47 protein-coding genes (1 of these 47 running past the window's edge) are annotated in these 57,671 nt (G+C 54.6%); 25 read left to right on the top strand and 22 right to left on the bottom strand.

The features are described from left to right. The 3 genes in view from Abin_RS04190 to Abin_RS04180 are tightly spaced (at most 19 nt apart) and all read left to right on the top strand, a layout consistent with a single transcriptional unit that may run on beyond the window. A protein-coding gene (locus Abin_RS04190) for a type I polyketide synthase (protein ID WP_146867688.1) crosses the window boundary here: on the top strand, positions 1–866 show its end. The gene continues 5,470 nt to the left of window position 1, outside the view; 866 of the gene's 6,336 nt are visible here — the last part of the coding sequence; the start codon falls outside the window, past its left edge; it ends in the stop codon at positions 864–866. Between the two features lie 2 nt (positions 867–868). Further along, the gene (locus Abin_RS04185) at positions 869–2,650 is read left to right on the top strand and encodes an AMP-binding protein (RefSeq protein ID WP_052948161.1); all 1,782 of its coding nucleotides are present in this window, start codon (positions 869–871) and stop codon (positions 2,648–2,650) included. Positions 2,651–2,669: 19 nt separating this feature from the next. Then, positions 2,670–3,848: an autotransporter strand-loop-strand O-heptosyltransferase gene (locus Abin_RS04180; RefSeq protein WP_048845105.1), complete on the top strand. Its 1,179-nt coding sequence runs from the start codon at positions 2,670–2,672 to the stop codon at positions 3,846–3,848. A gap of 61 nt (positions 3,849–3,909) precedes the next feature. Here Abin_RS04180 and Abin_RS04175 read toward each other — a convergent pair whose 3' ends face one another. Together Abin_RS04175 and Abin_RS04170 are read right to left on the bottom strand one after the other, a co-directional pair. Continuing rightward, positions 3,910–6,216 carry a TonB-dependent receptor gene (locus tag Abin_RS04175; RefSeq protein WP_048845104.1) on the bottom strand — a complete coding sequence of 769 codons (2,307 nt, stop codon included), beginning with the start codon at positions 6,214–6,216 and terminating at the stop codon, positions 3,910–3,912. A 79-nt stretch (positions 6,217–6,295) separates the two neighbouring features. After that, a complete protein-coding gene (locus Abin_RS04170) occupies positions 6,296–6,784 on the bottom strand; it encodes a DUF2946 family protein (RefSeq protein WP_048845103.1) in 489 nt (162 codons plus the stop codon). Positions 6,785–7,015: 231 nt separating this feature from the next. Between Abin_RS04170 and Abin_RS04165 the strand changes: the two genes are divergently transcribed. The 3 genes from Abin_RS04165 (at position 7,016) to Abin_RS04155 (ending at position 9,527) form a co-directional block, all read left to right on the top strand. Further along, positions 7,016–7,993 carry a TonB family protein gene (locus tag Abin_RS04165; RefSeq protein WP_146867687.1) on the top strand — a complete coding sequence of 326 codons (978 nt, stop codon included), beginning with the start codon at positions 7,016–7,018 and terminating at the stop codon, positions 7,991–7,993. A gap of 130 nt (positions 7,994–8,123) precedes the next feature. Next, on the top strand, positions 8,124–8,705 hold the full coding sequence (locus Abin_RS04160; RefSeq protein WP_048845101.1) for an acyl-homoserine-lactone synthase: 582 nt from the start codon (positions 8,124–8,126) through the stop codon (positions 8,703–8,705). Between the two features lie 72 nt (positions 8,706–8,777). Then, positions 8,778–9,527 (top strand): helix-turn-helix transcriptional regulator, encoded by a 750-nt coding sequence (locus tag Abin_RS04155; RefSeq protein ID WP_048845100.1) that lies wholly within the window; start codon positions 8,778–8,780, stop codon positions 9,525–9,527. A 37-nt stretch (positions 9,528–9,564) separates the two neighbouring features. Here Abin_RS04155 and Abin_RS04150 read toward each other — a convergent pair whose 3' ends face one another. Continuing rightward, positions 9,565–11,034 (bottom strand): cryptochrome/photolyase family protein, encoded by a 1,470-nt coding sequence (locus Abin_RS04150; protein WP_048845099.1) that lies wholly within the window; start codon positions 11,032–11,034, stop codon positions 9,565–9,567. A gap of 127 nt (positions 11,035–11,161) precedes the next feature. On the opposite strand from Abin_RS04150, the gene msrB reads away from it, so the two are divergent. Further along, positions 11,162–11,563 carry a peptide-methionine (R)-S-oxide reductase MsrB gene (gene msrB / locus Abin_RS04145; protein ID WP_048845098.1) on the top strand — a complete coding sequence of 134 codons (402 nt, stop codon included), beginning with the start codon at positions 11,162–11,164 and terminating at the stop codon, positions 11,561–11,563. Positions 11,564–11,622: 59 nt separating this feature from the next. Further along, positions 11,623–12,009, top strand: coding sequence for a DUF4112 domain-containing protein (locus Abin_RS04140; protein ID WP_048845129.1), 387 nt, complete (start codon positions 11,623–11,625; stop codon positions 12,007–12,009). Between the two features lie 273 nt (positions 12,010–12,282). Here the strand turns inward: Abin_RS04140 and Abin_RS04135 are convergent, their stop codons facing one another. Further along, the gene (locus tag Abin_RS04135) at positions 12,283–12,993 is read right to left on the bottom strand and encodes a TetR/AcrR family transcriptional regulator (protein WP_179192693.1); all 711 of its coding nucleotides are present in this window, start codon (positions 12,991–12,993) and stop codon (positions 12,283–12,285) included. Between the two features lie 380 nt (positions 12,994–13,373). Between Abin_RS04135 and Abin_RS04130 the strand changes: the two genes are divergently transcribed. From Abin_RS04130 to Abin_RS04120, 3 genes are all read left to right on the top strand, one after another. Next, entirely contained in the window at positions 13,374–14,525 is a 1,152-nt protein-coding gene (locus Abin_RS04130) for an AI-2E family transporter (RefSeq protein ID WP_084593451.1), read from the top strand. Between the two features lie 164 nt (positions 14,526–14,689). Beyond that, a complete protein-coding gene (locus Abin_RS04125) occupies positions 14,690–15,637 on the top strand; it encodes a DMT family transporter (RefSeq protein WP_048845096.1) in 948 nt (315 codons plus the stop codon). Between the two features lie 122 nt (positions 15,638–15,759). Continuing rightward, positions 15,760–17,397 (top strand): bifunctional aspartate transaminase/aspartate 4-decarboxylase, encoded by a 1,638-nt coding sequence (locus Abin_RS04120; protein WP_048845095.1) that lies wholly within the window; start codon positions 15,760–15,762, stop codon positions 17,395–17,397. A gap of 66 nt (positions 17,398–17,463) precedes the next feature. Here the strand turns inward: Abin_RS04120 and Abin_RS04115 are convergent, their stop codons facing one another. From Abin_RS04115 to Abin_RS04100, 4 genes are all read right to left on the bottom strand, one after another. Beyond that, positions 17,464–18,003 carry a Dps family protein gene (locus Abin_RS04115; RefSeq protein ID WP_048845094.1) on the bottom strand — a complete coding sequence of 180 codons (540 nt, stop codon included), beginning with the start codon at positions 18,001–18,003 and terminating at the stop codon, positions 17,464–17,466. A gap of 157 nt (positions 18,004–18,160) precedes the next feature. Continuing rightward, a complete protein-coding gene (locus Abin_RS04110; RefSeq protein WP_048845093.1) occupies positions 18,161–19,120 on the bottom strand; it encodes an NAD(P)H-dependent glycerol-3-phosphate dehydrogenase in 960 nt (319 codons plus the stop codon). Between the two features lie 115 nt (positions 19,121–19,235). Beyond that, positions 19,236–19,457: a (2Fe-2S)-binding protein gene (locus tag Abin_RS04105; RefSeq protein WP_048845092.1), complete on the bottom strand. Its 222-nt coding sequence runs from the start codon at positions 19,455–19,457 to the stop codon at positions 19,236–19,238. Between the two features lie 228 nt (positions 19,458–19,685). Then, positions 19,686–20,156: a PACE efflux transporter gene (locus tag Abin_RS04100; RefSeq protein ID WP_084593450.1), complete on the bottom strand. Its 471-nt coding sequence runs from the start codon at positions 20,154–20,156 to the stop codon at positions 19,686–19,688. Positions 20,157–20,217: 61 nt separating this feature from the next. Here Abin_RS04100 and Abin_RS04095 point away from each other — a divergent pair, with 61 nt between their 5' ends. From Abin_RS04095 to Abin_RS04070, 6 genes are all read left to right on the top strand, one after another. Next, positions 20,218–21,132: a LysR family transcriptional regulator gene (locus Abin_RS04095; protein ID WP_048845091.1), complete on the top strand. Its 915-nt coding sequence runs from the start codon at positions 20,218–20,220 to the stop codon at positions 21,130–21,132. A 324-nt stretch (positions 21,133–21,456) separates the two neighbouring features. Further along, positions 21,457–22,470 (top strand): CgeB family protein, encoded by a 1,014-nt coding sequence (locus Abin_RS04090; RefSeq protein ID WP_084593449.1) that lies wholly within the window; start codon positions 21,457–21,459, stop codon positions 22,468–22,470. A gap of 141 nt (positions 22,471–22,611) precedes the next feature. Beyond that, positions 22,612–25,575 (top strand): glycosyltransferase, encoded by a 2,964-nt coding sequence (locus Abin_RS04085; RefSeq protein ID WP_048845090.1) that lies wholly within the window; start codon positions 22,612–22,614, stop codon positions 25,573–25,575. A 134-nt stretch (positions 25,576–25,709) separates the two neighbouring features. After that, positions 25,710–29,072: a glycosyltransferase gene (locus tag Abin_RS04080; RefSeq protein WP_048845089.1), complete on the top strand. Its 3,363-nt coding sequence runs from the start codon at positions 25,710–25,712 to the stop codon at positions 29,070–29,072. Positions 29,073–29,244: 172 nt separating this feature from the next. Continuing rightward, positions 29,245–30,420, top strand: coding sequence for a glycosyltransferase family 32 protein (locus tag Abin_RS04075; RefSeq protein ID WP_048845088.1), 1,176 nt, complete (start codon positions 29,245–29,247; stop codon positions 30,418–30,420). Between the two features lie 214 nt (positions 30,421–30,634). Then, positions 30,635–31,162, top strand: coding sequence for a hypothetical protein (locus Abin_RS04070; protein ID WP_048845087.1), 528 nt, complete (start codon positions 30,635–30,637; stop codon positions 31,160–31,162). Positions 31,163–31,172: 10 nt separating this feature from the next. On the opposite strand, the gene Abin_RS04065 is transcribed toward Abin_RS04070, so the two are convergent. From Abin_RS04065 to polA, 9 genes are all read right to left on the bottom strand, one after another. Further along, entirely contained in the window at positions 31,173–31,919 is a 747-nt protein-coding gene (locus tag Abin_RS04065) for a lysophospholipid acyltransferase family protein (protein WP_048845086.1), read from the bottom strand. Between the two features lie 56 nt (positions 31,920–31,975). Then, positions 31,976–32,968: an ABC transporter ATP-binding protein gene (locus Abin_RS04060; RefSeq protein WP_048845085.1), complete on the bottom strand. Its 993-nt coding sequence runs from the start codon at positions 32,966–32,968 to the stop codon at positions 31,976–31,978. A 92-nt stretch (positions 32,969–33,060) separates the two neighbouring features. Next, positions 33,061–34,143: an ABC transporter ATP-binding protein gene (locus Abin_RS04055; RefSeq protein WP_084593458.1), complete on the bottom strand. Its 1,083-nt coding sequence runs from the start codon at positions 34,141–34,143 to the stop codon at positions 33,061–33,063. Positions 34,144–34,147: 4 nt separating this feature from the next. Beyond that, positions 34,148–35,122 carry an ABC transporter permease gene (locus Abin_RS04050; RefSeq protein ID WP_048845124.1) on the bottom strand — a complete coding sequence of 325 codons (975 nt, stop codon included), beginning with the start codon at positions 35,120–35,122 and terminating at the stop codon, positions 34,148–34,150. Positions 35,123–35,135: 13 nt separating this feature from the next. Further along, positions 35,136–36,062, bottom strand: a complete 927-nt coding sequence (locus tag Abin_RS04045; protein WP_237595191.1) for an ABC transporter permease — start codon at positions 36,060–36,062, stop codon at positions 35,136–35,138. Between the two features lie 125 nt (positions 36,063–36,187). Beyond that, complete coding sequence (locus Abin_RS04040; protein WP_255319352.1) at positions 36,188–37,915, bottom strand: ABC transporter substrate-binding protein; 1,728 nt, start codon at positions 37,913–37,915, stop codon at positions 36,188–36,190. Between the two features lie 7 nt (positions 37,916–37,922). Next, positions 37,923–39,050 carry an acyl-CoA dehydrogenase family protein gene (locus Abin_RS04035; RefSeq protein WP_084593457.1) on the bottom strand — a complete coding sequence of 376 codons (1,128 nt, stop codon included), beginning with the start codon at positions 39,048–39,050 and terminating at the stop codon, positions 37,923–37,925. Positions 39,051–39,094: 44 nt separating this feature from the next. Next, entirely contained in the window at positions 39,095–39,709 is a 615-nt protein-coding gene (locus Abin_RS04030; protein ID WP_048845083.1) for an SCO family protein, read from the bottom strand. 4 nt (positions 39,710–39,713) lie between these two features. Further along, positions 39,714–42,536, bottom strand: a complete 2,823-nt coding sequence (polA, locus tag Abin_RS04025; protein ID WP_048845082.1) for a DNA polymerase I — start codon at positions 42,534–42,536, stop codon at positions 39,714–39,716. A 290-nt stretch (positions 42,537–42,826) separates the two neighbouring features. Between polA and Abin_RS04020 the strand changes: the two genes are divergently transcribed. After that, positions 42,827–43,900: a DUF3034 family protein gene (locus Abin_RS04020; protein WP_255319351.1), complete on the top strand. Its 1,074-nt coding sequence runs from the start codon at positions 42,827–42,829 to the stop codon at positions 43,898–43,900. Between the two features lie 67 nt (positions 43,901–43,967). Here Abin_RS04020 and Abin_RS04015 read toward each other — a convergent pair whose 3' ends face one another. Continuing rightward, on the bottom strand, positions 43,968–46,181 hold the full coding sequence (locus Abin_RS04015) for a protein-disulfide reductase DsbD family protein (RefSeq protein ID WP_084593448.1): 2,214 nt from the start codon (positions 46,179–46,181) through the stop codon (positions 43,968–43,970). Between the two features lie 181 nt (positions 46,182–46,362). Between Abin_RS04015 and Abin_RS04010 the strand changes: the two genes are divergently transcribed. Then, the gene (locus tag Abin_RS04010) at positions 46,363–47,478 is read left to right on the top strand and encodes a glycosyltransferase family 61 protein (RefSeq protein WP_048845081.1); all 1,116 of its coding nucleotides are present in this window, start codon (positions 46,363–46,365) and stop codon (positions 47,476–47,478) included. 44 nt (positions 47,479–47,522) lie between these two features. Here Abin_RS04010 and Abin_RS04005 read toward each other — a convergent pair whose 3' ends face one another. Beyond that, positions 47,523–48,041, bottom strand: a complete 519-nt coding sequence (locus Abin_RS04005) for a thioredoxin family protein (RefSeq protein ID WP_048845080.1) — start codon at positions 48,039–48,041, stop codon at positions 47,523–47,525. A 223-nt stretch (positions 48,042–48,264) separates the two neighbouring features. On the opposite strand from Abin_RS04005, the gene Abin_RS04000 reads away from it, so the two are divergent. Further along, positions 48,265–49,155 carry an amidohydrolase family protein gene (locus Abin_RS04000; protein WP_048845079.1) on the top strand — a complete coding sequence of 297 codons (891 nt, stop codon included), beginning with the start codon at positions 48,265–48,267 and terminating at the stop codon, positions 49,153–49,155. Positions 49,156–49,241: 86 nt separating this feature from the next. Beyond that, positions 49,242–50,474, top strand: a complete 1,233-nt coding sequence (locus Abin_RS03995; RefSeq protein WP_048845078.1) for an MFS transporter — start codon at positions 49,242–49,244, stop codon at positions 50,472–50,474. Between the two features lie 73 nt (positions 50,475–50,547). Here the strand turns inward: Abin_RS03995 and Abin_RS03990 are convergent, their stop codons facing one another. Further along, on the bottom strand, positions 50,548–50,763 hold the full coding sequence (locus Abin_RS03990) for a zinc-finger domain-containing protein (RefSeq protein WP_048845077.1): 216 nt from the start codon (positions 50,761–50,763) through the stop codon (positions 50,548–50,550). 65 nt (positions 50,764–50,828) lie between these two features. Between Abin_RS03990 and Abin_RS03985 the strand changes: the two genes are divergently transcribed. The 4 genes from Abin_RS03985 (at position 50,829) to Abin_RS03970 (ending at position 56,653) form a co-directional block, all read left to right on the top strand. Beyond that, the gene (locus tag Abin_RS03985) at positions 50,829–52,016 is read left to right on the top strand and encodes an alpha/beta fold hydrolase (protein WP_052948160.1); all 1,188 of its coding nucleotides are present in this window, start codon (positions 50,829–50,831) and stop codon (positions 52,014–52,016) included. Between the two features lie 72 nt (positions 52,017–52,088). Next, a complete protein-coding gene (locus Abin_RS03980) occupies positions 52,089–52,262 on the top strand; it encodes a hypothetical protein (protein WP_170237862.1) in 174 nt (57 codons plus the stop codon). Positions 52,263–53,207: 945 nt separating this feature from the next. Then, on the top strand, positions 53,208–55,070 hold the full coding sequence (locus tag Abin_RS03975) for a Hint domain-containing protein (RefSeq protein WP_084593447.1): 1,863 nt from the start codon (positions 53,208–53,210) through the stop codon (positions 55,068–55,070). A gap of 383 nt (positions 55,071–55,453) precedes the next feature. Next, positions 55,454–56,653, top strand: a complete 1,200-nt coding sequence (locus tag Abin_RS03970; RefSeq protein ID WP_048845076.1) for a tyrosine-type recombinase/integrase — start codon at positions 55,454–55,456, stop codon at positions 56,651–56,653. An 88-nt stretch (positions 56,654–56,741) separates the two neighbouring features. Here the strand turns inward: Abin_RS03970 and Abin_RS03965 are convergent, their stop codons facing one another. Beyond that, entirely contained in the window at positions 56,742–57,146 is a 405-nt protein-coding gene (locus tag Abin_RS03965; protein ID WP_084593455.1) for a terminase small subunit, read from the bottom strand. A gap of 118 nt (positions 57,147–57,264) precedes the next feature. Next, on the bottom strand, positions 57,265–57,671 hold a 407-nt coding region (locus Abin_RS15590; protein ID WP_219810477.1), incomplete at its 5' end, for a hypothetical protein.

Genomic DNA, 57,671 nt, shown 5'->3' with positions numbered 1-57,671 from the left:
AATTTGGAAAAAAGCTGCCTGTTCTTAAAGGGGTGTTCCATTGTGCCTGCGTGTTCGATGATGCTCTGCTGGAGAATATCACCCCAGAGCGTTTGAAAACCGGGTTTGCGGCAAAGGCCGTTGGCGCGTCCCATCTGGATGCGTTGACACGCCACATGCCGCTTGAATTCTTTGTTCTGTTCTCGTCAGTGACCACCATGACGGGCAATATCGGGCAAAGTGTTTATATTGCCGCGAATGAGGTTCTGAATCAGATATGTGAAAACAGGCGGGGGCTGAACCTTGCCGGGTTGTCACTCAATCTGGGCCCGGTGGAGGGTGTTGGTATTCTGGCACGCAATCAGGTTGCAGTCGATGCGTTGCGGAATGCTGGCATGAACCTGTTGGATATTCATGAGGTTCTACGCTTCCTGCCAGATGTGATGGAACAACGCTGGCCGCAGATTACCGTGGCAGATATTGACTGGGAAAAATGGTTTCGCGTTGTTCCGCTGGTTGCGGATCTCTCGCGCTTTACGGCCATGCATCATCTGGTGGGCGCATTGGAGGCCACCAGTGAAACAATGCTGTCATTGCTGAACCTGCCAGAAGAAAACAGGCAGGATTTTATTGTTGAACGACTGAAATCAATTATCGCCAAAACCCTGCATTTGCAGGAAGACACGATTGAAGATAACGCCAGATTGTCGGAACTGGGGTTAGATTCCTTGGCCGGGGTTGAACTGCAAACTGGTATCCGGGTTGAATTCGGGGTGGAAGTTTCGGCTATGATGCTGGCGAAAGATGACAGTATCCGTAGTCTGGCCAAGAAGTTTTATAGCCAGATACAAACCAAACTCTCTACCATGAGCCCCGAGGACGAATGACGATGGCAAACGCTTTTCAGTCAACACGCGGTGTTCAGAATGAAGAGATTATCGACTGGCGCAAAGGGTCTGTAGCGGAAGGATGTCGTTACCGAGCCACAAAGAACCCGAATCTGGAAATTCTGACGTTTCTGGGGGATGGTCGAAACCCGACAGCGCGACTGACCGCGCAGAGTCTGGATAAGCAGGCAGGCTGTCTGGCATCTTGGTTAAGCAAGCTTGTTCAGCCGGGGCAGCGCGTTGTGTTGTTGTTTGAAAACGGGCCTGATTACCTGATAGGCCTGTTTGGTTGCCTGTATGCAGGGGTTATTCCAGTTTCGGGCGTATATCCAACTGATTTTGGCAGCAGGCAACGGTTCTGCCATATTGCGCGTGATAGTCAGGCCGTTGCTGTTGTGGGCTGTAAAAATGTACTGTCCGTGTTTCAGAAAGAATGTGCGTCTGAAAACCTGAAAATAGCGTGGATTCCGGTTGAACTGTCTGAAAAAGGGCAAGGCTATTTTTACGCCCCGCGTGACAATGAACAGGACGCCCTGATTCAATATACGTCTGGATCTACCAATATTCCGAAAGGCGTTATTCTTACCAACCGGAACATTATCTTTAATCTGACCCAACAGGGGGAAGAGCTTGGCTACGCGCGCGGAGATGTCGGCGTAAGTTGGCTGCCTTTGTCGCATGATATGGGCTTGATGGGCTCTGTTCTAATGGCCATTGGTGCGGGTGGGCAATGCGTGCTGCTGCCGCCCGAAAAGTTTTTGGAAAAACCGCTTAACTGGTTGCATGCCATCAGCACGTATAAGGCAACTCTTTCCGGTGGCCCGGGCTTTGCTTATGAAATGTGCCTGAACGCAGTTGATGAGTCAGTGACAGAACTCGATCTTTCCTGCTGGGATCAGGCGTTTATTGGTTCTGAGGCCATTGGCAAGGATATGCTGGATCGCTTTGTTGAAAAGTTTTCGGCTTATGGCTTTCGGGATGCTGCGTTCTGCCCCTGTTATGGCTTGGCCGAGGCAACATTGCTGGTCTCTGCCAAACCGCGCGGCACGGAACGGATTGCCCAGTCATTTTCGCGGCAGGCGCTTTTGGTCGGCACTGTAGAAACGACAGATAACCCAGCCGATGACCGTGTGCTGGTGTCCTGTGGGAAGGTGATAGCGGATACGGACGTTGTCATTATCAAAAACGAGGCCGCGCTTTCACGTGCATCGGAAATGGAGGAAGGGCTTATCTATATCCACGGGCCGGGTGTGGCTGTCGGCTATTGCGGCTATGGTTCTGAAACGCCCACACATTTCTGCTATCAAGGGAAAGACTATCTTGCCACGGGCGACAAAGGTTTTTTCGTGGAAGATGAGTTGTTTCTTACGGGACGAAAAAATAACGAAATCGTCCTTAACGGGTTTGCCATAGACCCTGAAGATCTGGTTTTTTCCGTGTCTGAAAAGACGTCTTATGTGTCGCAACATAATGCGACAGTCTTTTTACAGGGTGACATTGACCCGGTGCCCGTCTTTGTATGTGGCGTGCCGCATGATGCCTTGAGTCATGCCGCCGATGTCTTTCAGGATATTCAGGATGTCCTGTACGACAAATTCAGAATACAAAAGGGATATGTCTATTTTGTAAGTCCTTCAGCCTTGAACCGAACCCCAAGCGGGAAAATCATGATCAAGGATACCAAGGCCTTTCTGCTTGAAAACCCGAAAACCATTTTAAGAGAGATGGAAATTCTCCCTCGTTCTGCGCAGGGCTTTCGGATTATAAAGCAGGAAAAGCATTGATGAAGAAGAACAGCCCAGCATGAACCCGGATGATCCAGATACAATCCCCACGCAGGAAGGCCCGTGTGGGATAAGATTTGACTTCAATGATGGCGCCCGAATCTTTTTCCCCGCAGGCGACCAGTGGCGGGTTGATATCTGGGATCTGGACACCAAAACACTTATCTACCGACATGTGCTGCAAGGCGGTACAGTGCAGACCCGTAAGCGGTATTTTGTGCGCTTTGCTGTCGATATCTGGAAAAATGACGAGCATATTTTCAGGCATGAATTTGATCTGACGGGCCAGATTGTCGCCATTAAAATGGGGCAGGGCGGTCTGGGTGATCATCTTGCGTGGATCGAGCATGTCGAATTTTTCCGCAGGAGGCACCAGTGCCGGGTTTTTTGTCAGATACGGCCAGATCTGCTGGCCTTGTTCCGTGAAAGCTACCCTGAAATAGAATTCCGCCCCGGTAACGTCAGAATGGAAGAGCCATTCTACGCGTCCTACAAAGTGCTGGTTTTCTATAATGATGAAGGGCTTGATCACAGCCCGGTTGACTACAGGGAAGCGGGGCTGGCGCTGTCTGCCCCTTATATTCTGGGGCTACCGCTTATTGAACGCCGGCCCTCTCTGTCTATTCCTCCTTCTGTCAGACCAATTGCCGAGCCATATGTCTGTCTGGCCACGCAGGCCTCAAGCCATTGTAAATACTGGAACAATCCGGATGGATGGATCAGGCTGGTCCAGTATCTGAAAAACCGTGGTTATAGGGTTATCTGCATTGACCAGAAGCCTGTCACGGGTCAGGGGCGTGTCTGGCATTATATGCCCCATGGCGCGGAAGATGAAACGGGTAACAGGCCGTTGTCAGAGCGCGCCATGTGGTTGAAACATGCCGATTTTTTTGTCGGGCTTTCAAGCGGATTGTCATGGCTGGCCTGGGCAATGGAAACGCCCGTTGTCATGATCAGTGGTTTCACTGCCGAGCGGAACGAATTCTCCACCCCATGGCGTGTGATTAACAGGCACCTGTGCAATAGCTGCTCAAACGACATCCGGTGCCAGCTTGATGTCAGTGATTATTTCTGGTGCCCACGGCATAAAGATACGCCGCGGGAGTTCGAATGTTCGATTGGTATTTCAGCCGAACAGGTCGTTTCTGTAGTGGAAGACTGCATTCAGAACGCAAAAAATAGCGCCCCTGCCGTCTAGTCAAACAGGGTAGGCCAAGAACAGGGCAGGCCATGCCATACGAATGACCTGCCCGAACGGGCTAAAATGACGCTGACAGGCTCAGGTTGAAAGACCGGCCCATGCCCGGCAGGGCGCGGGTGGTGCCGATATAGCGCGTATCCCCCAGTGAGAGACCACCCAAAGGCAGATAGTACGGCTGGTTCAGCACGTTATCGATGCCTGCATCCAGCGTCAGCATTTTCCATATATAGCTGCCCCCAAGGTTGAGCAGCGCATACCCGGCAGTGCGGGGTTCGCCGCGCAGCCAGTCCACCGTGTCCTTGGGTTTGACGAAGTTCATTTCCACGCGGCCGGTCCATGGGCCGACGGTTTCATGCACGGCCACGGTGCCGTTCAGGGGCATCATATGGTACAGGCCGGAATGCGTGACATCATCCTGCCCACGTACCCAGTTCAGCACACCGGTTACCTCACCTTTGCCAAAGCGTGGGGTGTTCCACAATGTATAGTGGCCGGATGCGTTAATGCCGTAGGTCTGCGCATTATGGTTGGCAAATTGCAGCAGGTGGTGCCCGTTGGTGAACGTGCGCAACTGAACCACGTTAATGTAATTATGGATGTAGCTGTAATAGGGCTGCACCTTCAGCCCCCATCGGCCTGCTGCCGTGGGGTCGTGCCAGTCGAGGGTAAAGCTGGCGGTGTTGGCAATTTCAGACTTCAGATCCATGTTGCCCACATAGCCGTTACCATCGCCAAACCAGCCAATCATGCTGGATGACATGCTGCCCATCCCCCACGCATAGCGTTCATACAGATTGGGTGCGCGTGACTTCCGGGCATATCCGCCCTCTATCGTAAGGCTATCGGTCATCTGCCAGCGGGCCATGGCGGTAACATCAAAGTTCACATCCGTGCGGCCACGGTTGCGGGCGTTGAAGGCGCGGGCGGCCATGGCGTCGGTCATGTTCATCATGCCGGTCCAGGAATACGGGGCCACATCGCCGGTGTTCATCATGATCAGGTCATTCCGGAAGCCCAGCAGGGTCGAGACACGGGGCGTCCAGTGGGCTTCCCATTCAGCGTAATGACCCAGCCTGTCACGGTGGCCATTATTGATGTTGTGATAGGTATTCGGCCCCATCATCATGCTGCCCTGCAGGGCGGGCCACCAGTCATTCAGGCCGGCATGGTCAAAGCTGCTGCCCAGTTTGAGCGTATGCGCCGGGGCCAGCGGAATGGTTGCTTTCAAGGAATAGCCAGCCAGCCGGGAATCATTGTTCATGGGCATACCGGTGGTGGCGGAATGGCCCCCTTTGTCTGCCAGCATGTCCATGGCATGCGTAATGCGCTGCCAGTAACCACGGGCCTCAAGCTCGCCCCAGTCGAATGAGCCAGTATATTTCCCGTTCACAAAGGTGGAGCGGTTGTTGGTCATGTCCATATACTGGTTGGCAAAGGCCTCACGCGGGGTGTCCTGCTGCCCCACGGTGACAGACAGCAGATGGTTGTCCTTGTGCAAGCCCACTGTCACAGCGTGATTATATGTCAGGTAGCTGGTGGAATGGACGGTACCCATGCCTGCGCCGCCCTGATAATTGCTCGACTGATCGTAAGATGCTTCGTAGCGGATACTCAGCAGATGGTTGGCGACCGTCATGGCCCCGGACGCACCATAGCCTGCGCCGTTGCTGCGATAGGTGCCACGCACCCGGCCGGTTACCAGTATCTTCCCCTTGCGGGCAAAGCGTGGGTCAGCACGTTCAACGTCTATGGTGCCGCCAATGCTGTCGCCCCCGGTGCTGACGGGCGTTAGCCCTGCAATGCTGGTGGCCGTTTTTACGCTGTCGGGGTCTATGTAAGACAGGGCCGGGTTCATGTGGTTGGGGCAGGCGGGGGCAATGCGCACACCGTCCACAATGGTCGCCACACGATCATCTGCCATACCGTTCAAGACGGGCAGATTAGCCAATCTGCCACCACCATAGGAACTGAAACCGGGCTGGTTGCGGAACAGCGAAGACGCATCCGGGCTTGAAAGGCGTGACATCCGCAGGGAACTGGCATCGGGCGAGGACGCTGTCAGCGGCGCGTCAGACAGGGACGTTTCTTCTTCCTCGCTGGTCGAAATATCCAGTCGGGGCAGGGTAACAACAGGGCTGCTGACCGGGTGGGAGGAGCCGGAAGTCTGTGCGCTGGCAACCTGAGTGGTAACTCCACCGGGGGCACTGGTCTGTGCAGTGGTTTGCCCAGACGTCTGGCTGCTGGTCGGGGCACTGGTCTGGCTGGCAGTCTGGCCGAGCGCATGGGGGGTGTATGGGGCCACGCAGGCGGTGGCAATAACCCACGCCCATGCCGGAACCCGGCGTGGGTTAAGGAGCGTGATCATCATGAAAATCCTGAAACAAGGCGTGTAAAACCGTCTTCGTCAGGCCATCAGGCCAGAGAAGGGCTTAGGGACGTCTGGTTCAGGCAGGTGGCCCGCGTGATGGCGGCAGGCCGAGTGAAAGAAGAGGCGGCGCACGCGGGTTGGAGGCATGGCTGCCCCGGCGCATCCAACGCAGTACGGGCGGGGGTACAAGCACAATGCCCATAGGCAGTGCCGCTGGCAGCGACAACAGCGGGCACAGCGGGCAGCCATCACCATCATGATGGTGATGATGCAACGGATAAGGGGCTTTGGTCGGGCTTATGCCATGGTCATTGCCCGACGCGCCCATGGCATGATGGTGGTGCCCGGCCATACCCCGCATGGCGGCTGTATGACCCTCCGCCGTGTGCGGACTGACGGCAGAGGCCGCAATATCCACCCCCAGCAGGCGTTCAATCGCCTCCCGCGGTAGTTCTTCGGGCAGGGAAAAACTCTGGAGCGCAAGCAGCCCAAGAAAGCCCACCAGTGTCACCACAACCAGCGGCCATTTTAGCAGCATGTGCAGAGGGTGGGCAGAACGGGACATCAGGGCGGCCAGAAATCCTTGGTGGGTGAAGGCGCGGGGTCAAAAATCCGTTAGGTCTCTCTTTTCGTCCGCCACGGGCTTTGTGTCAAACGCGCGTCAGACGTGTCTGGCTTTTGTTTTACCCATGACAGGGGCTAAGCGTATGAGGGCAGAGACAAAAGACTCCTCACGCAAAGGTGTGGGGTGATAAAAGCAGCCAGACAGGGGCCGCAACAAGGAAAGAAGAGCACCGTGACGGTCAAGCCACGTCGCACACAGTACAGGGAGGAGCGGGTGCCGCTTGCACCGCCGCTGTATGCGGCTGACCGGCTTGTGTCGCCCGAACCTGCAAGCCTGCCCGTTCACCTGTCAGCCCCACTGGGCGAACACGGGCTGGAGGACGGGTCTGGCAAGAAAGAGGCACAGACCACCGCAGCAGACCACCGGCGTTTCTGGACTATTGCGTTCATGGTGGCGCTGGTTGCGCATGTGATTGTAACGGTGTGTCTGGTTGCGACCATGCAGCACCACACCCTGCTATCTGCCCCCGGTCAGCGCGCCGTGCAGATGGTGTTTGAAACGCCCCATGCCGAACAGGCTGCTCCGCCCCCGGTCGAGCCTCCTCATTCCGCGCAACCGGTGCATCCGGCCCCGTCCCTTGACGCACCGTTGCAGGATGCCGGGGCCAAAGTGCCAGACCCAGTGGTGCCTGATGTGACGGAGGCTCTGCCCACAGACCCGTTGCCACAGCCGGTTGTGCCGCATCGTGTGGCCGCCCCAGTCATTCCCCGCGCGAAGGCGCATACCATCCCGACGCCTGCTAAAGCCAAGGCGCAGCAGAGCAACCAACCGCCAGCAACGCCCACAGTGCAATCGCAACGCCCGCCTTCACCAGCAGAACCTGCCGCGCACTCATCGGTCACGGCGGCGGATGCCCCGGCTCCGTCTGTCGCGCACAAGGCGCAAGGGGCCGGGGTCACAACACTGACCTGCACACCACCGCAGACCCATTATCCGCCTATGGCCCGTCATTTGCATGAGGAAGGCGAGGCCGTGGTGGAAATAGGGCTGAATGCAACCGGCGCGGTAACAACCACACGCCTTGTGCAAAGCACGGGGTATGATGATCTGGACGCACAAGCTTTAACCGCAGCCCGTGGGTTGAAATGCGCGGCACCTGCACAGGGGGCTATGGTGGGGCGCATTCCGGTAGGGTTTCATATTCAGTAATGTGGGCCGGGGCGGTGGTGAAGAACCGACAGAACAGGGAAAACCCGGTGTCGGAATTGTTAAGAGAGCAGGGGTCAAGGTGACGATAGGGTGAAGAAACCCGCACCTGATCACCACGTTGAGACGCATCATGCTCTATCAATTCTCATATGTGCAGCGGCACGCGTTTTCAAAAGCTTATGCTGAAATGCTGAATGCGCGCGCGGCTGTTTGTCAGGACAGGCCAGAATGGGCCGCGCATATGCGGTATCCCGCAGGGGAAGATGTGTTAGACCACACATGCAACCCAGTCTATTTTGTTTCGATGGATGAAGCGGGGCGGCACATGGCGTCCATGCGTATCATGCCCACAACAGGTGATACGGTACTGCGCCATAATTTCAGGGATGTTTTTACAAACTGCCCGGATATTACAAGCCCGGATGTATGGGAATATTCTCTGTTCTGTAGTTCGGTTGATACCACAACGCCAAGTGGCCGTTATGCCGCGGCTGACGTTACAAAAGCAGTCTGCCGTCGTGCGCTTGAAAGCGGCATACGGCAGATTGTGGGGGTTTATGATACCGGGCTGTTTCGCATTGCGCGCAGGCTTGGGTGGGAACCCAGCACCATTGCCACCGATGGGGACACTGGTGAGCTGCTGGTTGGCGTTTGGGATGTCACGCCCCTGACCCTCCGTCATATTGCAGAGCTGCAATTACTTGGTGTGTAGCCTAAAACCCTTGCTTTTCCGGGGGAGGAGCCTCATCTAACCGTCCTGAACGCGTTATAACAGAGTCCGCTTTTGAAGCCTAAACCCCCCTCTTTCCTGATTGCGCCTGCCACCATGCAGGCCCTGATAACCCGGATAACGGAAGCAACGTCGCTGGCCGAGTTGCAGGCTATTGTCGCAGATATCCCACACAAAACAGGCGTACAGAACATTGTTTATCATTATCTGGGCCAGCAGCCTGATGGCGCGTCAGAGACCCCACGTGGCCTGACAACCTATGCTGACGAATGGGTGACGCATTACATTGCCAAGGGCTATGTGCATTACGACCCGGTTATTCGGCGTGCAGAGACCAGTCTGGTTCCGTTTGACTGGGGAGAGTTGAGCATTGATGGCGATGATCAGAAAAAACTGTTCAAGGAAGCGACAGATTTCAATTTGGGTGCAACCGGTCTGAGCATGCCGGTCAGGGGGCTGGGGGGTGCGAAAGCCCTGTTCACCATTACCAGTGAATATGCAAAGGCATTTTCCGGCCCGATACGGATTGATTACCTGCGCGAATATCAGGTGCTAGGTGTGTATGTGCATGAAGCCTACATGCGGCTGACAGGATTGATGAAGGCGGAACATCAGCATTTGTCACAGGCTGAACTGGCATCGCTCAAGCTGGCGGCGGATGGTCTTCCCGGCCCTGTCATAGCGCAAAAGCTGAAACTACCGGAATCGGTTGTGCGTTTGTATATTCGCTTGGCCCGTCATAAGCTTTTTGTGGCAGATACGTCTGCCGCCATTGAAAAAGCGCGGGCGCTGGGCCTGATTTAATCCGGCTGACCCAAGCACACACTATGATCTTTCCCGTTTAATCTGCCTGTTTTCGGTCTGGCAGGTTTTTCCAGCTTTCAAGCGCAATGGCGCGGGCCTGCTTCAGATCAACAAGGGGGGCAGGGTAACTTTTGCCCGGTGTGAAGCCAATCTGGCGGCATAAGGCGGCATCTGCTTTCCATGGGGTATGGATCAGTTTGTCTGGTAACAGCCGTAATTCAGGCACCCATGTGCGAATATACGCGCCGGAGGGATCAAATTTTTCAGATTGCCCCACGGGGTTAAAAATACGGAACCATGGCGAGGCATCAATGCCTGTGCCCGCGCACCATTGCCAGTTCATGGCATTCTGGGCAGGGTCAGCATCCACCAGACGGTCATGAAACCAGCGTTCGCCTTCGCGCCAATCGGTCAACAGATGTTTGGTCAGAAAGGACGCCACAACCATCCGAACCCGGTTATGCATCCACCCTGTTGTGTAAAGTTGACGCATGCCAGCATCAACCAACGGATAACCCGTCCGGCCCATTTTCCACGCCTCCAGCAGGTCAGGCGCATGGTGCCAGGGCAGGTGGTCAAATTCCGGGCGCAGATTGCGTGTGGCTAGGTCAGGTTCGTAAAAAAGCTGCATCCAGGCAAAATCACGCCATCCCAATTCAGCCAGAAATGTTTGCGCATTTTCTGCACTGACCGTCTTCTGCGGCGCAGCCCTGACTGCGTGCCAGACCTGCCGGGCAGATAACAGCCCGGCCCGTAGATAAGGGGAAAGGCGGGATGTGGTGTCTTTGTCCGGCCGGTTCCGTTCATCGGCGTAGTGGGCAAGGTTGTTTTCTACAAAATCATGCAGAAATTCCTGTGCGTCTTCTTCGCTGCACGGCCAGTCCTGTTCGGCGGCTGTTGCGCCGTCTGGTAGCCGTGCGGGTGGAATAGCCTGTGCTTTCAGTAGTTTTTCTAAATTATCAGAATAATTATGAAACTCTATAGTCTGGGGTGCGGGCAGGCAGCGCCCCGGCTCCCCCATGTTTTGCGCGGCACGCCACCATGCCGTAAACACCCGATAAGGCTGGCCTGCGCCGGTGCGGATGGTCCAGGGTTCATGTAGCAGCCGCACAGCCAGAGACTGGACGTCAACATGCAGGGATTCCAGCGTTGTTTTCAGCGTGGTATCCTGCGCCTTGCCCACGGGGTCGTAACGTCTGTTCCAGAAAACTGATTTTATACCAAGATGTTTAACAAGTGCGGGTACGATATCTACTGCATCCCCACCAATCTGTAACAGGTGGCCGCCTTTTTCTGTTAACGCATCATGCAACGCAGCGCGGGCTTGCGCCAGCCACCAGCCAATGACGCCCTGTTTGTACGTTGCCGGGTCATGCACATACGCGCAGACAACAGGCTGCCCACTGGCGCAGGCGGCATGCAGGGCCGGATTATCCGTCAGACGAAAGTCATCACGGAACAGAACAAGGACGGGGGCGGGGCTGGTCGGTTGTTTCTGGGCTGTCATGCTTCTACACTGCCTGCGTGCCGGGAACGTGGCAACAACCCAGGTGCGGCATGGGGTATGACGCAACTTTTTGTTTTGCGCAGGCGTTGTGTGCCACTCGGCAGAGCCTGATTGGAAGGAATATGTCATGGTAGAAAGTTGCACACCCACCGGCTGCGGCCCGCGTGCGCCGCTGACGCCCGAGCAGGAACGCGTTCTGCGCGACCATGGAACAGAACGCCCCGGGTCAAGCCCGCTGAATGATGAAAAACGTGATGGCATTTATCATTGTGCCGGGTGTGGCAGCGTGCTGTTTTCGTCCGACACCAAATACGAAAGCGGAAGTGGCTGGCCGTCGTTTTTCGCACCTGTTGAAGGCGGGGTGGAAACCACGCGTGACATCAGCCACGGCATGATCCGCACCGAGGTCCATTGCGCCAACTGCAAGGGGCATCTGGGGCATGTGTTCCCCGACGGCCCCCCACCCACGGGTGAGCGCTACTGCATGAACGGGCTGGCCCTTGATTTTCACCCAGCCGAAACGCTCTGACCATTAGGGTCGGGGCGCGAGGTCTTGACGTCAGAAAACCGGCCTCCCATCTCATGAGCATGACATACGCTCATGCTGCTGCCGGAAACGGCTTTGCTTCCTCGGTCGATACAGCACAACGCCTGCGCCGCGTTCAGCGGTTGGCATGGGTGCTTGATGCGGCTTTTCGCCTGCCGGGTACCCGCTTCCGGCTGGGCATTGACGCGCTGGTGGGGCTGATCCCTGTTGGCGGCAGCCTGATTATGGGTGCGGTGTCGCTCTATATCGTCTGGGAAGGGTGGCAGATGCGCTTGCCTCCCTCCGTTCTGGCGCGAATGGTGGCCAATATTCTGCTTGAAACCGCAGTTGATGCCGTGCCGGTGGCAGGCGACATTTTTGACGCCGCATTCAAGGCCAATCTGCGTAATGTCGCATTGATGGAACAGGCGCTCGGGCGGAAAGTCTGACGATCGGGCAGGGCAGCGGTCCCTGCCGTCCCTGCCAGCATTCCTTTACCTGCGGTCTTATAATCAGCCACCCTGAAAAGGGGTGGCTGTTTTCATGCGTGGCGCTTTATGGGGAGGAGCATTTGGTTGGTAGTCAGGCTATCCGCTGCTACCCAATGTTGCCGTGCCCATAGACTGACCAGATCAGCCTCTCGATCGGCCTAGGCACGGCGCAGTATCTGCCCACCCGTCAGGGGGGATGCATCGCGCCAAACTGGCGGCTGACAGACTGCGTTATCGACCGCCAGCTACCGCGTAGGGGATGGTCTGATGCGTTTGCCGTGCGCCAATGCCGCGGAGAAACAATGCCCAACCCCGGTCAAAAAAATCGCGCCGTTCCTGACAGCAGGCCAAGGGTTTTTGGCCGAACAACGCATCTTCCAGCGGCCAGCCCGTAATCAGGCCCGCCAACAGATTGGCGGTCGTGCTATCCGCATGACCCGGTTCAATCTGGCCCATAGCCTCGGCCGCCATTAGCAGGCGCACCACGCTGCGGTGAATGGGCTCACCAATAGTGTTGGTCGCGTGTTCCATCAGGCTGGGGTAGCGGTAAGCGTCTGAAATCAGAATCCGATAGGTGCCAAGCGCATCGGGCTGAAGCGTCAGGTCAAGCAGCAGGCGCATGACGTGTTCAAGTTCGGCCAGAGGGTCCTTCAGCGGCGTCTCGTTCATAGTGCGCAAGACAGACGCCGTCAGATTGGTAATGACTGCTTTGAACAGATCTTCCTTGGATGAATATCGCCGGTACAGGGTCTGTTTGCTGGCAGATGCCTTGCGGGCAATCTGGTCAACAGACGTGCCAGCATAGCCATGCTGCACAAACAGCCCGGCAGCGACCTCCAGCAAATAAAGGTCAAGTTGTTCGGTATCATGCGGGGTAGGGCGACCACACCGGCGTTTTTTCCCCTCCAGGCAGGGGTTCGCCATATCCAGGTGGCTGGTCATCCTCTCAAACTTGGTCATTAGGCATGATCTCGAAAAAAAATGGTCAGGTCGTGGCAGGTCTAGGCACAGACCAAAAAACGGCCAGCCGCTAATCTGTCTTCAGATGGTTGGCTGCAATATAACCCTTAATAGGTCTGTCTTACGTTATTTATGTAGAAACACAATATCCGTAGTGAAAGCTGTTCATGAATGGCTGCTCTGAAACCGGCGACACCCCGCAGTCTGGCAGGGTATGTGGCCAACATCCCCCTGCTTCCCGATGATGTGAGCCACCAGACTTCTGGTGCCTGAAAATAAAGACGTGCACAGTCAGTCCGGGTTCCAGCCTTGCGGCATTCTGCTTTCGGCATGGCCCATGCTGGCAGGAGCGCACGCAGAAAATGGCCGACCCAGACTACCCACCCCCGAAAGGTCAGCCTTCCCACACGGCAGAGGCCAAACCCGCGTCTGCTGACGGTACGCAGCCTGCGGTTCAGGCCATTCTTGCGCTGGAGCACACGCTGGGTCGTTTTTACCGGCTGGCGTGTCTGGTTGTGGCGCTTGCGGTGGTTTCGCTGCTGGTCAGCACGGGGGGGCCGGTGTTGATGGTGGTCTGCGCCTCGGCACTGGTGGCTGTTGTGCTGCACGGGGCGGCGCAGGGCATTGCGCGTCTGCTGCGCCTGCCGCAATGGGCTTCGGTTCTGGTGCTGGTCTCGGCACTGGGTGTTGCGATAACGGCGCTGGTGCGCATTTTCGGGCCGGAGATCATGGTGCAGGCGGGGCATCTGCGCTCTGCGCTTGAGGTTCAGATCCGCACCTTGCGGGATACCCTGAATACTGATGCTTTTGGTCATTTTGTAATGGATCACATTCCCCAATCCATGGGGGGCAACCAGATTGGTACTCCCGGCCATGCTGTCGGGGCGGATTTTACTGGCTCCATGACCAACGTGCTGACCTCTACCTTCGGGTCAGTTGGCACCATGATTGTGATTGTTATTGCCGGTATCTATTTTGCCGTATCGCCCCGGTTGTATGCCAATGGCCTGCTGCGCCTGGTGCCAGAGCCGCATCGCCCACTGGGGCGCAAGCTGCTGCTTACCATTGCGCACACGCTGGGGGCATGGGTGGCTGGTCAAATGCTGGATATGACCGTGGTTGGCTTTCTGACATGGTGGGGGCTGTGGGCCATAGGCATGCCACTGGCGTTGCCACTTGGGCTTGTGGCAGGCACCGCCAACTTTATTCCGTATCTGGGGGCCTTTCTGGGGGCCGCGCCAGCCCTGCTGATCGGGCTTTCAGTGGGCACGAAGCAGGCTGTCATGGTGTTGGGGCTTTATGCTGTTATCCAGACGTTTGAGGGCTACGTCATGTCTCCCTTCATTCAGAAACGGGCTGTCAGCATGCCACCGGCGTTGACCATATTATCGCAAACCATTTTTGGAGCCTTTCTGGGTGTATGGGGGTTTATTTTTGCGTCTCCCATAACCGCCGTTCTGCTGGCGGTCGCAACCCAGCTTTCCAAGCCTGTTAAACCGCAGGATGAAGTGTAAACACAGCCCCCACAGGGTGCGTAAGCATTGCTTGCCGGCGTTAAATTGCTTGGGTAGATTTATTTTTCAGCCACGCTAGTTTGGGTATGCTGTTTCCGCTGGTTTCCCCGGTCCGTGTCATGGCATAGGGGGCGCGCAATCGCGCTGAAGGAAACACGCCCGCCATGGAACCCCGCAAACCGCTTGATACGCAGGCCGTCAGCCTGATGGTTGTCCTGTGCCTGTGTTTTGGTTTGCAACAGATTGTGTTGAAGGCCACCTCTGCCGATATGGCCCCCATTTTGCAGGTTTCGCTGCGCTCTGGCGGCGCAGCGCTGCTGGTCTGGCTCTACATGCTAATGGGCAGGGAAAAACTGGCGGGGGCGGAGGGCGCATGGAAGCCGGGGCTGCTGGCAGGGGCCCTGTTTTCTCTGGAATATTTGTTGGCGGGTGAATCCCTGCATTATACATCGGCGTCCCGCGCGACGGTATTTTTATACACGTCCCCTATTTTTGCAGCACTTGGGCTGCACTGGCGCGAGCAGTCCGAACGGATGGCCCCGCTGCAATGGGCCGGAATTGTTCTGGCGTTTTGCGGTATCGCACTGGCATTTTTTGGGCATGACCTGTCCGCCCCGAATGCGCAGGCCAACCAGCCGTTAGGTGATTTTCTGGCCCTGCTGGCCGGGGCATCCTGGGGAATGACAACCGTTGTAATCCGCACATCGTCTCTGGCGCGCGTGCCTGCCAAACAGACGTTGCTCTATCAGTTGAGTGCCGCGTTTGTTCTGCTGCTGGGCAGTGCCATTGTGTTGCATCAGACCGATTTTGCGCTGACACCCAGATTATGGGGCAGCCTAATTTTTCAGACCGTCATTATTTCTTTTGTGGCGTTTCTGGCTTGGTTCTGGCTGCTGCGACATTATCTTGCATCGCGCATCAGTGTGCTGTCGTTCATGACCCCTATTTTTGGCGTTATTCTGGGCGCGGTTCTGCTGCATGAACCGATGGAGCCGGGTTTTTTGGAAGGTGCCGCCTGTGTGCTGGCAGGGGTTGTGCTGGTCAGCGGGCATAGCTGGTTGCAGCAGATGATGCGACGGGCACGCGGGCGCAGCAAAGTGTCCGGGCAGTAACGGTTCCGGCCAAGTCATTTTTTCGGCTGCATGACAGGGCTCAATTTTGTGATGGCTGTTTCCGGGCTGGAGGTCAGTATAGTCTGCGGGCTTAGCCCCGGTTCAGAAAGAGGCCATCGACCGTGTCAGATTATGAGAAATTTCGCCACCTCAGCCCTTTTGAACTCAAGGATCAGCTGATCAAGCTGGCGTCAGGCCGTGCCCAGCGCGCCATGCTGGATGCCGGGCGTGGAAACCCCAATTTTCTGGCTACAACCCCCCGGCAGGGTTTTTTCCAACTTGGCCTGTTTGCCGCGGCAGAATCTGAACTTTCTTTTTCCTACATGGCTGAAGGGATAGGCGGTCTGCCCCGGCGTGATGGGATTGAAGACCGTTTCAACGCGTTTGTTGCCGCCCATAAAGACCAGCCGGGTGTCGCGTTTCTGCGGCGTGCCTTATCTTATGTGCGTGATCAGCTTGGTCTTTCCGCGGACGGTTTTTTGCAGGAAGTTACGGCTGGTATTCTGGGATGCGATTACCCGACACCACCGCGTATGCTGAAATATGCAGAAAAAATCGTGCGTCATTACCTTATTCGGGAAATGGCGGGTGGCACCATGCCCGAGGTCACTACTGATCTGTTTGCACTGGAAGGCGGCACGGCTGCTATCAGCTATATTTTTGCATCATTGCGTGAAAACGGGCTGATTAAACCGGGGGATAAGGCAGCCATTGGTATGCCGGTTTTCACCCCGTATGTTGAAATACCTGAACTGCGAGACTACCAGTTGCAGGAAGTTGCCATTAACGCAGCCCCCGAATGTGGTTGGCAGTATCCTGAGTCTGAACTTGATAAATTGCTTGACCCTGCCGTGAAGGTGTTTCTGGTGGTTAACCCCAGCAACCCGCCTTCTGTTAAAATTAACGATGCCGGGCTGGCCCGCATTGCAGAAATTGTTAAAACGAAAAGACCAGATCTGATTATTGTCACAGATGATGTGTATGGCACCTTTGCGGATAATTTCCGTTCGCTATACAGCATATGCCCCTATAACACGGTGCTGGTTTACTCCTTTTCAAAGTATTTTGGTTCGACGGGCTGGCGGCTGGGCGTTGTGGCTACACATACGCAGAACGTGCTGGATGCGGCACTGGCCAACCTGCCAGAAGAAGACAAACTGGCGCTGGATAAACGCTATGCGTCTCTTACCCCGGATGTGCGCGGCCTGAAATTTATTGACCGACTGGTGGCTGACAGCCGCACCGTAGCGCTGAACCACACTGCCGGGTTGTCTACCCCACAGCAGGTGCAGATGGTCCTGTTTTCGCTCTTTGCACTTATGGACGGGCGGGATGCGTATAAAGCGGCTTTGAAAAATCTGTTACACCGTCGGGAGTTGGCTCTGTATCGTGACCTCGGCGTTTCCGCGCCGGATGATCAGGGGAGCACCCATTATTATACCCTGATTGATCTGGCAAAGGTGGCAACCCAGCTTTATGGCACCCGTTTTGCCCGCTGGCTGATAACGCGGGTAGATTACCAGACAATCCTGTTCCGTATTGCCGAGGAAACAGGCGTGGTCTTGTTGCCGGGTGTTGGTTTTGCCGTGCGGCGGCCTTCAGCACGGGCTTCTTTGGCCAATCTGAACGAGTACCAATATGCCAGCATCGGCACAGCGCTGCGTCGCATGGCCGACGAATATTATGATCGCTACAAACAGGAAAAAGGGTTGGAGGTGCCTGAAAAAGGGCCTGCCCCTTCCACGCCACCCGCCGAATAAAAGCGGCATAAAAAAACGGTAGCCCGAAAGCTACCGTTTTTTTTATTCCGTATCAGGCAAGGACTATCAGTCGTTCTTGCCAAATGCCGGGCGTGTGGATTCAAACAGGAACCATGTGCGGCGCTCTGTTTCGTCAATCCAGTTTTCAATCAGGCTGGCTGTTGCCACGTCATTGGCTTCACCACACAGATCATGCACCTGACGCAGGCGCTTGGTCAGAGCAAGGTTGTCATCACGGAGTTCAGCCAGCATGTCTTCGGGTGTGACATACAGGGCGTCATTATCCTGAATCTGGGTGCGACGGCTGATTTCACCGACAGAGTGTAGGGTGGTGCCACCAATTTTACGGGCGCGCTCTGCCATCGGGTCTGTCATGGCAAAAATCTGGTCGCTCTGCTCATCCAGCAGCAGGTGGTAGTCACGGAAATGGCGACCGCTCATGTGCCAGTGGAAGTTTTTTGTTTTGATATAAAGGGCAAAAACATCGGCCAGCGTGTCGGCCAGACCAACGGCAACTTCGTGAACCGCATCGGCCTTCAGGTCTGTTGGCGTGCCCAGATATTCTTTCACGTGGGCTGCTTTTGCATCAGGTGCTGATTTCGCCATAACTTCCGTTCCTTTCATGAAACCGTCTGAAATTGTGCCGCGTAATGGCGTCGTGTGACCATAAGAATGTAGGCCGTAAAAAGTTTCTTTCAAGCACGCCGCTAGCAGCTATGATCACGATGCAAGGATGAAAGAAAACTTTAATGATTCGCCTTGTTTATTCAGTTTTTAAGGGGCGGTTGAGCAGTCTGTTCTGCGCTTCTGATAACGTGATGCTTCGGGCCAGAAGGTCTGAAACGGTTTCTATAATTGGCACGCTGACACCATGCTGGCGCGCCAGTGCCAATAAGGCATCGGATGTTGGCACGCCCTCGGCCACGCCTTTTAATAATTTTGTGGCGTTTTCGGGTGTCATGCCGCGTCCTAAGGCCAGCCCCATCTGGTAATTGCGCGATGCTTCGCCCGTGCAGGTCAACAACAGGTCTCCTAGCCCGGCTAAACCCGCCAGTGTGGCAGGTTGGCCGCCAAGCGCATCTGCCAGACGCCCCGTTTCTGCCAGTCCGCGCGTAATCAGGGCTGCGCGGGCGTTTTCTCCCAGGCCGGCCCCCATAGCTGTGCCTGCGGCAATGGCAATGACGTTTTTAGCCGCCCCCCCCAGTTGCACACCAAGCGGGTCATCACTGGCATAAAGCCGAAAACTGGGGGAGGCGATATGCCCCGCCCATTCATGCGCACGCCCTTTATCGGCAGCCGCCAGCACCGCAGCGGCAGGCAGACCAGCGGCAATTTCATGGGCAAAGTTCGGGCCAGACAGTAGTCCACCCGGTATATCGGGGCGGGCATCTGCCAGGATCTGTAAGGGAAAGCGGTGTGTATCGCGTTCAACGCCTTTGCAGCAGAGGATGGCCGGAACCCCCGCAGGTAACAACGGCAGAACGGATGCTAGGTGTTGAACCGGGATAACAACCAGAATCAGATCAGCATGCGCGGGCACGGTATCTGAAACGCAAATGCTTTCTGGTAATGGATAATCTGGCAGGCGCGGCATCGCGCCAGATGTTAGTCGAGCCGCCGGGTTGCGGGCCCATAATTGCACATCGGCCCCGCGGCGGTGCATGTGAAGCGCCAGTGCGGAACCCCAGGCCCCAGCACCCATAACCACAATACGCATGTTCATGCCCTAGCCGTGCCAGAACCCTGTGCATCCGGCAAGCGACCACGATATGAATAAAAAGAGACGGATATAAAACCGGGGCTATACGCCAGAAATCTGGCCCACAATGCAGCGCTGATCAGGCAGAAAGAGCAGCAGCCTGCTGTTCAGAATTTGCCAGATGTGCCTGCATCATCTGCATCCGTGCTTCACGCAGCATGCAGACGACACCCGGCACGCAGTTCCCGCACTGTGCTTTGCAGCCCTTGGAGGCATAGATTTCACGTGGTCGGGTCGCCCCATCTGCCACGGCAGATTTAACATCTTTGTCGGTCAGGCGGTTGCAAGAGCAGATGACCATTCAGATCGTCCCGTGCTGAGTTAACACAATGGACTATACATGAATGAGAATTAGTCGCAATAGCTATTCTTAAGACCCGCATTGCACGGCTGTCATTCCCGCTGGCTTGTGATCAGAATGGCAGAGGAAAAGTCGGGAAAGCCTCATATTTCGTACCCAACCCACGTCCTTCGTGTCGCAACAAAAGGCAGCGGCCTGAAAACAAGACTCGGTGTGGGGAGGAGACTTTCAAACGGTCGGAAGTTCTGTTTCCCGATTACGGCTGACAGGAAAAATGGCGTCATAGGCTATGTTGAAGAAGAAAGCATAGACCAGATAAAAAAGAGCCAGCGAAAAGCTTAAAGAGAATGCCTGCCTGATAGTCGTGTGCAGATACCAGGCAATGGCTGGTAGAAGAACAACCTGTAATCCGGCCTCAAATAACAGTGTATGCACAACGCGGATGCTGAGTGTTTTGTGCACTGACCCGGTCAGGCGGCTTAAACTATAATCAAAACCCAGATTATAGAGATAATTCCAGATCATGGCGGCTATGGCACTGCCGATACCAATAACGCCCATTGAGTCTTCTTGTAAGCCGAATAGCTGCGCGCCGACAGGAATGACCAGCAAAAGCGCCAGACATTCAAACAGCAGAGCATGGCGCACCCGATTGGCAGGGGAACGCATGGGGGGAAGAGCAGGATCATCAGTTGACATGGGCGCAACCTATCTCATAACCCACGTAAGGAAAGATAGAACCTATCTGTTTTGGTGATGGATGACAGTTTCGCTTGACCAGTTACAGGCGTTTGTTGTGGCAGCCGAGGAGGGATCATTCTCGGCGGCAGCCCGTGTGTTGGGCAAGGCGCAATCTGCTGTCAGCACGCATGTCAGTAATCTGGAAATAGATCTGGGCCTTCCGCTGTTTGACCGGTCAGGGCGGGTGCCAGTTCTGACGGTTGCCGGGCAGCGTCTTTTGCCCGAGGCCCGGTTGGTGCTTGAACGCAGGGAGCATCTATTGGGGGTAGCGCACTCTCTGGAGGAAAAAGTCGAAAACAAACTGGTTGTGGCCATAGATCAGCTTTACCCCGAGCACGCGTTGGGCACGATTTTTTCTGAATTTGCGACTGTTTTCCCGCATGTGCAGATGGAAATTCTGTTTCCGCTGATGGAGGATGTGGCGCAATTGGTGCTGGATGGCGTGGCTGATCTGGGCGTGATGTGGCAGCAGGAGCATCCGCAACCTGAATTGTTATTTCAGGCAATCGGTCATGTTGCGCTCAAGCTGGTCTGTGGGCGTGATCACCCTTTGGCACAGGGCATGGTGACGTGGGACGATTTGAAACGCTACCGCCAGATTCTTGTCGCAACTCGTGGCCGGGAACAGACACGTCAGAGTTTGCGGGTCAGTGCGGACGTCTGGTGGGTGGAAAGCCATTGGGTCATTCTGGAAATGGTGAAGCACAATATAGGGTGGGCTTTTGTGTCTGACCATGTGCTCGCCGCATCAGCAACAGCACCGTATATTGTGTCCCCAGAGTTGCAGCAAAGCGTAGGGGAATGCCTGACACCGCTTGTGACAGTATGGCGAAAAAAGCAGGCCCACGGCCCCGCCGCCCAATGGCTTCGTGCACGGTTGGGGCGCGATGGTATTCCAGATTTAGCACCAACGTGCTTTTCTAGCGTGTCATGACAAGATTAAACTGGCCGTAGAAGAAATTACCACAGGAATACTATTGGCAGATGAGGATGCTTTGCTGTATTCTTCTGGGAGTGATGAAAGTAGGTGCAACTCAAATATTAAGTATTTGCAAAATATAAATAAAAACAAGAAACCAAAAAATTATATTTTTGTATAATAAATAATAAACTTATATGTAGAAATAAAATTTAGAGTTATTCAGTTATTAATTTTTTATTTTATCGCTTTACATCAAACAGTTCGCATGCGAGTGTTCGTGCCGATGGTTTGGCTATAGTTTGCATTACACAAATTTTGGAACGCACGGACAATTTTATGGCAGCTCTCAAAGAGAAAAGCGCGGTTTTGGCCCAGTTTGGTAAAGATCAGCGGGTTCTGGTGTGTAGTGGTGGACGGTATGAATCTCAGGCAAATGCCCAGATTCGTGAATCCATCATGGATGGGTGGGCAGAATGCTTTGGTGAGGAAAATGTGACCGCTGTTCATATCAGCGGTGCGGCGGCCTCTGTTGCGCGCCTGAAGCCTACCATTGTGTTTGCTATTGGGTCCTACCTTCCCGAAAGCACATATTTTGGCGAAGTCTGCCGTGAAGCCAAAAAAATAGGGGCCTCCACCGTTTTCTGGGCAACAGAAGACCCCTACGAACAGGATGCGAACTATCGCATTTCAGACGATTTTGACATTGTTTTCTCCTGCGACCGCTGGGGGCATAATTTCTACCTGCGTGACAAAGTCTTCCATCTGCCTCTGGCCGCCAGCCGCAAACTGCACTACGCCCCGCTGACGGGTGAAGCGGACAGAACGATTGACGTTCTGTTCTGTGGTGTTGCGTTTACCAGCCGTAAGGACATTGTGCGCACGCTTATGCCGTCTCTGCGTAAGTTGAATGTGCGTATCATCGGTCCGGGTTGGGGCGAATTTGGTATCGGCTTTTCTGATGCGCGTATTGAAAAGCATCAGTTGGTCGAACTGTATCAACGTTCCAAAATGGTGCTCAATCTGGGCCGGTCCCTTCATTTTGAAAACAAGCGTTTCATGATTTCCCCTTCCACCCCGGGGCCGCGCACATTTGAAGCCGCTGCTGCCGGCGCGTTTCAGGTATTTCATGAAGACACGTATGAACTGCGTCGTTATTTCAACGCTGACGAAATCCCGACTTTTTCCAACAAGCGCGACTTTGATAAATTAGTGGAAGAGTATCTGCCTAACCCTGAAAAACGGGCAGAAGCCACCCGGCGAGCGCAGGAAAGAACCCTGGCGGAACACACGTATGGCAACCGTATTCAGGATGTGGTCCGTGTTCTGCATGAACAAGGATTCATGGCCTGACAAGCAGTTCGTCCGGCCATAGGGTTACGTGCCCTGTGGCCGGCCAGTTTGCAGTCTCACTCAAGCGAACAGACCCTCATCGCTGCCAGTAAAACGGAATGATGGTGGATCATACTGTAAGTGTAAGCGTGGAATACAGGGATGTCTTTGTCTGAAAACAGGAAAAAGTTTGACTGGTCTGCTTTTGACCTGGAATGGTACAAAAAGCGGTATCAGCCTGTTCTTTCTTTTTTTAATGTAAAGTCAGATGAAGAAATCCGCCGTTTTTATGAAACGCGCGGGCCTGCACTCAAGCATTCTCCCAATCTGTTTTTTGATGAAGCCTGGTATATTAGTCGCTACCCCGTGGTGGTGGACCACGTTGCCGCGGGTGACTACGTTTCTGGTTTTGACCATTACTGCAAAGTCGGTTTCTGGTCCTGTAACCCGCATTGGTTATTTGATGAGGATTATTATCGCCGGAACTTTCTGGATTTCCCTATAGAAACCCTGGCCGAAAACGGTTTCAGAAACGGGTATGATCATTATTTGAATCAGGGCGGTCGGCTACACTGCGCGTCTTCCCCATTTTTTGACCCCGCCGTTTTTCTGGCGGATGCGCCTGACTTTGTGGTGAATGTTGACGATGGGCCCTACATCAGTCTGCTGAAGGCGTTGCCGAATGCAGACTTACAGATGCGGCGGTTTTCTCCTTACTTTGACCCTGAATGGTATCTGGAAACCTACCCCGAAGTAAAAAGGGAAGCGTTTCTCTGGAATGGCCCGCTGCACCATTATCTGGCGAATGCCAAACCCACCTATTACAATCCGAATGCCTATTTTTCAGAACAGTTTTACGCAAAAGCCTATGAAGATGTAGCAGATGCTGTAAAGCACGGGGCGTTCAGAAACTGTTATGAGCATTTTGTAAAAAATGGTCAGTATGAACTGCGTCAACCTGCCGAAGACGTGAAATTGCGCGTTTATGCAGAAAATCCTAAAGTAAAAAGCGAAATCGCAGCCCATACTTTTCCAAGTGTTTTTGTTCATTACATAGCGCATGGCGGCATAGTGGAAGAAACTGGTTATACAGCGCATGAACGGGAATATATCTCGAAAAGCGTTTATCAGGACATGTGCCGGGTGCGGTTGCCGCTATTGCTGCGCAGCGGTCTGGACTTTTCATACGAAAAGCCAGAAATCAGCGTTATTATAATTGTGCACAATAATTTTGCCATGACCATGTCGGCTCTGGCGTCTTTACGTGCCAATTATGCCGGTAGCCTTCAGGTTATTCTTGTTGATTCCGGCTCGTCAGATGAAACGCGCCATATTGAACGTTTTGTAAAAGGGCTGGATGTTATCCGGGCCTTAGGAAATGTCGGGTTCCTGATGGGCTGTAATGAAGCTCTGGGCCATGTGAAGGCAGACTTTACACTCTACCTGAATAATGACCTCGAACTGATGCCTAACGCTTTGGAAAATGCCGTGGCGCGGTTTGCTAAGGAGCCGAATGCAGGGGCTGTGGGTGCCAAGCTGGTGCGTACAAACGGTCTTTTGCAGGAAGCGGGCAGCATTATCTGGGGGGATGGCGGCGTCTGCGGCTATCTGCGTGACCACATGCCAGATAGCCCGGAAGCCAATTACGTACGGTCAGTAGATTTCTGCTCTGGTGCGTTTTTACTGGTGCGTACAGACCTGCTGCGTCAGCTTTCGGGGTTTGATCCTGACTATGCCCCTGCCTATTTTGAAGAAACGGATCTCTGCGTTCGTATTCGTCAAAAGGGTGCAGATGTTGTCTATGACCCGGCAGTTGTTGTTGTTCACTACGAGTATGGCACATCTGGCACGCTGGAAAGCAACCAGATGATGGTCGTAAATCAGCAGAAATTCATAGAAAAAAACCGGGCCTATATCGAAACGCGCCCTGCACGAAACCCACATCAGGATTTGTGGGCGCGCTCGGCTGTACCAGCGACAAAAAATGTTCTTTTCATAGAAGACTTTTTGCCGTTCAGGCATCTTGGTAGCGGCTTCACCCGCTCCAATGACGTGATTACGGCTATGGTCAAATCACTGGGCTGTCACGTTACGGTTTATCCCGTATTCCGCCCAATGGGCATGGTGGATGATACCTACACAGGCTTTCCTGACCGTGCCGAAATCGTGGCGAACAAAGGGCTGGAAGATCTGGCAGGTTTTCTGAACTCTCGCCCCGGTTATTATGATGTCATTTGGGTGGCGCGGACCCATAATGCCGAGCGGCTGGCCCCGGTATTGGCGGAATGTGCGGGCGCGCTGTCTGGCTGCTCCGTCGTGCTTGATACGGAAGCCGTGGCATCGGGCCGAGAATTACAAAAATGGGCACTGAAAGGTGAGCAGCCTCAGCACTCCCTTGAAGAAATGCTGCAAAAAGAATTTCGTTCGGCCGGCATCGCCCAGAAGCTGGTGGCAGTGAACCAGAAAGATGCCACAACGCTGCGACGCCTTGGGCATCAGGACGTCTCTGTTCTGGGGCATTTGCAATCCGCGCACCGCTTCACACCCGGTTTTACCGAACGGCAGGATATCCTGTTTGTCGGGGCGGTGCATGACAGGGATTCGCCGAACCTCGATTCCCTGATCTGGTTCGCGAATGAGGTGCTGCCACTGTTTGACCCCCACTTGCCGCCAGACGTGAAATTCAGGATTTGTGGTTACACCAATCCTGACATTGATCTGAAAAAAATTCTGGCTCACCCAAGGGTAGATGTCGTGGGGCGCGTTGAAGATGTGACGCCTTACTATAACGCGCACCGTGTGTTTGTAGCACCCACCCGGTTTGCTGGCGGTATTCCCTACAAGCTGCATGAAGCCGCCGCGCACGGTATCCCGATTGTGGCGTCAGATATCCTTTGTGAGCAGGTTGGCTGGCAGTCAGGGGAAGATCTGCTGGGGGCGGCAACAGGAAACGCCGCGGCTTTCGCCCATGCTGTTGTCAGCCTGTATCAGGACCGGACACTGTGGCAGAAAATACGCCGGAATGAACTCAGGCGTGTTGCGGTTGAAAATGAACCCGCAGCCTATGTTCGTACCATTCAAACCATTCTGGATGTACCAGCGCGAAACCCGGAGTATCTGTGTTGAGCAATCAGGTGCAACCCAATAAAAAGAACACTCCAGTTTTCGACGCTTGCTTCAAGTAAAGAAGCGATTACAAATTACGTGATCATGTGCCTTGATGGGGCTCACTACAGGACGATAAGGGCGGCAAAAATCAGATGGCCATAATTTACAACACCAACTATACGCACAACCCCAATGCCTATCTGACCTTGGGGGTTGAGCGCGCTGCCAAAGCACTCCTGGGTGATGATCAGGTCGTTGTGGCCGATAATCACGATCTGGGTGCCCTGGCCGCAGCAGGCGAGCATTCCACCCTTATCTGTATTGATGGTCAGCGGATCAATATTCCGCTGCTGCAACGCATGCGGCCCGCGTTCAAGACCATGATCCTCTGGACATTTGAAGATCCTTTCATGAAGGATTTCAATGCTGCCAATGCCGGTCTGTTTGATTACGTCTTCACCAATGACCCGTCCTGTGTCGAAGCCTACGGCAGTAAAGGCCACTACCTGCCGCTGGCGGCCTCTCTTTCACTGCATGACCGTCTGATCAAACCGGCTGATCAGCTTGATTATGACATTTTCTTTGCTGGTACCATGTGGCCAAACCGCGTGGAAACCCTGCGCCATGTCATTGCCGCGTTCCCGAATGCACGGTTGAAGCTGATCTGCCCCGGTAACGAATATCTGCCGCCTCTGCCGTCCGATCTGGCTGAACTGGCTATTCAGCGCCCGGTTAGCCACGAAGCCTTTGTTGATTTTGCAAACGCCAGCGCAGTGACGCTGACCATGTTCCGTGATTATGCCAGCCATGGCGATACCAGTCAGGCGACGGCTCCCGGCCCCCGCTTTTATGAACTAGGTCTGGCCGGCACGGCACAGGTGATTGAAGCGCCTGAAGCCATGGACAGCAAATATTTTGACGATGTGAAGGGCATTGCACTTGCCCGTCATGTTGGTGGTGTTATTGCTGCCATCGACAGTTTCCTGACCAACCCGACCTTGCGGAAACGGGCGGCACAGGCAGCCAAGAAATCTGTTCTCGACAAACATCTGTATGAAAACCGTCTGCGCACCATGATGGACGTTACGGGGGCAGATTTTGGCCGTCGTAAAGCGCCGCCAGTGCCAACAGTTGCACAGCGTCGCCTACGTGTGCTGATGTGCACGCATTCCACAAAATATGAAGCCGCTTGGGGTGGGGTTGAAGTTTATCAGGAAACCCTGTGCTCTCTGCTGGGGCGTGAAATTGATTTTTACTACTGGCTGCGCCGTGGTGGTCACTGCCGTCTGATTACCTCTGATGGGGAAGAGGTCGAACGCTTTGACGTGCCGGAAGTCGGCTGGACAGATGCAATGTGTGACGGGCCAGAGGAAATGGCCTTCTCCAACGTGCTCAGTCACTACAACATGGATGTTGTGCACTTCCAGCACCTTGGCCATCATGCGCTGTCTCTGCCCATCATCGCCAAGGCCTGTGGTGCTGGCGTTGTGTTCTCGGCCCATGATTTCTGGCTGATTTCTTCCCGCTACAACCTGCTTGACCAGAGCTTCCGGTATGACGAGGAACTGACGAAATCCGTTGTTGCCTATGACATTATTCTGAAAAATGCAGAAAATGTTGAATATGGTGGGGAACAGACCCGTCGGGCTTTTGTGGCCACAATGCTGCATTCTGTGGATGCATTGCTGTTTGGTACAGAACACTCCTACAATCTGATCAGCAAAATCTACCCGATTGTTAAGCAGAAAAAATGTGCCATCATGGGTATCCCATCCCCTGAAAGCACGCTGCCGGTTGCGCGGAAGGATTATAAGCCTCTGGATGGCAAACCACTCAGTGTTGCCATCGTAGGGAACTTCCTGCGTACCAAAGGGGCCGATACCATTCTCAATCTGATTGAGATTGCACACCCCGATAATTTCCACTTTCATATTTTCGGGGCTGTTCACCCGGAATATAAGCAGGTGCTGGCTGACCTTAACCGCCCCAATGTCACGGTGCATGGTCAGTATTCCATGGGTAACACTGACGCGTTGAAGGTAGCGGACGTCGCCCTGAACCTGAGCATCTGGCCGGAAACATATTGTATTTCCCTGTCAGAAGCCTGGCAGAACGGTCTGCTGCCCATCGTCACGGATGTTGGCGCGCTGCATGACCGTGTGGAAGATGGCGTGAACGGTTTCAAAGTGCCGATCAACAGCCCCTCCATGGTGCTGGAACGTCTGGAGCTTCTGCGCGCCTCTGAACCGCTGCGCAAACAGATGATGGCCAATATCTCGCCCGCATTGTGGACCGACGGTGCGGAATATGGTCGTCAGCTCCGTGATATTTATTACGAAGCTGCGCCATTTACGCGTCTGGGCTTTTCTGAAATGCAGATTGATGCTGGACAGGTTCATCTGCTGCCGCACGCGTCCTGGCGCCATCAGGCTCCGCCGCGTCATATCTTTGATCCGCCAACCACGCGTGATCTGTCGGTTGAATTGCCAGAACCCGTGAGTGACTGGTTCGCTATTCAGGATGCCGAATATTACATTGATGATATTTGTCATCATGTTTTTGCAGAAAGCGAACTGGTTGATTTTGAAGGCGCTTACGAATTTCATATTCGGGGTTGGCACATGGTGCCGCGTGTCAGCGCATCCGGCACGCTTTATACCGTGCTGATTGGTGACAAGAACCAGCCTGTTATCTTCCTGCCTTGCATCCGGGAATCGCGCCCTGATGTGTTGACTATTTATCCTGATGCACCGCGTCGTTCCGGGTTTGCCGGTCAGGTTGCGCTGCGTGGTAAATGGTGTGAAGGCACGTTCCGTGTTGCCTTGATCAACGTGATCAACGGCCGTGGCAGTTTCGCTTTGACCCCCTTCCAGATTCAGGTTGATGAAGGCAAGATCAAGCATATTCTGTATGCCCAGCCATCCAACCTGCGTGTGATGGCAGACTTCCGTCGGGTTGCTCATCAGGATGGTCAGATCCGTGGTGTCAAGCTGACACAGCCTGGCACACAGGCATTGCAGGTCTATAATGGCGGGGATCTTGAATATTACATTGATGAATGCTCGGGCCTGATTGGTAATCCACCGCGTGAAATCAATAAAAACGGTTTCTATCTCAGCGGTTGGGCGTTCCTGCATAATATCCGCGCTGCCGGGAAGCTGTTTGTCGCTTGTGTGGCTGAACAGTCTGACGAAATCTTCTACTTCGGCACAGAACGATGTGTGCGGAGTGACGTCAGTGGGGTGTTCTCTGATGCGCCCCTATGCGTTGGTTTCGAGGCTGACATTGTCTTCAAATCTGGCTTCCCCAAAAGCCTGACAGGCGATTATCGTATCTGTCTGGTCAACACCGTGAATGACCAGATCGGTATTCGCCCACTGGATTTTGTTGTGTCTTTGGATGGCAACAGCGTGAAAGACGTTGTAAACCGCGAGGTCTCTCCGCAGGTGGCAGAGCATGTGCGCGCTATGCTGCGTGCAACAATGCAGCAGACATCTGAACTGGTCAGTGCCTGAGTGAGTTATACGCTTAACTTGCAGGTTATTGTTACTGCAAGCTAGCATTTGACATGATGCTGAAGGGAAGCCCGGACAAGCTTTAGGCAGCTTGTTTGGGTTTTCTGTCATATGGTTCAGAAAAACATTCTGTCAAAATGGTAAGAAATTAAAAAACTGGAGGGTTTGGGTTATGCCAGATAACGAAAACAACAGTGAGGCTATGTCAGATCATAATGCTGACACTCTGGATAATCTGGCGTCTGGAAATACAGGTGACGTATATCCGAAAGCACCTACTGCTTTCGAGATAGAATGCATAGAACGGGATGCACAAGCGACTGAATATTTCCGTAATCAAGGCGCGACGACGCTTGAACATGCCTTCACAGTAGCTAATATTCTTCACCGAAATCAGAAACCGTTTGAAGCGGCTTGTATTTATGGTCTGGCTTTCCGTATTCATTCAAAAAACCAGGGTGAATATCCACTGCCGCAGGCATTGATGCAGGTCAGACTGCTCTGCTTCCTGAAGGCGGGCAAGGAATTGCCGGAACATGATCTGCAAACGCTGGCGGCCCTGTGTCGTCCGTATGCAAACTATATCGAAAGTATTCGCGCCGCTTGGCGTGGAGGCGATAGCCGTCAGGCGCTTATTCATATGGGAAATGCTTTTGAAGAGTTTGTGAGTGGTGAGGAAATAGACTGGCTGTATTTGGAAATAGCCCGGAAAATTCATCCCAGCCTTTTCAATTCTGATATACTAAAGAGTGCAGGTGAAAAGCGTATTCCCCAAAAACTATTCATGTATTGGGACAAGAATCCACCTGAAGAGGTTATTGAAAATCTTTATTTCCATCAAGGTATTCCTGATATGGAAATTAAATTTTTCAATAAGGAAGATGCGGTAGAATTTCTTTATCAATATTATGGAACTGAAGCCCGAGAACTCTTTCTGTCCATGCGGAGCTCTGCAGAAGCCGCAGATTTTCTACGTGTGCATGTTACCAATCTTTACGGTGGGTGGTGGCTCAATGCAGATGCCCGCATTGAAAATGAAGATGCTTTGAATTTCATGCTCGGGCAACAAGACGATGTGGTGCTGTTTTTAAATAAAAATCATGTTGTTCATAATGGTTTTTATGGAACGCTTGCGAACAGTGTCTTCATGGGAGAGTGTCTACGCAGCCTCTACACTAATAGCTACAAGCATAGATATCTCTATAGACCTTATAAAACAGGTCCGGGTATCTTCAACCGTGCCCTCTCAAGAATTGCTTTCCGCGCCCTTCAGGGTATTAACGACGGCGAGCGGATAAAGCTATACGACCAAGAAAAATTTGATGAAATTATAAAAAAGTCTTCGTAGTTCATTGCTGTATAAATATGTCGTATCAGTTTTATCGGCGCGTATATTGATATTTACAAACAGCCTTTATGGTAAGGGTATTAACCAGAAAGGCTGTTAAGTTGAAAATGTGAACAGATTCGCGAGAGTTATTCCTCAATTTAATGGTGCATAACCTGCTGGTTATGGCATGCTGATTGTTCCTGAATTGTGTAATAGATATGTGTGTTGTGGCATGAAAAGCTTGCATCTGGGGAAAGCGTTTCTGCTGGTCTGCTGTCTTGCCGGAGCAGTTCGTGCTGAAGACGCGCAGGTGGCAGAAGAAGGGACATGGTCCGTTACCCGTTCTGATAATAAGGACGGGGGTAGCTTCTGTCAGGTTGAAGGGCAGTTCAGTGATGGGCGTACGTTCGCGTTTTTGACAAGCGAGCAGACGTATCCAAGTCATACCTTGCTGATTACTGAAAAAGAATGGCCCGATATGACGGGGCAAATCATGCCCCTTCTTTTTCAAAGTGCCAAAGATAAAAAATGGCAGCAGACATATAATGCGTTTGGAGCCAATAATTCGCTTTCTATCACTTTGACGCTGGATGATCTGAAAATTCTGTTTTCCGGCATAAGCCATAGTGGTTGGTTGATACTCGCGTTTCCATCCGGGTCTGAAGAAGAATGGGTGATGGATATGGGTGGCTTTGCCAAAAGCGTGGCAAAATTCAAAAACTGCGTTTCAGAAATGACAGAAACCGAAAACGCTTTTTAACAAAGACTACTTAAACAGAAGCCTGTTTGAGGATCTGCTCTACAGTCTCAATCAGTGCACGGGCGCTGGCTTGGTCTCGCGTTGGGGCGGGCAGGCGTGGGCCTGCTTTGACGCGGTAGCGCATCGGCAGCGGTGGCATGCGTAGAAAAGGCCAGCCTTGCGACAGATAAGGCGAGTTCGTTTCAATCAATAAAGGTTGCACGTCAGCATTAAGGCGTTGGGCAATAGCCGCGAAACCCGGCTGGAATGCACCGGCTTCTGCGCCCGCGCGTGATCGTGTCCCTTCTGGAAACAGCAGAAGCTGCCCGGCTTCTTCCAGACTTTGGCTGGCAGGGCCAATCAGCCGGAGCAAGGTGTCATGGCGCGGATACCCGGCCGTACGCAGGGTGCTGCCTAAGGTTGATCGCTCCCAGATTGAGGCTTTGGTAACACACGTCATGTGGGGAAGAGCCGACGCCAGAATAAGACTATCCAGCCGGGACGGATGGTTGGCGACCAGCACAATATTGCTGACGGTGCGCAAAGACTTCAGTGCGGACAAATCACAATCCACCATACCCGCCGCTTGCAGGTAACGAATGGCAAGCCGCGCGATGGTGTGTAGCCACGCACGGCCCAACCGGCGTCGGTGCGCACTATCGCGCATCATGCTGCGGAGCACCCATGACCCGGCATCCAGTGCCAGAAAAATAACGGCGATAACCAGCAGGGAGCCATAAAAGCGCAGGCAGGCACTGATAGCGGAAAAGCGGAGCATGATAATGAAGGGCTTTCTACGGCAGGGCGCAGGGAGGCTTCTGCATACTGGGCCTTTTAGTTTGCCGCCAGCGGAAAATGGCAGGCCACGTCGTGCCCGGATCGGACAGGTTGTAATGTGGGTTCCTCAGTCCGGCACCGGTCCTCCACGGCGGGGCAGCGTGTATGAAAACGGCACCCTGATGGACGGGCGACAGGGCTGGGAATATCACCGCGTAATGGCGGGTGACGCAACGCCCCAACTTCCGGTCGGGGGACGGCCTGTGTCAGCGCGGCGGTGTAAGGGTGCGCAGGATGATGCAGAACATCATCGGTTTCGCCAATTTCCACAATGGCGCCCAGATACATGACAGCAACGCGGGTTGAAATCTGACGCACGACGGCCAGATCATGCGCCACAAAAACATAGGTCAGGCCAAGCTGCGCCTGTAGGTCTGCAAACAGGTTTACAATTTGCGCCTGCACAGACACATCCAGTGCTGAAACAGGTTCATCCGCCACGACCAGACGGGGGGACAGCGCCAGAGCACGGGCAATGTTGATACGCTGGCGCTGACCACCAGAGAATTCGTGTGGATAGCGGTCAAGCGCTGTGACAGGCAGACTGACCAGTTCCATCAGATCATGCAGCCGGCCGGTTATGACTGCCGGTGTGCGTTTGCGTCCATCCGGGCCGGGATGCACTTTAAGCGGCTCGGCCAGCAGATCTCCAATCCGGCGGCGAGGATTGAGCGATGCGTAGGAATCCTGAAACACCATCTGCATCCGTTGGCGCAGGGGGCGCAACGCCCGTTCACTCAGACGGGTAATGTCCTGCCCTTCAAACAGAATCTGGCCGGATGTTGCGTCCGTCAGGCGCAGCAGGCAGCGACCAAGCGTGGATTTGCCACAGCCAGATTCCCCTACAAGCCCCAGAACCTCGCCCGGCATGACATCGAGGGAAATTCCATCAACGGCTTTCAGAGACTGGCCGCGTGGCAGATCATAGGTCTTGCTTAAGTCTCGGACGCTCAGCAGCGGTGCTGTTGCCGTGTCAGTCGGGCGCAGCATAGTTTTTGCGTTAGCGTGCCCTGATGGACCATGCGCGGTCTGCGCGACTGGATCAGCCGAAGACTGATCGGCCGGGGAGGAGGGGGAACCGGTCATGACTGTGCCTCGGGCGACGAGAACTGTGCGGGAGGCTGGGAGGATACGGGAGCAGTAACCACGGCCCCCTCTGTCAATCTGGGCGGAAGCGGTGTGCCCTCGGCAGGCAGAACACACGCGGCTGCTTGTGACGGGCCAACGGCAAAAAGCGCCGGGGGTGGCGCGGCCAGACAGGGTGTATGCACAAACTGGCAGCGTGGGCCAAAAGCACAGCCTGCTGGCCGGTGCAGCGGGGCAGGCGGAGCCCCCGCAATAGCGGGCAGACGGTCCGGGCGCGCACCATAGAGCGGTGGGATGGAGGCCAGAAGGGCAGTAGTATAAGGGTGTCCGGGGCGGGCAAAAACATCCGCAGTCGGGCCAGTTTCGGCCACCCTGCCGGAATACAGCACCAGTGTGGCGTCACACGTTTCTGCCACGACCCCCATATCATGCGTAATCAGCAAAACGGACGAACCATGAGACGTCCGTAAATTACGGATCAGATCAAGGATTTGCGCTTGTACCGTCACATCCAGCGCGGTTGTGGGTTCATCAGCAATCAGAAGCGCCGGGTTGCAGGACAGCGCCATGGCAATCATGGCGCGTTGGCGCAGCCCGCCAGAAAGCTGATGAGGGTAGCGGTCTGCCGTGCGGGCCGGGTCGGGCACACCCATTTCACCCAGAAGCTGAACGGTCCGTGCCCGCGCCTGCTTGCGGGAGAGTTTTTCATGAGCCCGGATCTGTTCATCAATCTGCCAGCCGATGGTGTAGACCGGGGTGAAGGCTGTCATCGGGTCTTGAAAAATCATGGCTATCTGCCGTCCGCGCAGGCGACGAAGCTGCTTTTGCGGCAAACCAACCAGTTCCTGCCCCCGGAACAGGGCTGATCCGGTTATGACAACGCCGGGGCTGTCAATCAGGCCCATCAGCGCCATGGCCGTCACGGATTTGCCAGACCCTGACTCTCCAACCAGCCCCAGAATTTCCTGCTCGGCCAGCGTGAAGGACACGTTTTCAACAATAGGGATCAGCCTGCCCCCAGACGGGAAGCTGACGCACAGATTGCGGACATCCAGCAACGGCAGGGCGGGGGAGGGCATGGTGTCAGCGTGCATCACGCACCCTTGGGTCAAGCAGCAGATAGACGCTATCCACCACAGCGTTGGCCAGAACCACAAACACGGCAGAATACATCACGGTAGCCATGATCAAGGGCAGATCAAGGTTGGTCAGGGCCTGATACGTCAAGCGGCCTACGCCGGGCAGGCCGAACACGACCTCGGTCAACAATGCGCCCCCGCCGACAAGCTGTGCAAAATCAAGCCCGAACAGAGACACAAACGTGACCAGAGACGTCCGCAGCCCATGCCGCAGCAGCACGCGTGTGGGTGACAGCCCTTTGGCACGGGCCGTGCGCATGAAGTCCTCGCCGGAAAGAGCGACCAGATCTGCCCGCAGCACCCGGCTGTAAATGCCAATGAACATGACCGCCAGCACCACCCACGGAATAACCAGCGCCTTGAACCACCCCCACGGGTTTTCGGTCAACGGCACGTATCCCAGCCCCGGCACCCAGGAAAACAGCCACGTATCATGGTAACGGCTTTGGGTAACCAGATTGGTGACCTGCCCCAGCCAGAACACCGGCATAGAAATACCCACCAGCCCCAGCATCATCAGGCTACGGTCTATCCATGTGCCTTTCAGGGCGGCGGCAACCGTGCCCATGGCAATTGACACCACAACCCAGATAACGGCGGCGCCACAGACTAGCGAAACCGTAACCGGGGCTGCGCGCGCAATTTCAGGCACAACCAGTTCACCCCGGTCAACGTAAGATGCCAGATCCTGTGTGATGAACAGTTTTTTCATCATGGTGGCGTATTGCACGGGCAGAGGGCGATCAAACCCGTATTCCTTCCGCACTTTTTCCATGGTCTGGGGCGATGCATTGCGCCCTGCAATGCGGGCGGTTGGGTCCGCACCCGGCGTGGCGAAAAAGACCATGAACACCAGTGCGGAAATGCCGAACAGCACAAATACTGTCTGCCCAAGGCGGCGCAGCAGGGCCGTGATCATGGCTGGTGCTCCATCATGCAGACCGCCGTGCGGCATCGCGCACATCCAGCGCATCGCGTAGTCCGTCACCCAGAATATTCAGGGCAAGCACCACAATCACAATGGCCAGACCAGGGGCGACTGCCACCATCGGGCGGGTGTAGATCAGTCCCTCCCCATCCTGAATAATGGTGCCCCATGATGCTGCCGGTGCCTGCACACCAATGGACAGGAACGACAGGGCGCTTTCTGCCAGCAGTGCAAGCGCCATCAACAGGGGGCCCAGCACAACCAGCGTTGTCATGACATTTGGCAGAATATCAAACAGCACAATGCGCCACCGCGGCACGCCCAGGCAGCGGGCCGCCGTAACAAATTCGGCCTGCCGCAATGCCAGCACCCGACCCCGAATGGGGCGGGCGGCATAAGGCACATACACCAGCGCAATAATCACAATCGGGATCAGCAGATTATCGGCTTCAATCACAAAGGGGCCAAGTTTCAGCCCCTGACTGACGGTCACGATAGAAAGGGAAATGGCGAACAGATAAACCGGAACCGCCCACATAATATCCATCAGGCGGGACAAAATGGTATCCACAAGGCCGCCAAAAAACCCTGCGGCAATGCCAGCACAGGCCGCCAGAATCAGACACAGCACCGCCGCAGAGGCCGAAATCAGCAGCGAGTTACGGCCACCGTAGAACAGCCGTGCTGCAACATCGCGCCCCTGACTGTCTGCCCCCAGCAGATAGGCGGCGTGGCCCGTAGGCCCAATGGGGCTAAGGCCCAGATGCAGCGGATTATCGTTCGGCTGCATGATATCTGCCTCATGCCCATCCAGCACGATGCTGCCGGCCACGTTGGATGTGAACGGGTCAACATGCGCAATGTCATGCGCATAAAACGGTGCGAACAGGCAAAGCAGCGTGACAAGCACAAGGGTTGCCAGCGCCACCATGGCGGCACGGTTACGGACCAGCGTGCGGCCAGCCTGCCGCCAAGGCCCCAAGGGGCGCGGTTGTGCGGCTACGTTTGCGCTGGCCACAGCACTGGCTGCACCGGACGAAGAAGGAGTATCAGCCGTCATTGGACCTGAAGCTGGGAGAGCAGAATATCATCATTGAGTGTTACGATGACGTTACGCGCGCGTTTTGACAACAGCGTAACCCGTTTGATCTGCACCAAAGGCACGGACGGAGCCTGCGCCATCAGCGCCCGATCAACGTCTGCCCATGCGTGATCACTGGCTGTTTTGTCTGTCAAAGCCAGTGTGGCGGCCTGATCCATTCTGGCATCAATGGCCGGATTACAGAATGCTGACATATTGAGCGAATTGTCCGAATGCGGGTGGATACTGCCGCACGCAAACAATGTCTGCAAAAAAGACGCTGCGGACGGATAATCTGCCTGCCAGCCGGTCAGGGCTATCTGAACGTGGTTGTCACTGTTCTGCACGTAAGGGAATTGCACCGTCTGCGTCATGCTACGGACCACGGCATTATAGCCTATGGCCGCCAGAGTGCTGCGCAGTTCCATGGCCATTGACCCGTAGCGTCCATCCAACGGGGCCACGATTGTTACTTTCTGCCCCGCAGTGCCACTTTCGTGCACCAGTTGACGCGCCGTTTCAAGGTCGGGTGCCTGCCATTTGGGAAGCGGATGGTCGGGGGATGCGCCTTTGGTATAGGCGCAGGATGGTTCATACCCCGGCGCGCCCTGCGGCAAGAGTTGACACGCCGGCAGTGCCACAGCGGAGCCGCCATGGTAAATGACCATCGCATGCCGGTTGACGGCATAATTAAGAGCCTGCCGCGCTTTCAGGTTATCAAAGGGCGGCAGGGTCGTGTTCAGTGCGGCGTAGTAATACAGCAGCAGCGTATAAAGCTGCACCTGCGACACATAACGGGACCCGACCTCCCCCAATCGGTCAAGCGGTACGTCTTCATACATCCAGTCATACTGACCATTTTCAATGGCCGTGACTTCAGATTCCGGTTCAAGCCCAAAGACCAGATGAATATGGTCTGCATAGCCCGCGGGCTGTGTGTCATGTGACCATTCACGAAAATACGGATTGCGCTCAAGCAGCAACTGTTGCGTGGGATCATAGGCCACGACCCGGTAAGGCCCGGTTCCGGGTGGGGCCGTATTCCCCATGTCATGCGGTGGGGTCGCGGCAGGCACGATGGCCGAATGGCCCCATGCCAGACGCTCCAGAAATTCCGGGTCGGGCGATGTCAGATGAAACGTAATGCTGCGGGTGGTGGCATTCGTTTCTATGCCACCAGAGAGCGTGCAGTGTACCGGGTCTTTCAGGCAGGCATCCGCGCCAATAATATGGCTATAATACGGGCCAGCCGTCGGGCTGCCAACTTTGAAAAGCCTGCGGAAAGAGGCTGCGACATCCTCGACCGTCAGCTCCTGCCCGTTGGAAAAATAAATGCCGGGGCGCAGGGTGAAACGATATGTCAGGCCACCGTCTTCAGGGTGTGGAACCTGCTCAACCAGATTAGCGGCAACGGGCTGCACGCCGGGGCCAGAAAACTTCGGGTAAGTCAGCAACGTGTCATAAACTGGCGTTTCGATCTGTTTGGTGAGCGAGATATACGCCACCTGTGGGTCAAGCGTGCCGCCAGAGCTTTGTGCTGTCAGGTTGAGCGTGCCACCCCTGTGCGTGGCTACCTGCATAGGTTGTTCGCCGATGGGGGCAGCCAGTGCGACAGTTTGAAAAACAGATAGCCCCAGCAGGTAAGCGCCCGCAAAAGCAGTCTTCAGGGCTGCGTGGAAGAGCGTGTGGTTTACAATCTGCATATGTCAGTCAGGACAATGCTGTTTTACCTGCCGCAGCCAGTGCCGTGTCAGCCTGCGGGGTATGAATGCGGGCGCACAGTACGTTGCGCAAATGCCGTTCAAGGGCGTTGTCACGGCTAAGGGCCGGGTTGCCAATCGCCGCGACGCCTTTCTGCACGCTGGTAATGGCGTTTTCTGATACGCAATATTTTGTCAGGTTGGCTTCCGTCGGGTTTGTCTTGCCTTTTGCATAACGGGTGAGCCAGTCAGCCAGCAACGCCCGGTTTGAAAGCAGCAACGCGTCAATTTCGCCCAGAAGCGTATGAAAACGAGGCAGGGTGGACAGCGATGCACCCAGATTGGCTGGAACCCGCTGGTGCAGAAACCCAATCAGCCAGTCACGGGCCGAATGTGCCACACCGTTATACAAGGCCGCAATCAGAATGGCATGCCACATAATGACATCCTGCCCTTCGCCGCGCCATGCGTCCGGTGAGCGGAGGTCTACCAGAAAATCTTCTGGCAGAAGGACATTCTTGAAATGAACAGTGTGGCTGCCTGTGGCACGCATACCAAGCTGGTTCCAGCTTCGTTCAATACGCACCCCCGGTGCATCCATGGGCACCAGAACCTGCCCCGTGCGGGGGGTGTCTTCTGCTGTGGCAGCCCAGACCAGCCCCCACCGTAAGGCGGTTGAGCCTGTTGAATAGATTTTGCATCCATTCAGAACCCATTGCCCATTTTCATAATGCACCCGCGTTGCGGGCAGTCCCCCACGGGACGGCGTGCCCAGTTCAGGTTCCACGCGGAGGGCATTAATCAGGGCACCGTCCTGCACCGCGCTGTCTGATACCAGTTTGCGTGTTGCTTCCGGCCAGTGGCGCGAGTCCGCTATACTTTTATGGTGCAGGCATTGCATGGCCAGAATAAGCGTAGTGGAAGGGTCTCCCTGCGCCAGTGTCTGAATAAGCGGCACAATATCCTGCAACATTTTGCCGCCCCCGCCGTACTGCGGAGAAACCGTCAGCGCCAGCAGGCCCGCATTGCGCAGATCGGCCAGATTATCAAGGGCGATGTCACCAGACAGATCATACGCCGCAGCCCGATCAGAAAAACGGCTGACAAGGTCAGGCAGTATTTCAGAAAAATCTGGCATGATCATTCCTCCGGTATCAGATGCGTGCGTAACGCCCCTGATAATCAGTCCGCTTTTTTCATGATGGTCGCCAGATGGGCGGCCATGTCTTGCGTGCTCTGGTTTGCATCAACGGTGCCACGGTAGCGGGTGTTGGGGTCCATGATGACAAAACGGGGTGACATCTTCATGGTGTAAGTCCATTCAGGGTCATCCACTTTTTCAATGGGTGCGTGATATTCTTTGGCCAGATCAACCAGAGAAAGCGGGGCTGCAGTGCCTGCGACCACACGCGGCCCAATGGCGGCCCCATATTCACGCAGATGGTCAGCATCATCCCGGTCAGGGTCAAGGCTGATGAAAATAATCACAGCGTTGCGCTTTGACGGATCAACCTGATCAAGTGCGGCTGACATATTGCGCAGGGCCGGTTCACACGCATCCTGCGCGCAGTGGGTTGCCCCGAATAGAACCACCATCCAGCGGCCATGAAAGGTCTGGTCTGTCATGGTGCCGGTTGTGGCGTCCATCAGGCGGAAGGAGCCACCGACTTCGTTCCCGTAACTGCTTAGTGTTGGGCCATGATGCATGGCGTATTGGGCGGCCATGTACCCTGCACCGCCTGCAACGGCCAGAATAGCCGCGCTAACCAGAGCAACATTTTTTGTTGAAGGGGTCATTGTCTCAGTGTGCCTCTGCCCAGTTGTGGCCTATGCCGGTTTCCACCACCAGCGGAACGGAAAGTGTTGCGGCGGCTTCCATAATGGTACGGGCCAAAGCGGCTACCGCCTCGGCTTCGGCTTCGGGGGCTTCAAACAGCAGTTCGTCATGCACCTGTAGCAGCATGCGGGCTGAAAAACCGGCTTCTTTCAACGCATGAGGCAACCGCACCATGGCCCGTTTGATGATATCTGCCGCACCGCCCTGCAAGGGCGCATTAATGGCTTGCCGTTCCGCATACTGCCTGCGTACAGCGCTTTTTTCCTGAATACCGGGCACATAGCAGCGGCGGCCAAATGGGGTTAGCACATAGCCCAGCGTGCGTGCTTGTTCGCGCATGCGTTCCATATAGTCACGAATACCCGGATACCGTGCAAAATACGCATCAATATAAGATCGCGCTTCCCCTGCGGGAATACCAAGCTGCCGCCCCAGCCCGAAAGCTGAAATGCCATAGATAATCCCGAAATTGATAGCTTTGGCGCGGCGACGGGTCAGCGCATCCATGCCTTCCAACGGCACACCGAACACTTCGGACGCTGTGCGGGCGTGAATATCCTGCCCCAGTTCAAAAGCTTCACGCAGGGCTGGAATATTTGCCACATCGGCCAGCAGACGCAGTTCAATCTGCGAATAATCAGCCGAGATCAGCTTGTACCCCTTGGGCGCGATAAAGGCGCGGCGAATACGGCCGCCTTCTTCCGTGCGGATGGGAATATTCTGCAAATTGGGTTCGTTGGAAGACAACCGGCCGGTGGTCGTAATTGCCATCTGGAACGAGGTATGCACCCGGTCTTCCGTGGTGGTCTGGCGCAGCAGCGCATCCGTGTAGGTGCTTTTCAGCTTGGCCAACTGCCGCCAGGACAGCACGCGCGCTGGCAGGTCATGCCCTTGGTCAGCCAGGTCCTGCAACACCGAGGAATCTGTGCTCCATGCCCCGGCCTTGCCACGCTTGCCGCCTTTCAGGCCCATTTCATCAAACAGGATTTCACCAAGCTGGCGGGGGGACGCGACATTGAACTCCCGCCCTGCGGCCTCATGAATTTCTTTTTCCATAACGGCCATGCGTGTGGCAAAATCTTCTGACAAACGGCCAAGTTCTGCACGGTCAACCGCTATCCCGGCTTTTTCCATTGCTGCCAGAACAGGCGAAAGTGGCCGCTCAATCTGTTCATACAGGGCCAATGCCTGATTGGTGCGCAGGGTAGGGTGCAGCACATGCCACAGGCGCAGGGTAACGTCAGCATCTTCTGCCGCGTATTCCGTAGCCCGACCAACCGGCACCTGCGTAAACGGAATACGGTTACGCCCTGTGCCGGTCACGCTGTCATAGCTGATGGGTGTGTGGCCCAGATGCAGTGTCGAGAGTTCGTCCATGCCCTGCCCATGCAACCCGGCAGACTGCGCGTAGGAGATCAGCATGGTGTCATCAACAGGGGCAATGCTGGCAAAATCAAGCCCTGCGCGGTCAAACACCAGAAGGTCAAACTTGGCGTTCTGGAAGATTTTCAGCACGCTGGCATCTGTCAGCAGCGGCCGGATCAGATTGATAGCGGCGTCTGCCGTCAGTTGCTCGCCTGCCGGTTCTTCCAGCGTGCCTTCATGGCGCAGCGGCACATAGCAGGCTTTGCCGGGGGCCGTTGCCAGAGACAGGCCAACCATATTGGCATGCAGCGGGTCCAGTCCGTCTGTTTCCGTATCAACCGCGCACAGTCCGGCTTCCTGCGCCATGCTGACCCATTTTTGCAGGGCTTCGGCCGTGCGCACGGTTTCGTAGGGGCCATAGGCTGCCGCTGTTGCAGCGGTTACCGCTTCGCTTTGTGCCGGTGTGGCTGTGGGCGCGGCACTTTCTGTGCCGCCACCGTTGACCGAAGCATGGGCTGCGGCCCGCGCAGCACGGTGCGCGTGTGCGCCAGACGGATGCCCAACGCCCAGACGTGTCAGAACAGAGCGGAAGCCCATATCTTCCAGCCAGTCTGCCAGAACAACCTTGTCCATCTCGCGCACGGCCAGGTCATCAATCGGCAGGGGCAGGGGTACGTCACACGCCAGCTCAACCAGCTTGCGCGAAATGCGCGCAGCGTCGGCATGTTCAATCAGCATGTCGCGCCGCTTTGACTTTTTCATTTCAGGCGCTGCGGCCAGAACGGCTTCTAATGTGCCAAATTCATTGACCAGAGCCGACGCCGTTTTTGGTCCGATACCCGGCACCCCCGGCACGTTGTCTGTCGGGTCACCCATCAGGGCCTGCACGTCTATCACCTTGTCTGGTGTGACGCCAAATTTGGCCTCGACTTCTGGCACGCCAATGGCGGTCTGCTTTATGGGTTCAAGCATGCACACGCCGGGGCCGACAAGCTGCATCAGGTCTTTGTCAGAAGACACAATGGTGCAGGTGCCCCCTATCTGCCGCACTGCTGTTGCGTAAGACGCGATCAGGTCATCTGCTTCCCAGCCCTGCAATTCAATACCGGGCACGTTGAAGGCCTTGGTGGCATCGCGGATGAGCGCAAATTGCGGGCGCAGGTCTTCTGGTGGTTCTGGCCGGTGGGCTTTGTATTGCGGGTAGATGTCTGACCGAAACGTCTGCCGCCCTGCGTCAAAGACCACAGCCAGATGCGTGCCCACATGCTCCCGCAGCAGGCGGGCCAGCATGTTGGTGAAGCCATACACGGCATTAACCGGCACACCGTTGGGGCTGGTCATGGGGGGCAGGGCATGGAAGGCACGGAAAATGAATCCGCTGCCATCGACCAATACCAGATGAGGAGCGTCAGATTGGGTCATGGCGGGGGCTCAGACTAGGGCGCAGGGATGAAAAAGCATGGTTTTGGGATATGCGCCCTTGCGCCATCTGTCCAGCGTGAGGGGGGCAGGTTGGTGGCGTCAACGCCAGCCGCACCTTAGCAACCGTGCGGCTTACAGACGTGTTTGGTTGGTTTGTGAATAAGATATACGCATAAATTACCGCAGATTTCCTGCCCTTTTAACTGTATTCACAGAAATATAAACAGAGACGTGATGCTACTGCGCCCAAGTGCCCTGTGTAGCCTGCTTCTGAACAGGGGGAAGAAATTATGGCAGATAAAAAACGGATGAGAAGTAGATATAATAACAGAATTTTCAAAACATCTTCTGTTATTCAGACCGATGCTTCTGTCACAAAAACTGTTTTGGCGCGTGCTGTCCTGACTGTTTCCGCCCTGACGGCGTGGGGAAGCACAGCAGTAGCAGGCCAGACCACTCTGGCGCAGAACAGACCCACCGTGTCCTTGCATCCCGCCACCGAGCATCCGGCCGATACGCAGCCGGGTGCCACGCAGAATGATGATTTTTCTTTCAGCAAATTATTTGACGGGCAGAGAACACTTGGCACCAGCGGGTTAAGCTCGCTTGAAGGATCAAGCGGCGGCGGGATTGCAAGCTGGGCCACCATTGGCGGCTATGGCAGCAAAAAAGCAATGGGTCTGGCGGTGCATTATAGCTACGTGAATGTCACCAATTATACCGACCAGAATTTCGGGGCCTTGATGGGCTTTTATGACCGGGTTGAACTGTCATATTCGCATAATTTCTTCCAGACTGGCGGCACGGGGGCCAAGCTGGGGATTGGCCGTGGCTATCAGTTTGATCTGGATACAGGGGGGATTAAGGTCCGGCTGCTGGGGCATGTGCTCGACAAAACCCTGATGCCGCAGATTGCCGTGGGCGCCATGTATAAACATGACGGTGATTCAAAGGTCATTCACGCCGTCGGGTCCAAACATACAGACGGTGCAGATGTTTACATTGCCATGACCAAGCTTTTTCCCAAAATTGGGCTGCTGGTTGATACCACCATGCGTCTGACAAAAGGAAACCAATGGGGTATTCTGGGTTTTGGTGGCGACCGGAACGATAACTACTACCCTCAGTTCGAGGGGTCTTTAGGGTATCTACCGTCTTTTATTCCGGGGCTGGTTATCGGGGTTGAGTATCGCACCAAGCCGCGCAACCAGAATTTCACCCCCGAAAGTAACTGGTTTGACGTGTATGCCAGCTATTTTGTGAATAAACACCTGAACATAACGGCGGCTTATGTGTCGTTAGGCACTATTGCCACCTACCGCACCCAGACCGGCGCTTACGTATCGCTCCAGACTGGGTTTTAAGTCGCGACTATGCGGGCGGTATAACCCGATAAGGCAGCAGGACAGAAAGAGGCCGCCCGGCCAAAAATCAGGGTGATTTCTGTTCGATGGTGCCAATGACCAAACCCGGGGTCAGAATTTGCGGCAGCACAGTATCTGGCCCATGGGCCGGGCTGTAGATGTAAAAGGGCACACCATCCCGGCCATGTGCTTTCAGAAACGCGCTGATGGCGGGGTCATGGTTGGTCCAGTCACCCCGCAGGGTTGTAATGCCCTGTGCCGCAAACGCAGCCTGCGTGCTGGGCACGTCAAGTGCTACGCGTTCATTCACCAGACAGGTAATGCACCAGGCTGCGGTCATATCCACAAAAACGGGTTTACCCGCAGCTTTCAGTTCCTTGAAGCGGGCTTCTGTAAAGGGTTCTACTCCCTTGGGCAGGCCAGAAGCTGACGACGCAGCCTGTCCAGTGGCCGGGTGACGCAGGGCAGGCAGCAGAGCCAGTGCCGCCAGTAACCCCATAAGGGCGAGGCCATGCAGGGCAGCGTTGGTCCGCGTATGGCCCTGTTGAATAAGCCGGGCCTGAGCAACCCCGTACAGCCATGCGGCAAAGCCCAGAAGAACCAGCCCCGTGGCCAGCAACAGAACAACCGACGCGCCCCCTTCAAGCGAGGCCACCCATAGCAGCCACACGCATGACCCAAGCAGCGGAAAAGCCAGAAACTGGCGCAGATACTGCATCCATGGGCCGGGGCGCGGCATACGGGCCGCCAGTCCGGGCACCGTGGTCAACAGCAGATAGGGCGCAGCCAGCCCTAGCCCCATTGCCGCAAAAACAGACAGCCCCGCCACAGGCGGCCCTGACAAAGCCCCCGCAATGGCAACCCCCATGAAGGGAGCGGTGCAGGGCGTGGCCACCACAACGGCTAAAATACCTGTCAGCACATCATGCAGGTGCCCATGCCGGGGCGTGGCTAATCCCCCGACTGAAACGGGCAGAAATTCAAAAACACCTAGCAGGTTCAGTGCCATGGCGAACAGAAGCCATGTTATGGCCGTGACAAATAACGGTGACTGAAACTGAAAGCCCCAGCCCTCTGCTGCTCCGGCCACGCGCAGGGCCATCATAATACCGCCCAGCGCAAGGAACGTCACCATAACACCCAGCGCATAACACCCGGCGCTTGTTATCTGCGTGCGGCGTTCAGCCTTGCCTAGTTTGGCAACAGACAGCGCCTTCATGGCTAGAATGGGGAACACGCAGGGCATCAGGTTCAAAATCAGGCCGCCCAGAAAGGCGAAGGCAACCTGCTGTAGGAACCCCACAGTCTGCAAACCGCTGGTGCCAGCAGAAGCGGAGGGAGCCGGGCCAGCAATGGCCGCAGCCGTCTGCGTCAGGGCGTGCTCGCTCCCTGCGGCATCTTTCAGCACCACAATGCCAGACAGGGGCTGTGATGCGGCAAAGTCAGGCAGACGCTTCAGATGAAAAAGAATGCTGCCATCGTCAATCTGTTCGTTCTGGGCCGCGGCCTGATCAATCAGCCCCGGCTTGTCAGGCATGAACCACGCTTCCTTCACGGCGCGTGGGGAAAGATCCTGCCCGGTCAGACGCAATGTGCCGTCAGGGGAAATACTGGCCTGATAAGGTGACGGCACGGGCGTTGCCTGTGCAGCCCGTGCAAACAGCGGCGCCTGTGCTGATGGCGTTGCAGCGCCTGTGGGTAACGTAAGGGTCAGGTCAGCTTCTTCTGGCACGCACACACTGGCGCAAACCAGCCAGCTTGCATGCGCTTTCAGCGTCGTGTCCGGGGTCTTTGCGTCGGAGACCTGTTGCAAGGGCAAGGTCAGTGGCAGCACGACATCGCCTGTGTAAGCATAGGACATCAGCGACGCATCCCGAATGCGCTGCGGTGTCGGCCAGTCAATATGGTCGGTTTTTCCGGTCAGGTGGCCATCGGCGGTAAGGGCTACAGCCGTAGCTTCCCCAGCATCACCGGGGTTTTGCCAGTATGTGTGCCAACCCGGCTGAAGCTTCAGCCGGAGGGCAACATGCAGGGGCGTTGTGCCGTCAGTTGTGTCCGTGTCTGTTATCAGGGTCGCAACGCTATGCTCGGTGCTGACGGCAGCACTTTCACTGGCCTGGGCGGGGTGAGAGAGAGCGAACACGCCCCCCACACCGGCGCACAGTGCGGCCAGAGCAAAAGCACGAAGGCTCCAGAAAGAACGCAGAACAGTGCGGTCGAGGCTTCGTACCCCAGTGCTGGGTGCAGAATGGTCAGAACAGGGCAAAGCATGGAAGCGCATGCACAAACTTTCGCTTGGAAAAACCGGGATGACACGTCTTATAGCGAAGAACGCAACGCAGGGCACGGCCCAGTGTTACGCGATGGGCCTGTTTTCCCGCACTCTGCTGTGGCGTAAGGTGCTGAATAAGAGGCGAAGCGCGTCACACAGGTTCTGTTTTTGCTCAGTAAATGGGGGAAGAATGTCTTTTTTCAGCCGGTTTTTGAAAAAGAAAAAAGCCTCCCCAGCCGCGCCGCAATCGCCCCTTACGCTCATGCAGGCTGCCAGCAACGTGACCGAGTTGGAGGTCATTGCTCCGCAGGCGGCATTGCTGGTGCAGGATGGTGTGCTGCCCGATGGGAGTCAGTCCGTGTTTCACGGTTGGGTGTCTGATGCTCTGACGCTGCGCCAGTATAAGCTAAAGGACGTTGTGCTTGACCGATCCCTGATGGTGTTTTTGCAGCAGGGCCGGCTGATTACCGATACCAATTATCTCCAATCACCCGATGCACTTGCGGCCCTGACCATAAGGCCGGACGATCTGATCGCGTCCCCCGCAGAAGATGTTGCTGCCTGCTTCGACCATTGGGACACCAATTACTATCATTGGCTGGTGCATACCGTCCCCACCTTGTTTCAACTGAAACAACAGGGCTTTAACGGTAAGCTTATTCTGCCGCAGTTGACCCCATGGCAGCAGGAAACAGTGCGGCTGGTCGGGTTTGACCCGGCCCACAGCATCCTAACCCAGCCCGGCAAACATTATGCCTTCAAGACTGTTCTCTACACTGATTACGTGCGGGGGGCGGCTGACTTCTCCCCATCCGTTCTTGCACGGAGCGCGTACCATGCGCTGGCGACGCAAGCTGGGGTAACCGGGCAGGAGCAGCGCACGCTGAACCTGTTTATTGAACGCGGCGCAGCATCAAACCGTGCCATGCCGAATGAGGCAGCCCTGACGCAGGCCCTTACCGAGGCAGGATTTACCGCCGTCAGGCCTGAAACCATGAGCATTGCGGAACAGGCCCGTCTGTTTGCAAAGGCCCGGATTGTTGTGGGGGCATTGGGGGCGGGCATGGCCAATCTGGCATGGTGCCGCCCCGGCACAGTGGTGTTTGAACTGGTGCCCCAACACCATCAAAACCCTTGCACCCTGTCGCTGGCCACTCAGATGGGCCTGCCTTATTGGGGGGAACTGGTTGAAACCGGGGTTGAGGCGGAAAGCCATGTTGCCGGGTCTCAACGTGCGTTTAATGTTCCCGCCATTGTGCAGCGTGCCAAACAGCTAGCAGATTATGCACGCGACACTGTGCCCTAATGGCACATCATGCCCCGTTTCCACCGGGGATGATGTGCTGGCTATCAGGAACGCTTGTTCCATTCTGCCAGTTTATCAACCACGGCCTGTGCGGACATGGTGCGGGCATCACCTAGTTCCAGCGTGGCATCGGCGTTCAGCACTTTGCCATCGGGGGTGACAACCAGCGCAACCGGAATAGCTTTAATCTTGATGCCGTATTTCTGGGCAATGTCCATGTTCTTGTTGAAGTGGTCCACATTCACGGACACGACCACAAAGTTTTCAGCAACCCACGGGGCAATCGCCGGGTGGCTCAGCACGCCTGCCAGCACGCGACAGTCCGGGCACCAGTTTGCACCAAAATCCAGCAACACTTTCCGGCCTGTTTTCTTGGCCTGGGCAAATGCATTTTCAACCGCAGCCGGTGCGTCTTCTGGTGCGGCATAAGGGTGGGCGACCGCTGTTATCTGGGCATTGCCGACCTGTGGCACAGGCTGTGCGGCAAAAGCTGCCCCCGTGGTTGCAGCCAGCGTGAGGCCTGCTGCCAGAGACAGGGCGGGAAAGGACCGATAAAAGATCATACGCGCACACTCCGTGCTTCATAAAAATAACGTGGTTTGAGTGTAAGCTGATACAGGTGGGTTTCGTCAATGTCCGTTTGAAGGCGGTGCAATAGGCCCGGCATAGGGCATCACGCTTTCTTTATGAAAAGAAAGACGTTTTTATAAGAAACAATCGCTATCCTGCTGTGTCATAACATCCAGCAAAAGGCGGACCCAACCGCCTGCTTTTCATGAGTGCGCCATGTCCGTTTCTGCTTTACCCTCTGCCGACACAGTTGATTGCCCCGCACCGTTCAGTCCGCTTCATCGTCCCACATTTTCCGTGCCAGCAGGGGCGTGTGACACCCATGCGCACGTTATTTCGGCCGATACAGCGCATTTTCCCCTCACGTCAGATCGTAGTTATACGCCCCCCGCCGCACCGGAGCATGCGTATCTGGCCATGCTGGATGCACTAGGGTTGGCGCGTGGTGTGCTGGTCCAGCCGAGCATTTATGGCACGGACAACCGCTATATGCGTGACGTGCTGTCACGCCACCCCAACCGTTTGCGTGGGGTAGCGGTAATAGACGCGGACTTGACCAGTGATGCCGACCTTGAGGCTATGCATAAGCAGGGCATACGGGGCGTGCGCATCAACGCGCTGTTCCGCGGTGGTGTGGGGCTTGAAACCATGGAGCAGCTTGCCATGCGAATTGCGCCCTTTGGCTGGCATATCCAGTTTCTGATTGATGTGTCCCGCGCGCTGGAATTGCTGCCGCGTATTGGCCGGTTAGGGTGCGGGGTGGTGATAGACCATATGGGCTATCTTTCGCCCACACCGGGGCCGGATGTGGGGGCCATGAAGGCCCTTGAAAAATTTGTTGCCGACAAAGGCTGGTGGGTAAAACTGTCAGGGGCCTACCGCCTTGTGCAGAAACTGGATGATATGACGCTGGTGACGCCTATTGCGCAGCGGCTAATCCGGGCCAACCCGGACCGAATGGTATGGGGGTCAGACTGGCCGCATGTGTCTGTGCGGGAAATGCCTGACACAACAACTCTTCTTTCCAGGCTGGCCGACTGGGCACCTGATGAGGCTCTGCGTCAGAAGATATTGGTGCAGAACCCGGAAACTTTGTACTGTTTCTGAAGAAAGGCGGCTTTATCGCGCACCCTGTTGGGCACATTTTTCATTTCCTGCTGATATCTCAATAAAAATAAAAAATGGAGATCAGAATGGCGTTGTTGGCCAGGCTTTCCCGCGCGGAAAAAGCAACTTGCCTGTCAGCCTTTGGCGGCTGGATGCTTGATGCGTTTGACTACATGATTTTCACCTTCGTTATCACCACACTGATAGGGCTATGGCACATCAGTGCAGCCTCTGCCGGGGCATTGGTCACGGTTACGCTTCTGTTTTCTTCAATCGGTGGGTGGGGCGCTGGTATTCTGGCTGACCGCTTCGGGCGTGTGCGGCTTTTACAGGCCAGTATTCTCTGGTTTTCCGTCTGCACGTTCCTGATTGGGTTTTGCCAGAATTTTACACAGCTTTTTATTGTGCGCACATTGCAGGGTATTGGCTTTGGCGGCGAATGGGCTGTGGGGTCCGTGCTGGTGGGTGAAATTGTGCGGGCCGAACATCGGGGCAAAGCGGTTGGCCTGATTCAAAGCGGCTGGGCCGTAGGGTGGGGGGCAGCAGCCTTGTTTTATGCGCTGGCCTTCAGCCTGCTCTCTGCTGATACGGCATGGAGAAGCCTGTTCTGGATAGGTATTCTTCCGGCCTTTCTGGTGCTGTATGTTCGGCGGCATGTGCCTGAACCCGCTGCCTTCAAAACGGTTATGGCTAAACGTGACCACGCAGATACGCCCCCGTTCTGGGCAATTTTCAGCCCCTCACTTTTTAAGACAACCGCTCTTTCAGCTTTGCTGTGCCTTGGCATTCAGGGGGGCTACTACGCCATCACAACCTGGTTGCCGACGTATCTGGAAAAGGAACACGGATTATCGGTCATTCATACCGGGGAATACCTGATGGTTGTAATTATCGGGTCATTTCTGGGGTATGTATGCGGGGCGTTCCTTGCTGACTTATGGGGCCGCAAGCCAACCTTTTCATTTTTTGCCGTGCTGTCTCTGTGCAGCGTGATAGCGTATCTGCTGCTGCCGCTGACCAATACCCAGATGCTGATAGCAGGTTTTCCGTTAGGGTTTTCTGCATCTGGTATTTACAGTGGTCTGGGCGCTTATCTTTCCGAACTGTTTCCTCATGCCTTGCGGGCAAATGGGCAGGGTTTTGCCTATAATTTCGGGCGGGCAATGGGGGCGTTTTTCCCTGGTTTAATCGGGTTTCTCAGTCAGGCTATGGGGTTGGGAAACGCCATCTGCGCCTTTGCCGCCTGCGCCTATGGGGCGGTGCTGCTGATTGTGCTGTGTCTGCCAGAAACAAAAGGCAAGGTTTTAAGCGCAAACTGAAAAGCAGGGCTTTCATGAGCAAACCGACCTGCACGATGAGGCCCTGATCATCGTGCAGCATGTTTAAGAAAAATCAGTGTCCGTGTGCGTCGGACGCGCCGGGTTGCAGAACAAACAGACGGGAGCAATAGGGGCACACAGTCTGGTGTCCCCCAATTTTCAGGAAAACACGCGGGTGCCCCAGTGCGCCTAATCCGCCATCACATGCGATTTTGCGTGTATCAACAACAATGGTTTCCACATGCCCAAGCCGGGGGCGCGGGGTGGGGGTGGTGGGCTGAATAAGCATTCCGCCAATCCTCTCTCGGTCAAGGCTGGGCGCGCAGGGGTCTCTCTGGCGTCATAGTGCGCAGGATGATACGCGTTGAAGATGCCAGTATCTACCTCTCTTCACATCCCATACGCGTGAGCATGTCCGTTTTTACCGTCATTTCCACACTGTTTCAGCGGGTGCAGGGCTATGGTGATGGCAGGCAAAAGCTGTGCGCCGCCTGTTGCGTCAGCCTGTTGAGCATGGCTTCAGCATGCAGTTCCACCATGCCGCCAGCCCCCACGCCCCCAGCCCGATTTGCGGCTGCGGCACGGCTGGTTCCGGCAAACATGGGCCTTCCTGTTTCCGATGGCGCGGTTATACCCGCCCGCCGCTGGCCCGCTACGGCGCCGGAGCACGCCATCCTGCTGGCATATCATGGCTTTAACGATAGCCGAGATGCGTGGGAGAGTGCTGCACCGTTTTTCACCCAGCACGGCGTTACGGTTATTGCGCCAGACCAGCGCGGGTTCGGGCAGGCCCCAATGCGGGGTGGCTGGGCTGGGGTGCCCCGTATGTTGGCCGACATGCGCGATGAAATTGCCCAGATACGCGCTGCACACCCAAACACACCCCTATATCTTGCAGGGGAGAGCATGGGTGGTGCTCTGCTCATGCTGCTTATGGCTCAACCGGATGCGCCTCACGTTGCAGGCACAATATTGCTGGCTCCCGCTGTCTGGAATCTGGGTGTTGGGGCGGATGTACCGCTACGGGTGGTGGCGACGCTTTTTCCTAAAAATCTGGTTACAGGGCGTGAACTACCCGTGCATGTTGTGGCCAGCGATAATATGGCGGCCTTGATACGTCTCTATTACGACCCTCTGACCCTGCGAGCCACCCGTCTGGAGGCTTTGAGGGGGCTGGTCGGCCTGATGAAACAGGCGGGTCAAGCCGCCCCCGCCCTGCATGGCAAAGTGCTGTGTGTGTATGGAGATCAGGATCAGCTTGTCCCGCCAGAGGCCATGGCGCACATCTGGCAGACGATGCCATCCACCGTTCGGCGAGATCTGATACCCGGCGGCCACCATCTTCTCCTACGTGATCGAAATGGCCAGATGGTTATGACGGATATGGTGGGCTGGATGATAAACCCTGAAACATGGCTCCCTTCAGGGGGAGATTTTACCGCATCGGCATGGGCAGCGTTGGGGCAGGGGCAGACACAATGGGGCAAAAACGGCGTGCCGCTTTTCCTGCCCGCGCAGCTTGATGGGGTGGTGTCCCCTTAATTATGTCTTGGCATGCAACCATTTTCATACAGAAATGTTGAACAGAAACATCGTTTTAAGAGGGAATACCCCATGCGCCGTTTCGTTCTTATGCTGGTTGCTCTGTCTTTTGTCGGGGTGACAGCAACAGCCTGTCAGCCACATAAAAAAACATTTGGTGAAAAAGTGCAGGATACGCTTGATCCGCCACAGGGGCCGGCTGAAAAAGCAGGCCGTGCCATAGACCGTGCGACGGACGGAAAATAAACCCCGTCTTTTACCGATTATTTTGTAATGCCTAAGAAAACCGCTGCCACCGAGCCTGATACTTGCTCAGTGCCGCAGCGGTTTTTCACGATTGAAGGTGTGAAAATCAACAAGACGTTCTGCTAACTCAATTAACGGAACAAAAAACAGATTGCACGATGCGGTGCACAAAAGATAACTGGTGGCACCCTGGATCTTCCACCCCAAAAGCTATGATACGTTCAGACTTGAAAGCCATCATAGATGGTTGGAAGTGTCTCGCTTCATCGCCTGCAAAAACAATTATAAAAGGGAAGCGTTACGTAGAAAGTAAGCATAAGCGCAGACTCAATATCGCTCTCGCAAAGTTTCGATAGAAAATAGAGAGGTGATTAGGGGCGTCTTAGCAGATCAAAAGGAACGGGCTCTCAGAAATAAAGCGAGTCATCTGCTTGGTTGACTAATTGTTGCTCATCTATAAATCAGACAGTACGTTTTAGAATTTAATCTGACGGCAGCGTAAACAATACATATAAAAATGTTAAAAAATAGCTATTTTTCTAGAAGTTAAAAGCATAAATTATATAATTAACAAATAGTATTTATAAATATTCCATGTATTTATTATATTTTTATAAAAAATAAAAATATAATAAATAAAAAAGTAAAAAAATTTAAAATAATCACATTTTGTATTCAATTAAAATATAAATTAAAGGAATATAAAAAGAAAATTTTATAAAAACTAACATATATAATTAAAAAAGAAAAGCATACAGAAAAGTTATTTGTCTATTATTCTATTGCCACATAAATGTCCTGAAAATTTCATAATTTTTACAAATATTTCATTTCGGACGAATTTGGTATCTTTTTGTTATATCAGCCTTGTAGCCTAACGACGGTGTTAGTTTATTTCTAATCACCGAATTCGTTAACGAAGCTTTACAGCTCGGGAGAAGTGATATGGCTACAACTTACACTCAAACTGTGAATGGCATCACTTACACGATTGTTGACAATGGTTTTGCTCTTAATGGAGGGCGCAGCTACACAGCAACAATTACCGATAGTAACGGAAATTACATTCTAAACAATAAAAACATTAACACGGGGCTTTTAAGTACAGGTCTATTTGGAACAGGTGGTGTTGTTGTTGGCACGGATGGCTATACTGAACTTTTAAGCACTCTTTCATCAGGAACATTTGTAACACTCCCTGGGGCGACAGGTGGCATCGACATTGCCGTGTCTCTTTTGGCGGGTAATACTTTTTATATTGGTGGTGACACAACAATTAATGTGGCGGTCAACGCAATCGGTGCTTCGAACATAAATGTGTATGGTGGAACGGCCACTTTTTCTGGGTCCCTTTTAGCAAATGCACTTAGCGGCAGCACAATTAACATTGCCTACGGTGGCAAGTTTAATACCGGTGTTGGGCTTGTGAATATTCTTGGTGGCTCTACAATCAATTTTGGCGATGGTGGCGGAACGCTGATTGCGAATGGCGACTCAACGCTTATTAATTTGAGTGGAACAACAATAAATAATTACAACCCTAGTAAGGATGTTATTGAACTTCAGGGTCAAATAACTCAAGTTACGTCTTATTCTATCTCAACAAACAATGGGTCATCTGCAGTTACACTTTATAATGGGACTACTGAAATTGGCTATTACGAGGCCAACCTTGCATCTGGTGTAACTTTAGCGTCTGGCACATATACTCCTGATAGCGGGGCCAATCCACTCTCAATCACTTATGATGCATCTAATACTTACATCGGTGTCTGCTTTCTTGCAGGAAGCATGATTGAAACATCGAGCGGTCTATGCGCCGTAGAAACAGTAAGCGTTGGTGATCAACTGGCCACTTACAACTGGCGTAATAATACAACTGTCCCACGTTCTGTTGTCTGGGTCGGTAAAAAGCATGCAACAGTGCGTGAAGGGTTGCCTGAAGCAGATGCAGGTTATCCGGTCCGTGTTTTTAAAAATGCGTTGGCAGAAGGCGTTCCTTATAAAGACCTACTTATCACTCCCGAGCATTGCTTGTTTTTTGAAGGTCGTTTTGTTCCTGTCCGCATGTTGGTTAACGGTATTTCCATCGTATATGATAAGACAATGACGTCTTACGACTACTATCACGTTGAAACAGACGAGCATGCAGTCATTTCTGCGGATGGGGTTCTTACAGAAAGCTATCTGAATACTGGCAACCGTACTACATTTCGCCAGAATGGACCGGTAATCAGCATCGGGGGCACCACTAAAAATTGGGAAAATGATGCGGCAGCCCCGCTGTGTGTTGACCGTGCGTTCGTTGAACCACTTTTCAGGGTGTTAGCTGAAAAAGTCGGTAATCGCGATGAAGTGCAGCAGACCACCATGGACGCAGACCTTCATCTCGTGACCGACAAAGGCGCAATCATCAGGCCCGTACGGAGTGCAGGCATGACTTACAGCTTTATGATGCCAGCAAATGTACAGAGTGTGCGCATCGTTTCACGTGCCAGCCGACCAAGCGATGCCATTGGTCCCTTTGTCGATGACCGGCGTCTTCTCGGCGTCTGCGTGGGGGAGATCAGTTTTATGGTCGGGAGCAGAGTAAAAACTTTGTCCACTCATCTCAAGACAGAGGCATCTGAAGGGTGGTATCCCACCGAAAGCGGCAAATCAGCCTGGACAAATGGGAGTGCTATTTTGACGCTTGGTGATTTGGCAAAAAATAAAATGGGCATGCTGATGGTCAATATTCAGGCAGCAGGGCCATATCTTCTTACTGAATACTTTGATGAGACTTCACGGAAAACCTTAGCGGGCTAAGTTTTACGAATATAGCTGAGCGTAAACCCCCATTCCGTACAGGGACTGGGGGTTTATCTTGTCAATACAATAGCATCTTTACTTAAAAAATATTAGTTTACAACAATCATTGGGCATGTGGCAGATTAGTTAGTCGGCTTATAAAGCGCAAAGCTGGCAAACCCACAATAAAATTGGCAAACGTAAGCGTTAACTTATTGTTTAAGATGGATTTTTCTAGAATGGCGGACCCGAGAACCGCCTAACTAGAGTCCCAGATAGTTTCAGGGCGTTCCAAAAACCCTTTATTTTCTAGTGCCTTACTCTCTGATGTGTCCACCGTTGTTTCTGGACGTACCTCTAAAGCCCATGTTTTAAGGGGGGTAACAAGAGGGGTAAATATCATGAGTCGTCTTCCGCCCAATCGTCTGACTGCCCTGCATATCTCCCGTCACAAGAGCGGAAGCATATGTGACGGAGGGGGATTGTGGCTTGTGGCAAAGGGAGGCTCCCGTCTTTGGGAAATGCGTTTCAAGTCACCCGTGACCGGCACGCGCCGCCAGATGAGTCTGGGGAGTGCGTTTGATCTGTCTCTATCAGACGCTCGCGCCCGTGCTTCTGATTGCCGCCGCATGATTGAGAGCGGCCTTGACCCCATAGTGGAGCGTGAGAAAGCGAAGGCTGAGCGCAAGTTAGAGACTGGCGTTACCTTTGCCGAAGTGGCTGCCCGCTACATTCAGGAACAGGCCCCCGGCTGGAAAGACCAGAAAGCAACAGCAACATGGACGGGCTCTCTTTCGCAGCATGTCTTTCCAGTGTTCGGCAAGAAGGCCGTGCGCCACATCGACACTCAGGACGTGCTTGCGGCCCTCCGTCCAATCTGGACAGAAAAGACAGAAACAGCGGGACGACTTCGAGGCCGGATTGAACGCATTTTAGACTATGCCCGCGCACAGGGATGGCGTGAGGGCGAAAACCCGGCCCGATGGAGGGGGCACCTGTCTGCCACACTGCCGCCTCCGTCAAAGCTGATGAAGGTTCAGCACTACAGCGCCGTGGGGTGGAAAGATATAGCCCCGGTTATCACCGCCCTGTGTGCATCGGAGGGCATTGCAGCCAAGGCTGTGCGCTTCTGCTGTTTGACTGCCGCCCGGTCTGGGGAAGTGAGGAAAGCCGTCTGGTCTGAAATTGATATGGCAGCCCAAATCTGGACCATCCCTGACCACAAGATGAAAGCTGGTCGGGAGCATCGCGTGCCGCTGTCTGCCGATGCGCTGGCCGTTCTTGAGGAGATGCGGCCCCTCCGTGACCACGCTGCCGGTGATCTTGTCTTTCCCGGACACAAGAGAGGCAAGCCTCTGTCTGATGTCGCCTTAAGCAAAGCCCTTCACCTTGCCGCCAAGACAAAGGAGGTAACAGTGCATGGCTTGCGCTCCACCTTCCGGGACTGGACATCTGATACCAACGCCTGCCCTCGTGATGTTGCGGAAATGGCCCTTGCCCACGCCATAGAGAACAAGGTTGAAGCCGCTTACCGAAGGACTGACCTGCTGGACCAGCGCCGCCCGCTTATGGAGGCTTGGGCCGCACACTGCCGGGGATGAGGTAAAGCGCATCCGGTATTGTATTTTTGTGTCGGGACTGTCGGGATTGTCGGGAGCAGCCCAAAATATGGCTATTTTCTCCCGTTTTTTAGGGGGCAAGTTGGTCCCGACATGCAAATATCGTTGTAGGGACTGTCGGGAGCGCCTGTGTATGCAACCGGGCTTGGCTTGGCTTATGGAGCAGGGACCGCACCACAAACGAGAGTTTGTATAAGTGCGCCATTCTGGGATGGGGGGGTATAGGGGGGCAAAAGGTTGAAATCGGCTTGTGTGTGGACCGAACACCTCCCCATTTTTTGCGCGTGCGAATTAAAATTTCTGGCTGAATTAAACCTTGGGCCGCCTCTGAAATCGCGTTTTGAATATCAAGTTTTTGGAGGTTCTCGGAGCCGATCCTCCCAGCCGTTTTCTCGCTATACCCGGCCCGGATAGCGGCCTGCGCAACCTTAACATTTGATAACAGGCTGACTCTTTCGATTTCATGTTTTTTCAAGAGGGCCGCTTTGCTCAGAGCCGCTGTTATCAGCAAACCCGGTCACACTGCTTCGCCACTGTAAGAGCAGCGGAAAAAGCTTCCACCCTCGCGCGCGTGCGCGTACTGGTCACAAAACTCAGCCCCACCGGCACCCGAACCGCGCCATGCAGAAATCGTTTAGAGCCTCCTCACGTCGCCACATTTCATCGAAAGCGGCCTCATGGATGCGACGATACGTTGCATGGTGCATCCCTTTTGGTCGGGACGGATCACGTGAGGAAAAACTACCTCCGCAACTCCCGCCAATTCGTTGCAAGAGCTTCTCCTGCCTCATCCATGACCGGCCTATGGCGTCCACATTCCGGCTTTCATAGGTCATGTTGAAACAATGCCGACACGCAAGCTGCTTGGAATTGCTGGACAGGTGCAGGGCCGAGACCCTCCTCGCACAATATGGGCAGATCATCCAAGGCCGCCTGCCTCCATAATTGCAGTCTGACCATGAAACACTAATGGGCATGACAACGCGCAGGCTCTCTCGGT

The sequence above is a fragment of the Acetobacter indonesiensis genome (assembly GCF_000963945.1).
In the GTDB taxonomy this organism is placed as follows: Bacteria; Pseudomonadota; Alphaproteobacteria; order Acetobacterales; family Acetobacteraceae; genus Acetobacter; species Acetobacter indonesiensis.
This window is presented reverse-complemented; position numbering and strand designations above follow the sequence as displayed.

What these genes read in the sequence shown, in the direction of transcription:
- Abin_RS04185 (WP_052948161.1), top strand. Translation starts at nt 869, where the DNA reads ATGGCAAACGCTTTTCAGTCAACACGCGGTGTTCAGAATGAAGAGATT.
- Abin_RS04180 (WP_048845105.1), top strand. Translation starts at nt 2,670, where the DNA reads ATGAACCCGGATGATCCAGATACAATCCCCACGCAGGAAGGCCCGTGT.
- Abin_RS04175 (WP_048845104.1), bottom strand. Translation starts at nt 6,216, where the DNA reads ATGATCACGCTCCTTAACCCACGCCGGGTTCCGGCATGGGCGTGGGTT.
- Abin_RS04170 (WP_048845103.1), bottom strand. Translation starts at nt 6,784, where the DNA reads ATGTCCCGTTCTGCCCACCCTCTGCACATGCTGCTAAAATGGCCGCTG.
- Abin_RS04160 (WP_048845101.1), top strand. Translation starts at nt 8,124, where the DNA reads ATGCTCTATCAATTCTCATATGTGCAGCGGCACGCGTTTTCAAAAGCT.
- Abin_RS04150 (WP_048845099.1), bottom strand. Translation starts at nt 11,034, where the DNA reads ATGACAGCCCAGAAACAACCGACCAGCCCCGCCCCCGTCCTTGTTCTG.
- msrB (WP_048845098.1), top strand. Translation starts at nt 11,162, where the DNA reads ATGGTAGAAAGTTGCACACCCACCGGCTGCGGCCCGCGTGCGCCGCTG.
- Abin_RS04140 (WP_048845129.1), top strand. Translation starts at nt 11,623, where the DNA reads ATGACATACGCTCATGCTGCTGCCGGAAACGGCTTTGCTTCCTCGGTC.
- Abin_RS04135 (WP_179192693.1), bottom strand. Translation starts at nt 12,993, where the DNA reads ATGACCAGCCACCTGGATATGGCGAACCCCTGCCTGGAGGGGAAAAAA.
- Abin_RS04130 (WP_084593451.1), top strand. Translation starts at nt 13,374, where the DNA reads ATGGCCGACCCAGACTACCCACCCCCGAAAGGTCAGCCTTCCCACACG.
- Abin_RS04125 (WP_048845096.1), top strand. Translation starts at nt 14,690, where the DNA reads ATGGAACCCCGCAAACCGCTTGATACGCAGGCCGTCAGCCTGATGGTT.
- Abin_RS04115 (WP_048845094.1), bottom strand. Translation starts at nt 18,003, where the DNA reads ATGGCGAAATCAGCACCTGATGCAAAAGCAGCCCACGTGAAAGAATAT.
- Abin_RS04110 (WP_048845093.1), bottom strand. Translation starts at nt 19,120, where the DNA reads ATGAACATGCGTATTGTGGTTATGGGTGCTGGGGCCTGGGGTTCCGCA.
- Abin_RS04105 (WP_048845092.1), bottom strand. Translation starts at nt 19,457, where the DNA reads ATGGTCATCTGCTCTTGCAACCGCCTGACCGACAAAGATGTTAAATCT.
- Abin_RS04100 (WP_084593450.1), bottom strand. Translation starts at nt 20,156, where the DNA reads ATGTCAACTGATGATCCTGCTCTTCCCCCCATGCGTTCCCCTGCCAAT.
- Abin_RS04095 (WP_048845091.1), top strand. Translation starts at nt 20,218, where the DNA reads ATGACAGTTTCGCTTGACCAGTTACAGGCGTTTGTTGTGGCAGCCGAG.
- Abin_RS04090 (WP_084593449.1), top strand. Translation starts at nt 21,457, where the DNA reads ATGGCAGCTCTCAAAGAGAAAAGCGCGGTTTTGGCCCAGTTTGGTAAA.
- Abin_RS04085 (WP_048845090.1), top strand. Translation starts at nt 22,612, where the DNA reads ATGTCTTTGTCTGAAAACAGGAAAAAGTTTGACTGGTCTGCTTTTGAC.
- Abin_RS04080 (WP_048845089.1), top strand. Translation starts at nt 25,710, where the DNA reads ATGGCCATAATTTACAACACCAACTATACGCACAACCCCAATGCCTAT.
- Abin_RS04075 (WP_048845088.1), top strand. Translation starts at nt 29,245, where the DNA reads ATGCCAGATAACGAAAACAACAGTGAGGCTATGTCAGATCATAATGCT.
- Abin_RS04070 (WP_048845087.1), top strand. Translation starts at nt 30,635, where the DNA reads ATGAAAAGCTTGCATCTGGGGAAAGCGTTTCTGCTGGTCTGCTGTCTT.
- Abin_RS04065 (WP_048845086.1), bottom strand. Translation starts at nt 31,919, where the DNA reads ATGCTCCGCTTTTCCGCTATCAGTGCCTGCCTGCGCTTTTATGGCTCC.
- Abin_RS04060 (WP_048845085.1), bottom strand. Translation starts at nt 32,968, where the DNA reads ATGCTGCGCCCGACTGACACGGCAACAGCACCGCTGCTGAGCGTCCGA.
- Abin_RS04055 (WP_084593458.1), bottom strand. Translation starts at nt 34,143, where the DNA reads ATGCCCTCCCCCGCCCTGCCGTTGCTGGATGTCCGCAATCTGTGCGTC.
- Abin_RS04050 (WP_048845124.1), bottom strand. Translation starts at nt 35,122, where the DNA reads ATGATCACGGCCCTGCTGCGCCGCCTTGGGCAGACAGTATTTGTGCTG.
- Abin_RS04045 (WP_237595191.1), bottom strand. Translation starts at nt 36,062, where the DNA reads ATGGTGGCGCTGGCAACCCTTGTGCTTGTCACGCTGCTTTGCCTGTTC.
- Abin_RS04040 (WP_255319352.1), bottom strand. Translation starts at nt 37,915, where the DNA reads ATGCAGATTGTAAACCACACGCTCTTCCACGCAGCCCTGAAGACTGCT.
- Abin_RS04035 (WP_084593457.1), bottom strand. Translation starts at nt 39,050, where the DNA reads ATGCCAGATTTTTCTGAAATACTGCCTGACCTTGTCAGCCGTTTTTCT.
- Abin_RS04030 (WP_048845083.1), bottom strand. Translation starts at nt 39,709, where the DNA reads ATGACCCCTTCAACAAAAAATGTTGCTCTGGTTAGCGCGGCTATTCTG.
- polA (WP_048845082.1), bottom strand. Translation starts at nt 42,536, where the DNA reads ATGACCCAATCTGACGCTCCTCATCTGGTATTGGTCGATGGCAGCGGA.
- Abin_RS04020 (WP_255319351.1), top strand. Translation starts at nt 42,827, where the DNA reads ATGGCAGATAAAAAACGGATGAGAAGTAGATATAATAACAGAATTTTC.
- Abin_RS04015 (WP_084593448.1), bottom strand. Translation starts at nt 46,181, where the DNA reads ATGCGCTTCCATGCTTTGCCCTGTTCTGACCATTCTGCACCCAGCACT.
- Abin_RS04010 (WP_048845081.1), top strand. Translation starts at nt 46,363, where the DNA reads ATGTCTTTTTTCAGCCGGTTTTTGAAAAAGAAAAAAGCCTCCCCAGCC.
- Abin_RS04005 (WP_048845080.1), bottom strand. Translation starts at nt 48,041, where the DNA reads ATGATCTTTTATCGGTCCTTTCCCGCCCTGTCTCTGGCAGCAGGCCTC.
- Abin_RS04000 (WP_048845079.1), top strand. Translation starts at nt 48,265, where the DNA reads ATGTCCGTTTCTGCTTTACCCTCTGCCGACACAGTTGATTGCCCCGCA.
- Abin_RS03995 (WP_048845078.1), top strand. Translation starts at nt 49,242, where the DNA reads ATGGCGTTGTTGGCCAGGCTTTCCCGCGCGGAAAAAGCAACTTGCCTG.
- Abin_RS03990 (WP_048845077.1), bottom strand. Translation starts at nt 50,763, where the DNA reads ATGCTTATTCAGCCCACCACCCCCACCCCGCGCCCCCGGCTTGGGCAT.
- Abin_RS03985 (WP_052948160.1), top strand. Translation starts at nt 50,829, where the DNA reads ATGATACGCGTTGAAGATGCCAGTATCTACCTCTCTTCACATCCCATA.
- Abin_RS03980 (WP_170237862.1), top strand. Translation starts at nt 52,089, where the DNA reads ATGCGCCGTTTCGTTCTTATGCTGGTTGCTCTGTCTTTTGTCGGGGTG.
- Abin_RS03975 (WP_084593447.1), top strand. Translation starts at nt 53,208, where the DNA reads ATGGCTACAACTTACACTCAAACTGTGAATGGCATCACTTACACGATT.
- Abin_RS03970 (WP_048845076.1), top strand. Translation starts at nt 55,454, where the DNA reads ATGAGTCGTCTTCCGCCCAATCGTCTGACTGCCCTGCATATCTCCCGT.